Genomic DNA, 49210 nt, shown 5'->3' on the forward strand with positions numbered 1-49210 from the left:
CAGCGGCTCGGGTGCGGCGGCGGGCGCACCGGTGCCGGCCCCCGGCGAGGGCGGCGCGAACGCGGCCGGGGGCGCGACGGGCGGCGGCGCGGGCGCGTCGGCGGGGGTCGCCGCGCCGTCCTGCGGGGCGACCGCGCTGTCCTGCGGGGTGGCGTGGTCGGTCATGCGGACGCTCCCGGGGTGGCGAGGCGGTCGAGCTGCTGGGTGAAGAGGGCGACGATCCTGTCCTTGGGCAGCGGTGCCACGCCCTCGGCGGTCATGACCACCAGGAGGTCGCCCTCGGCTGCCGAGCACTCCAGGTAGTCGATCGGGGCGGCCGGCGGGGCGGGCATCAGGTAGCAGTGCGCCTCGGGGTGGTTCGGGATCGCGGGGCCGATGCGGAAGATGCCGGTGTCGCCCGTGAAGACGGCGGTGTACTCGTTCAGCTTCTGCACCTCCTGCTGGTTGAACTGGCGCAGCTTCATGCCGATGACCAGGTCGTCCGCCTTGGCCTTGTAGCTGCGCACGCCGGTGGCCTTGACGTGCAGGCCCTCCCAGTACTGGCGCAGCTTCTCCTGCTTGTCCTTGGGGATCTGCAGGAGGTCGTTGTCCAGCTCCGCGGAGAGCTGGTCGGCGCTCAGCTCGACGTCGTTGCCGTAGCCGCCCTCGTCCGGGCCGAGCGCGTAGCCGGCCGGAACGGGGAGCAGCAGGTCGCGCAGCGAGCCGAAGTGGTTGCCGTTGGACTTGGCGCCGAACGGGGTCGGCGTGGCGGTCGGGGCGGGGGCGGCCGTCGGCCCGGCGACGATGACGGGCGCGGGGTCGTCGTACTGGGTCTTGATGATGCCGATGCCGATGGCCACACCGACCAGGGCCGCCGCGACGGTCGCGCCGGTGGCGCGCAGCAGGCGGCGGGAGGACGGGGCGGGGCTCGCAGGGGCCGGCGCCTCGGGGGCGGACGGGGCCGCGGCGAACGCCGGCGGCAGGGGCGCCCCGGGGGCGGGCGCCGGCTCGGGGGTCGTGGACCCGGTCACGCTGCTGTCGCTCATACCAGCCGCTCCCACTGCTGCTTGGCAAGGCCCTTCAGGACCTCGGGGTCCACGGGCTGGGTGCCGAAGACCTTGATCTCCATCACCACCGTGCCGCGCTGCGCGAGCGCGGTGCCGAGGTAGTACTGCTCGGTGGTCTCGGCCCAGTACGAGGCCTCGCTGTCGACCTGGTAGCCGCCGTTGGCGTCGTCGGCGAACGGCTTCAGCCGGTAACCGGACGCACGGGACTTGGCCTCGGCGGCGCGGTCGGCCGAGAACTGGATCAGCGAGACCCGGACCTTCAGCCCGTCCTTCATCCAGTCGACCTCGGCGGCGCGCCGGAACTCCCTGGCGTTCAGGTTCTTGAAGGCCTCCGCCGACCGGCCGCTGTGCTCGGCGAGTTCGCCGACCGAGATCCAGCTGGGGGTGACCGGGTAGTCGCCCCACGCGGTGCTGCCGGAGGGGGCGGAGATCAGCAGCTTCCGCAGGTCGCCGTCGATGGCGAGCGGCTTCGGCGCGGCCGCGGCGGCGGCCGCCGGGTCCACCGACCCGGCCGGGTAGGACGGCAGCGCGACCTGGATCGGCGGCAGCGGCGTCGGCGGGCGGCTCGCCTGGACCGCGTAGCCGGCGGCGCCGCCGACGACGGCGCCGAGCACCAGCCCGGACACCAGCAGCAGCACCGGCCGCGGACGGCGGGGGCGGTGGACGGGCGCGGGCGCCTCGGCGGGCGGGAAGGCGTACGGGAGGGCGGGCGCCGGTGCGGGCTGCGCGGCGGCGGCCGGTGGTGCGGCAGCGGCAGGCGGCTCGGCAGGCGGTGCGGCGACCGGCGCGGGCGCGTCGGCGGGCGACGGCTCCACGGGTTCGGTGGTCACGGAGTGGCTCCAGAAGGGGAAGGGTGACGGCGGACGCGGGCGGCGGCGGGACTCAGCCGCCGGAGGACAGCCACTCGCGCTGGCGCTTCATCAGTTCGCTCAGCAGTGCCTTGTCCGGATTACCCTTCACGTCGACGTCGATCGTGTACTGCACGTCGCCCTGGCTGGAGATGCCGGTCATCGAGCCGGTGTAGGCCTGCTGCTTGGGCTTGTGCACGTAGCCGTGGGCGTTCGGGTCCCCGTCGATGTCGATCGGGTCCAGCTTCATGGTGTAGTTCCTGGCGAAGTCGCCCGCTCCCCCGGTCGACGCGAAGCGCATCAGGGTCACCGTGACCTCGGCCTTGCCGTCCGCCGTGCGGTACGTCCGGTTGGCGGCCTCCTTGTACCCGTAGGAGCCGAGGATGCGCATGATGCCGTCCTGGTTGCCGAAGTTCGCGGCCACCTCGTCGTCGGTCATCGTCATGCCGTCGGCCGGGCCGTAGGACTCGCCGCCGTCGGGGATCGGGAGCAGGAAAAAGCGCAGGTCGCCGTCGTGCCTGCCGCCGCTGACGCTGCCCTTGACGGTGCTGCTCGGCTTGGGTGCGGGCGCGGCGGTGGCCGGTGCCTCGGTGGTCGGCGCGGCGGTGGGCGTGGCCTGGGCGGTGGCGGAGGCCGACGCGCCCGGGCCGGTGCCCGGACTCGCACTGCGGCCGTTCTGCCCCGCGTTCGGCGAGGCACCGGCCGCTGCGGCGACGACGGCCGGCCCGGGGTCGGGCTTGCCGACGGCCACGGTGACGGCGGCGCTGGCCGCGGTCACGGCGAGCAGGCCGGCGGTGGCCAGGACGACTCCGACAGCGCGCGGCAGCCGTCGCGGGGACGCGACGCCCTCGACGGGCGCGGCCCCCGGCGCGGACGCCGACGTGGGCGCGGCCACGGGAGCGGGAACAGGCGCGGAATCGGACCCGCCACCGGGCGCGGACGTGGCAGCGGAATCGGGCGCGGAATCGGGCGCGGAAGCGGTTTCGGACGACGCCGCGTTCGCCGGATCGGCGGCGGACGGCACGTTTTCGGGCGCGGACAAGGAACTCCCCCGGGGGACATGTGGAATGTCGCGCACGGGCCCCTCGCGGGCCACCCCCCGTGGCTCCCCGGACCGACCGTCACGCGTCTCACCAGGAATTATGAGAGCCCGTCCACTCCCCTGCCAACAAAGTTAATCGCCGCACTCCCACCCATGGTCGACTATTCGGACACGCCGTGATCGAACCGCAATGGGCGGGTCGGCCGCCGCTGCCGACCCGCCCTCGCCACCACATCGCACCGCACCGGGCCGCAGCCGCATGCGCCGTACCGCGCCGTACCGCCGGTGCTGCGCCGCGCCGGGCGCGCTACGCGCCGATCGCCGCCAGCACCTCCCCCGCCGCCCGGGCGCCCTCGGAGGCGCCGCCCTCCATGTAGCCCTGGAAGTCGTACGAGGTGTGCTCGCCGGCGAAGTGCAGACGCCCCTGGGCGGTGCCCTCGTACCCCGCCCAGCCGGTCAGGTAGCCGACCGGCCAGTACGAGTAGGCGCCGTACGAGTACGGGTTGAGGTGCCAGGCGGAGAGCGTGGCCCGCCCGTTCCAGGCGGCGGACGTGCCGGGCCAGAGCACGTCGATCTGGCGCTGGTAGTCGCGGGCCAGGTCCCGGGTGTACGGGGTCGAGGCGTCCGTGAACGCGGCCGGCGGGGTGAGTCCGCGGGCGAGCGAGCCGCCGCCGTACTGCACCAGGATGCCGCTGCTGCCCGGCTGCCCCTTGGTGACGTCCCAGGCCTGCTGGAACGGCAGGTCGGCGAAGCACTCGGCGGCCGAGACGCCGGGCCACGGGCCGGTGCCGCGCCAGGGTCTGCCGGAGAACTGCATGTTGAGCTTGGTACAGGCCCCCATCCGCATGTTCCGCAGCACCCCGGTCATCATCGGGTCGAGCCCGGCCCGGGAGAGGTCGACCCGCTGCTGGAGGATCGGCAGCGGCAGCGCCAGGATCGTGTGGTCCGCGGTGACGGTGCGGGTGCCGCCGCCGTCGAGGTCGAAGTCGAGGGTCTGGGAGCCGTCCGCGTTGCGGGTCACGGCGGTCAGCGTGTGACCTGGCCGGACGGTGCCGGCGGGCAGCGCCCCGGCTACGGCGTAAGGGAGTTGGTCGTTCCCGCCGGTGATGTGGTACCGCTCGTCGGAGCCGCCCCAGATGTTGAAGCTACCCGGCTGGGCCTGCCAGGAGAGCATCTGCAGCAGTGCGAACGCGGACTGGTCGGTGGTGTCCGCTCCGTACTCGACGTTGTACGCGACGTCGAGTAGCGCCCCGAGGTGGCTGGAGGACCCACCCGGCACTCGGGAGTCGATCCACTCGCGGACGGACGTCCGGTCCAGCCGGACGGCGGCCTCGCCGTGGTCGTTCCAGGTCGGGCCGGAGCCGCCCGCCTGGACGTCGGACTTGATCAGCTGCCAGATCTTCTTGAAGTCGTCGTCGGCCTGCGCCCTCGGGTAGTACCCGCCGTGGAACCAGAAGTGCTGCTCGGCCTGCGACCCGTACGCGGCCGCCACGTCGGTGGTGCCGAGACCGAAGCGCTGGCAGAGACGGAGCACCGTGTGGTGCCCGGTGTCCACCAACTCACCGCCGTACTCGGACACTTGTCCGTTCAACCAGAGGCCGGGCCGGACCGCTCCGCCACCCGAGTACATCCGGCCGCCGATTCGGTCCGGGTTGGCCTCGTAGACGGTGGCGGCGACCCCCTTGTCGGCGAGCGTGAGGGCGGCGTTGAGGCCGGAGATGCCGGCGCCGATGACGGCGATCCGGGGCGCCGGGCCGGTGAACCTCTCGGATACGGCGCTCTGCGCGCGGGCGGGCCGGACGCCGGCCGGCCCGAAGGCCGCCGCGCCGAGGCCGAGCGCGGCGGCCCGGGCCAGCAGCCGGCGCCGGGACGGACCGTCCGGCTCGGACCGCGCCTCGTCGCGCAGTCCGCGGTACTCGCCGACCGGCATCCCGAGCCGGTCGGCGGCGGCCTGATCGGCTACCAACTTTCCCAGGAGGCGGGCTTGTTCGGAACGCGGCATGTGGGAGTCCTTCCGTGCGGGGGACGGCCGGCCCAGTGTGCTGGCCGGCGCCCCCGCCACGGCAGGAGCAGCCTGTAGCCGGGCCCGTCAAAGGCTTGACGGCCTGCCACCGTGCGCGTCGCGCCCGGTCCGGCTATGGAGACCCGGTGACCCGGTTCAGGAGTGGGCGCGCTCGGTGGCCTCGACGACCTTGCCGGAGGAGTCGATCGCGATCTTGTAGTCGCCGCCCGAGCAGGGGTAGGAGCCCTTGGTGCCGGTCGGGTCGGCGAGGCACTCTCCGATGTGCTTCACCAGGTCGGCGACGTTGACGTCCTTCGAGGCCGTCATGACCGAGTTCAGGTGCCCCTTGGCGGAGGGCGCGAACGGCGCGCTCTTGTCGGCGCCGGTCGGCTGGAAGACGACGTCGTTGACGCCGCACGCGGTCTTGGTGTCCTTGTAGACCAGCGTGGTCGCCGTCGTCCCCTTCACGGGGTAGACCCACTTCTGACCCGCCGGCAGGGGCGTGGCGTCGCAGAACCCCTCGGGCCCGTCGCTCGCCCCCGCCGAGGGCTTGGCCGCCCCGCCGGTCTTGCCGGTCTGGCCGCCGGTCGGCGCCGCGGAACCGGTGGCCGCGGCGGTCGGCGCCTTGGTGGCCGGGGCCGTGGTGGCGGGCGCGCCGCCGCCCGCCTGGTCGGAGGAGTTGTCCGGCCCGCAGGCGGTGAGCCCCAGCGCCGCGACGGCCACCAGGCCGACGCCGAGCACCCGCTGGACGGTGACCGTTCCCCGGAAAGCAGACATGCTGAAAGAACCCCCGTTTAACGCATGATCAGATTGTCAGGTGCGGCGGAAAGACTAGCGCCTCGGTCGGATACCGTGACCGGTGGCGGGGCAGGGGCCCCGACCACAAAGAACGCTCGGGGGAGCTCACATGCCAAATCCTGATCTGGCCTCGCAATTCACGGTCGATCCGGCCGCACTGGACGGCTGCGGGCAGAGCGCACAACACATCGGCGGGCAGATTCCGGGCGAGACGACGAAGATCACCGCTCCGAGCGACCAGGCGTCGGCGACCCTCGCGGGCTGGCAGACCGCCGCCTCCCTGCACAGCTGCAGCACCAACTGGAAGACGCTGCTCGACAAGCTCGGCGGCGACATGTCCGCCTGCGGCAGCAAGCTCGTCCAGACGGCCGCCGGCTACCGCCAGGGCGAGCAGAGCGCCTACGCGCACCTGCGGGGGAGCAACGCGGCCGCCGGCGGCGGGGCACCGGCCGGCGCCGCCACCGACCCGTTCGGGACGGTACTGGCGAGCGAGACCGCAGGCGCCGGCCGGAAGGACCGGTAGCCGTGGACATCGCGACGCTGTACAACGCCAACATCACCAACATCACCATCGCCAAGAACGCCTACGACGCCCTGGCCACCGCCTTCGGGCAGCACGTGGAGGCGTGGCAGCGCGAGGTCGCCGACCGGCTGGCCGCCTCGCACTGGACGGGCGACACGTCCGACAAGGCGCAGGCGGAGATCCGGGACCTCAGCACCAAGCTCCAGGCCGCCCGCCAGGAGATCTCCTTCGTCAGCCGCGCCCTCGCCGACGCCGCCGAGGCCTTCGCGGCGGCCCAGTCCCACCTGATCAAGGCCCTCGACGACGCCAAGGCGAAGAAGTTCAACGTCGCCGCCGACGGCCGCATCACCTGGGACAACGAGCCCACCTCCGCGAACTACGCCGGCGACGGCGCCGAGGCGGCCGCCAAGGACATCAGCAAGCGGATCACCGACGCGCTGAACGAGGCCGACCACTCCGACGGGGAGATCGCCAAGCGGCTGAACCACCTCTCCCACAACGCGACCAGCGGAACCGGCCTGGACGCCGGCACCGCCAAGGCCGACCAGGACGCCATCGCCGCCCTCGACCAGGCGCCCCCCGCCGGCACCGACCCCAACGCCGTCAAGGCCTGGTGGAACAGCCTCACCGACGAGCAGCAGCACCGGTTCGTCCTCAACCACCCGGACCAGATCGGCAACCTCGACGGCATCCCGGCCGTCACCCGGGACGAGGCCAACCAGATCCGCATGGCGCGGACCAAGCAGGACCTCCAGACCCAGCTCAACCAGCTGGGCCCGGAGCCGCCGAAGACCGTCGTGACCCCGGGCGGGATCATCACCAACCCCATGTACAGCGCGTGGAAGACGCTGCACGACGACGCACAGGAGAAGCTCGACAGCATCAACACCATCGAGAGCCGGCTGAACGGCGACAAGCTGAAGGCCCGTGACGGCAGGCCGGCGTTCCTGCTGGGCTTCGACACCACGGGCAAGGGGCGGGCGATCATCGCGATCAACAACCCCGACACGGCGGACAACGTGCTCACCTTCGTCCCGGGTACGCACGCCCGCTTCGGCCAGGCTCCCGGCGACATCGACAAGGCGGACGAGATGGCCAAGACCGCCGCGGAAGCGGACCGGACCAAGACGACGGCGACCATCGCCTGGGTGGGCTACGACGCGCCGCAGAACCTCGTCCCCGAGGCCTCGTCGAACTCGTACGCCGAGAACGCCGAGAAGGACCTCGCCCGTTTCCAGACCGGCCTGCGCACCACCCACGAGGGCGCACCGTCCCACAACACCCTGATGGGCCACAGCTACGGCAGCGTCACCGTCGGCTTCACCATGCGGGACCTCAGGCCCCCGGTCGACGACGTCATCCTCGTCGGCAGCCCCGGGGTCGGCGTCGACCACGCCAAGGACCTGAACATCGACCCCTCCCACGTCTACGTCTGCCGCGGCAGCGAGGACACCATGATCAAGAACGCCGCGCGCACCGGCCTGCTGTTCGGCACCGACCCGGTGGCGGACGAGTTCGGCGCCCAGCACCTGCCGGCCGGGGACACCGACCACTCGCACTACTGGAAGCCCGGGACACCGCCGGTCGCGGCGTTCGGCGCGGTCGCGGCCGGGAAGTGGACCGGCTGATGAACCGGACGAGCACCCGGCGGGTGGCCGCGGCCCTGGCACTGCTGTTCACGGTCGCGGCGTGCGGCCACGACTCCGACAAGCCGACCATGACCCGGGCCGAGGCGAAACAGCGGACGCAGGACTACATCGCCCAGGTACTGGCCGCGTTCCCCCAGCCCGTCACCGCCGTCGCCGGGCGGGAGAACGACGGCTACTGCTTCAAGGACGACGCGGTCTCCGAGGAGGACGGCCGGGTCAACGCCGTCACCGAGAAGACGCTGCCCGGCGTCCCCCTGGCGAAGCACGCCGAGTACGTCGCCGCCTTCCGCAGCAAGGCCGAGGCACTGGGCTTCACCTCGACCGGCTCCGGGACGTCGCTCTACTTCACCAACAAGTCGAACGACTTCTCCGCCAGCATCGTGGAGATCGGCGACGCCGAACGGACGCTGCAGATCGGCTTCGTCTCCCCCTGTGTCTGGCCGGACGGCACGAAGCCGCCCGGCTAGGAGCGCGCCGCCGGACCGGCCCGGGCACCCCGGGCCGGTCCGGGCGCGGAGGGCCGGAGGGCCGGAGGGCCGGAGGGCCGGAGGGCCGGAGGGCCGGAGGGCCGGAGGGCCGGAGGGCCGGAGGGCCGGAGGGCCGGAGGGCCGGAGGCACGCGTGGCGACCTCCTCGACCGCGGCGCCGCCGGGTCCTGCGAGGAGACCGGGGAACCGCGAAGGAGGACGACGACGTGACCGACCTGCCGGAGGACACCCCCGAGAGCGCCGCGCGGAGGCTCGACAAGATCCGGACACCGGCCGAGATCGATGCGGCGTTCGATCGTGGCGACCCCTACGCCGGGACGGCCGTCATCCGGCTGGTCTTCAGCTGCGAGGACTTCGACGTCGTCGCGTCGCGGGTGGAGCGGGCACTGCGGTCGGCGGACTTCACCACGCGCGAGCGCGGCTGCACGGCCGCCGGAGACATGACGCGGGTCTTCGGGAGACTGTCGCCGGGGATCTACCGACGGCTGCGGGAGTTGGGCCCCAAGGGCCAGGCGGAGGACCCCGTCTCGGACGTTCTGACGTTCATCCCGTTCCGCGAACTCCCGCGGTGGTTCAAGCTGCAGAAGATCCGCAGCACGGTGATGCGGTTCTGCTACCGGCGATGGAGTTCGATCGTCGATGCCGGCGACTTCACGGCCCGGCTGGCGAAACGCGTGGCCGGCCGCCCGCGCGGCCGTGCCGGAGGATAGCGGCGGTCGCGCCGCGGGGACGGCGTGACCGCCACCGGGCGGACTCCTCGGCACCCTCATCTGCCGGCGGGCCGGGGAAGGGCGCCGGCCGGTGCTCGCGGCCCGAGCGGCCCCCGGCCGGTCGTGGCCCTTCCCGGACATGCCCGCGGTTGCGTGCACGGCCTGCTCAGGCGACGGGCGGGGTGGGGCGTTCGCGCAGGAGGAGTACGGCGTTCAGAACGACCATCGCGGCGGCGAGGCCGTGGACGCCGTACGCGGTGGCGGCCGACCCGTGGTTGCCCAGAACCGTCAGCATGTCCGTGAGGGGCGCGAAGGCGAGCCCCAGCAGCACCCAGCCGAGGGCCTTGCGGTGGCCGGTCAGCAGGAGCGCGAAGACGCCCAGGCAGATCGAGATGTCACGCCCGCCCTTGACGGTGAGGAAGCCCGTGCCCTCATGCTCGGGCCAGCTCGGCAGCCCGAACCCGGCCGCGGACGCCTGCGGATCCAGCAGGTAGAGAAGGCCGATGTACAGGAGGAACAGGCCGCTCAGGACGGAGAGGACGGTGGTGAAGCGCTTCATGGCTTTCCTGTCTTCGGGGAGTTCGGGGAGTTCGGGGAGTAGGGGCGGTCCGGGCGGAGGCGGTCGGGGTGGTCAGCCCCGGACACGGCGGGTGGCGCGGGCGTACTGCGCGCGGCCGACGGCGTACCAGAGCAGTCGGGCGGGGAGCGGCAGGCCGCCGAGGATCGCCGCGCGTTCGGCCGCGTCGGCCTCCTCCAGGACCATGCCGAGGAAGAACAGCAGCTTGGGTTTGGGCGTGTGGGCCAGGAAGTGCTCGCCCATCGCGTTCCACTCGTGCAGCCACAAGTGCTGTGCCGCGAGCGGGAGCAGTGAGGTCTCCTCCTCGTCGAGGTGCTCGACGAGGACCGCGCGGTGCTCGGCGAGGACGGCCGTGAGCGCGTCGCGTTCCGCCTCCGTGGCCCCCGACTCCCAAGCGGCCAGGGCCGCTTCGGCCGCCGCGAGGGTGGCGGCGACGCGTTCGTGCTGGGCCTCCATCCGCAGGACGAGGTCGGCTTCGAGGTCGACCCTGGCCAGCAGCGGAGGCCACAGGAACGCGTCCTCGCCGTGGTGGTGGTTGCTCAGTCCGAGCCGGTAGTCGCGGAAGTGGTCCGCCAGCACACGGGCGCGGGCGGTGTCTCCGGGAGCCACGGCGGCGATCAGCTCGATGAGCAGTCGCGACTCGCGGCGCATTCCGCGGTGGATGACCACCATCTCGCGGGTGTTCGGACGGGTCTGTACGGGTGCGTTCGTGGTGTCCATGCGAGAAGCCTCGCCGGGGGCTCCTGGAGGGCGTTTGGAAGCGACTTGGAGGAACGCCCGGCGGAGGGCGGGCCGTCTACGATGTGCCTGGTGATGGTCTCCCTACGCGTGCTCGGCTCCTTCACGGCCGAGTGGAACGGCGGGCCCGTCCCGCTCGGCGGCCGGCGGCAGCGCGCGGTGCTGGCCCGGCTGGCGGTGGCGCGCGGCGCGGTCGTCTCGGTCGACCGGATGGTCGAGGAGATCTGGCAAGGCGCCCCGCCCGCACGGGCGGTGACGTCACTTCAGGCGTACGTGTCGAACCTGCGACGGCTGTTGGAGCCCGGCAGGGCGCCGCGCACTCCGGCCACCCTGCTGGTCAGCGCACCACCCGGGTACGCGTTGCGCCTGCCCGACGGTGCCGTCGACGCCTGGCGGTTCGAGCGGTTGCTGCACGAGGCGCGCGAAGTCTCGCAGTCGCAGCCGGAGGCCGCGCGGCGCCTGCTCGGCGAGGCGCTGTCGCTGTGGCAGGGCGCGGCGTACGCCGAGTTCGTCGACGACTCCTGGGCCCGTGCCGAGGTCGCCCGTCTGGACGAGTTGCGGCTGGTCGCACGCGAGTTGAACGTGGTCGCCGGGCTGAGGTCGGCGAATGCCGCCGTGACCGTTCCCGAGGCCGAACTGCTCACGCTCGACGAGCCGTTGCGGGAGGAGGGCTGGCGCCTGCACGCACTGGCGCTGTGGGCGGCGGGCCGGCAGGCCGACGCGCTGGCGACGCTGCGCCGGGCCCGCGCCGTCCTGGCGGCCGAGGTGGGTCTGGATCCGGGGCCGGCGCTGAACGAGCTCGAAGCGGCCATCCTGGGCGGTCGCACCGCGGTGCTGCAGGCCGCGACGGAGGTTCCGCAGCACCGGCCGCCGGCCTCGCCCGAAGGCCGGAACGCCCCGGCTCCGTCGCGCCGCCCCGCGACCGGCACGCGCCTGTTCGTCGGCCGCGACGCCGAACTCGCCCGGCTGGTGGAGGCCGCCGGCCGGACGGCCACCGCGGGGCCCGGGGTCGCGCTGGTCACCGGCGAGGCGGGTCTGGGGAAGTCGGAGCTGCTGGAGCGGCTCGGCGAGCGGCTCCGTGGTGACGGCTGGCTGGTCGCCGAAGGCCAGGCCACCGACGACGAGGGCGCGCCGCCCGGGTGGCCCTGGGTGGCGGCGCTGCGGACGATCGCCGCCGCCGCACCGCCCCCGGCCGAGTCCGCCGAGGTCCTGGCTCCGCTGCTCTCCGACCGCGCGTCCGGCCGGGGCCCCGACGAGGACGTGGCCGCCGGCCGGTTCCGCCTGAACCGCGCGGTGTCGCAGTGGCTCGCGGCGGTGGCCCGCGAGCGGCCGTTGGCCGTACTGCTGGACGACCTGCACTGGGCCGACGCCGAGACGCTCGCGCTGCTGACCGGCCTGACCGACCTGCCCCCGGGGACACCGGTCCTGGTCGTGGCCGCCTACCGTCCGGACGAGACCGGGGGCCCGCTCGCGGACCAGCTCGCCGTGCTCGCGGGGCGCTCGCCGCTGCGGGTGCCGCTGCCGGGGCTGCCCGCGGCGGCCGTCGCCGAGGTGATCAAGGCGGCCGGTACCGGGCCGGTGGACGCCGGGACGGTCGCCGCGCTCGCCGAACGCACCGGCGGAAACCCCTTCTATGTCTGGGAGAGCGCCCGACTGCTCGGCAGCGAAGGTGCGTTGGTGGCCCTGTCCGAGGTGCCGGAGGGCGTACGGGACGTGGTCCGGCGCAGGCTCGGGCGCCTCCCCGAGGCGGTGGTCGCGGTGCTGCGGCTGGCCGCGGTCGTCGGGCGCGAGGCGGAGGTCGAGCTGCTGGTCGGCGCTGCGGACACCGACGAGGACGGAGTCCTGGGCGCGCTGGACGCCGGTCTGGTCGCCGGGCTGCTGACCGAGCCCGCCCCGGGCCGCGTCCGGTTCACGCACGCGCTGGTGCGCGACACGCTGCTCGCCGATCTGAGCGGCCTGCGAGCCAGGCGCATGCACGGGCGGATCGCGGCCGGCCTGGAGCGACTCGGTTCGGGCGACGTGTCCGCACTGGCCCACCACTTCGCGCGGTCGGCGGCATCGGCCGCGGCCGCCAAGGGAGTTCACTACTGCCTGCGCGCGGCCGACCTGGCGGCCGCCCGCTACGCCCACGACGCGGCGGCCGATCTGCTCGCCGCGGCGCTGGACTGCTTCGACCGGACGCCGGCCGGCCCGTCGGAGGACCGGGAGGCGGAACGCGTCGACCTGCTGGGCAGGCTGCTGCGCGCCCGGGTGCGGGCCGGGGCGGTCATGGCCGCCCGCGCGACCCGGCAGCGGGCGATCGAGTGCGCGGTCGGCACCGGACGGAGCGAGCTGGTCGTCCGCGCGCTCACCGCGTGGTCCGAGCCCACGCCGTGGCAGACCCGGCCGTACGGCACGGTCGACGAGCCCGTCGTCGCCCTGCTCGGCCGGTCGCTGGACCTGCCGGACCTGACACCCGCCGCCCGGTGCGGACTGCTGCTCGCCTACTGCGCCGAGCTGTCCGACGAGCGGAACCCGCGGGTGCGGGCCGCGGCCGAGGAAGCCGTGGAGATCGCAACGGCCCTGGGGGATCCCGGCCTTCGCGCGAGGGCGCTCGCGGCGCTGGTCCGCGAGCTCGATGTCGAGCGCGAGGGAGGCGGGCTCGCGCTGCGGAGCGAGGAGCTCGTCCGGCTCGCCACCGAGCACGACCTCCCCGCCTTCCGCTGGTTCGGTCTGTTCAGCCTGTCGACCGCCGCCGCCGCCGAAGGCGATGTCGCCGGTGCTTACGGCCACATCGACACGTGCGTGGAACTGGCCCGGGCCTACCGGATGCCCGGGCCCGTCGTGGTCGGTCAGACCGCGCTGGCGACGCGGGCGCTGATCGAAGGGCGCACCGAGGACGCCGAGGAGCTGTACGCCGAAGCCACCGCCGCAATGGCCAGGCAGGGCTCTCCGCACGCCGACGGCTTCCTGCAGATCGCGACGGCGACGATTCGGACCGCTCAGGGCAGGCTCGGCGAGTTCGTCCCGCAGGCCCGGCGGCTGACCGAGGAGTACGGCCCGCCGATGGCGGACCTGCTCGCGGCGGCCCTGTGCGCCGCCGGGCAGCAGGACGAGGCCCGCACCGTCCTCGCCCGGGTCGGGCCGCTGCGCACGGACTACCTCCTCAAGGTCTTCGCGACCTTCCGGGCGATGGCCACGGTGGCGCTCGGCGAGGAGGAACGGGCCGACGAGCTGTACTCCACCCTGCTCCCCCACCGTGACGCGCCGCCGCCCTCCTCGGGCTTCACCCTGGCGATCCGCCCGGTCGCGTACACGCTCGGCGAACTCGCCCGCCTGCTCGGCCGCGACGCCGAGGCGGCCGCGCACTTCGCACACGCGGCCGGCACCGCCGAACGGTGGAGCACCACCCTGGGGCGCGGCGGCAGCGGCTGACAGGCGTCGTGGAAGGCGGTTGTGGGCGCCGGCCACCTCGGTCAAGCCTCGTTCACCCGTCGTACGCCGAGCCGGTCTGCACGCAGCCGGGGATGTTCCCGGCCTCGACCGTGCTGTCGTACGGGCCGTGCCGGGTGGTTCGGGGCCGGCCCCGCCCGGCGGCGCGGGCGGGGCCGGGCTGCCGTGTTCAGGAGGAGAGGCGCTTCAGTGCTGCGGTGGCGATGCCTTCGACGTAGTTCGGGGCGCCGGTGGGCTGGCCGGTGAGCTCGACGATGGCGACCCTGGTGCCGCTGCGCAGGACCGCGACCCCGCCGGTGGCGGCGCCGTCGCCGTTGTAGGCCGGGTACCAGCGGGCGGTGCCGCCGGTGACGGTCAGGGTGTGGGCCGCACCGTAGTGCCAGTGACCGGCGGGCTCGTCCTGGCAGGCCTGGACGAGCGCGACGAGCTGCTTCTCCCAGGTGTCGGCCGCGGTCCCGGTGGGGGCGCTGGCGGCCGACTCGATCAGCATGCCGGGGGTGTCGAAGGTCCAGTCCACGGACGCGTACGCGGTGGCCTTGTCCTTGGTCAGGTCGCGCATCGTCTCCTCGCCGGAGCACGCGGACAGCGCCTGGCGTCCGGTCAGTGCAACGGTCGCGCCGACCGGGTTCATGCCCTTCTGGAAGTCCTCGCTCTGGACGAGGTCGGCGGAGCCGAGTCCGGGCGCGGCGACCGCAGCCGGGTGGGCGGCGGCGACCGCGGTGCGGTGCGCGGCGTCGTGCGCGGCCCCGTCGGCGGTGGCCGACTGGGTGCCGACGACGCTGGCCGTGATCAGTGCGGCGGCGAAGCAGGCCGCGGCGGCGACCCGGTTGCGGCGAACGGACTTCTGCTGGACGGCCTGGTTCTCGTTCATCTGGTCCCCCTGCTGGTCGGGACGCCTGCTGCGTCCTCGTACAACCGGGGAGATGCCGCCCGAGGAGGGAAAGTTGGAGCCCTGACCCGCTGTTTCACAGTTGTGACAGAGCGGTCCTGACGACGCGTTCCATCGCGGCCGTGCCCAGGCAGGCGTGGACCTCCAGCACCCCGTAGTGGTTGCCGCTGCGCAGCACGGCGATGCCGCCGCAGGGCTCCTTGCCCTCGGGCGCTCTGCCGGTGGTGTTGAGCGATCCCGGGTAGTAGCCCATCCAGCTCGCGGTGACGTCGGGAGCGAGCTGCAGCGGCGTGGTCCTTCCGTAGACCCAGTGCCCTGGCGGTTCCTCCTGGCAGGGCTCCTCCTCCAGCAGCAGGCGCTCGGCGAAGTTCTGCGCCCGGGAGGGGCTCGGGGTCTCGGCGGCGACCTCGCGGGCGACCTGGCCGTCGCGCTCGGCGGCCACCGTGGGGTCGTCCGGGTCGCTTCGGGGGCTGGTCATCAGCCCGCGGAAGTGGGCTCCGCGCCCGCCGAGGGTCTGAGCGAGGGTCTTCTCGCCGGTGCAGGCGGCGTTGGCGTAAGCCCCGTCGCCGTACCGGTCGGTGACGTGGATCCGCCCGATGCCGAACTCCTGGCTGAACGCCGCGGGTTCCAGCAGGTTCGCGGTCGTCACCGGCCCGGTCGCACCGGTCGGCGAGGCGGAGCCGGAGCCGGAGGCCGAGGTCGCGGGCGTCGGGACGGACCCGCCGGGCGTCGCGAGAGCGGACGCGCCCTGGGACGCCCCGCCGACCGCGGCACCCGACCGCGCTGCCGGGTGCGCGGTGGCGCCGGGGGGCGCCGGCAGGACGAACCGGCCGGTCGCCAGCCCGAGCGCGGCGGCTGCCACCAGGGCGGCGACGGCGGACCGGGGCCGGACGACGGCGCGGCCGCCGTTCACAGACCGGTGACCAGGCGCTCGCGCATGAAGCGGCGGGCCTGGTGGATACGGTCCTTGACCGTGCCCAACGGGGCGTTCAGTTCCTCGGCCACCTGGACGTAGGTCAGGTCGCCCAGGTCGCGCAGCACGAAGGACTCCACCAGGGTGGGGTGCTGCTGCTCCAGCGCGGCCAGCGCCTCCATCAGGTCGAGCCGGGTCCCGGCGATGACGCTGGTGGTGCGCGGGTCGACGGACTCGGGGAGGTCGGCGTGGCTGTCCTCGGCGCGCCGGCGCATCGAGCGGTAGGTGGACCGGGCGGCGTTCGAGGCGATCACCGTCACCCAGCCCAGGAAGGAGCCGTGGCCGCCGTACTCGCCCAGGTGCGTGCTGATGGACAGCAGCGCGTCCTGCGCGGCCTCCTCCGCATCGGCGTGGTGGGGCAGGAAGCGCGAGCAGCGACGCAGCACCACCGGCCGCAGCTTGGCCAGCAGGTACTCCCTCGCCCCCGGGTCCCCCGCCTGAGCAGCCGCCACGAGCCGTTCCAGCTCACCTTCCTCGAACACCCGGATCCCCCCGTTTCGTCCCGCCTGGCATCCCACCCCGCCGAACGGGAGTTCCGCACTCCCCCCGACTCCGGCAAAATGCTGCCACATGCACAAGCTCGGCCGTTATCTCCTCCTGGAGCGGCTCGGCGCCGGCTCCTTCGCGACGGTCTGGAAGGCCTACGATCCGGAGCTCGACACCGAGGTCGCGGTGAAGGTGCTGGCCGAGAACTGGGCCGCCAACGCCGATGTGCGCGAGCGGTTCCTGGCGGAGGCGAGGCTGCTGCGCCGCATCGCCAGCCCGCGGGTGGTCCGGGTGCACGACGTCGGGGTGCAGGAGGACCGGCCCTACTTCGTCATGGACCACGTACGCGGCGGCACCCTGGCGGACCGGGTCGGGCAGTGCGACCCGCAGGAGGCGCTGCGGCTGGCCGCGGAGGCGGGCTACGCGGTCCAGGTCCTGCACGAGGCGGGCGTGGTGCACCGCGACGTCAAGCCGTCCAACCTTCTGCTCTCCACCGGCCCTGCGCCCGCCGCGGTGCTGGTGGCGGACCTGGGCAGCGCGAAGCACCTGGCCGACGCATCCGGGCTGACGGTGACCACGGGCACGCCCGCGTACATGGCACCGGAACAGGCCTTCCAGACCGGCGGGATCGACGCGAGGGCCGACGTGTACGCGTTGGCCGTCGTGGCCTACGAACTGCTGACCGGGCAGAAGCCGTTCGGCCCGGGCGGACGCGCCACGGCCCTGATGACCGACCAGCCGACCGCCTCGACGCTGCCGGCGCTCCCGGCCGGAGCGGAGCTTCCACCGAACGTCGCCCTGCTGCTACGGACCGCGATGTCCGTCGAGCCGAGGGAGCGACCTCCGAGCGCCCGGGCCTTCGCAGACGCGCTGCTGGCTCCGGTCCCGCAGTCCCAGCCCCCGGGGCCCGTCCGGGAAGGCCCCGGGTGGCTGACCCCGCGCGCGGTCTGTCTGGCGTCGGGCGCGGTGTTCACGGCGACGACCCTGCTGAGCTGGCTGCAGCGTTGAATCCGCCAGGCTCGGTCCCCATGCGTTCCAGGGGGTCGGGCCGGTCGGCGGCGAACACCGCGTACTCGACCCGCCAGGTGAACAGATCCGGCAGGAACCGGGGGAGCGGCCCCCGGGCATGCCTCGTCAAGCCGGAGGGCGCCGGCCTCTGACGCCTACCGTAGGGTCGGCGGTATGCGTCTGAGCACGGTGATCCTCCCCATCCACCGGTGGGCCGAAGGACAGAAGATCTGGCGGCGGGCCGAGGACCTCGGCTTCCACGCCGCGTACACCTACGACCACCTGTCCTGGCGGTCGTTCCGGGACGAGCCGTGGTTCGGCTCGGTGCCGACCCTGACGGCGGCCGCGACGGCGACCGAGCGGATCCGCCTGGGCACCCTCGTGACCTCGCCGAACTTCCGCCACCCCGTGACCCTGGCGAAGGAGCTGATCACGCTGGACGACGTGTCCGGCGGGCGGGTGACGCTGGGGATCGGGGCCGGCGGGACGGGGTTCGACGCGACGGCCATGGGCCAGGAGGCGTGGTCGCCGAAGGAGCGGGCGGACCGCTTCGGGGAGTTCCTGCCGCTGCTGGACGAGCTGCTGCGCACCGACGCCACGACCCGCGAGGGCACGTACTACTCGGCGGTCGAGGCGCGGAACATCCCCGGCTGCGTGCAGACGCCGCGGGTGCCGTTCTACGTGGCGGCGACCGGCCCGCGCGGGCTGAGGCTCGCGGCCGAGTACGGCCAGGGCTGGGTGACGTACGGGGACCCGCGCGGGCCGGCGGACGTGCCGGTGGAGCAGGCGCCCGAGGTGATCGCGAAGCAGATCGAGAAGCTGACGGCGGCCTGCGAGGCGACCGGGCGGGACGTGGCGACGCTGGAGAAGGTGCTGCTCCAGGGCTCGACGGCGGAGAAGCCTCTGCAGTCGGTGGGCGCGTTCGTGGACTGGGCCGGCAAGTACCAGGAGCTGGGCATCACCGAGCTGGTCATCCACTGGCCGGTCCCGGACTCGATCTTCGAGAACGACCTCGCCGTCTTCGAGGAGATCGCCACCGAGGGCCTGGCCCAGCTGGGCTGACCGGACCGGGCCGACCGACCGGAGGGAGCGCTCACCCCCTAGGGGTGGGCGCTCCGTCCGCGTTTCCGGTCCGGGAGAAGACCTCCGCGCGGCGCCCCGGCCCGCGTGCCGACCCGCCGACAGGGGTCCGACGGGGTGGACCCGATGGGGCGGGTGCGATGGATAGGGCGTGGATAGGCGGGTGGTAGCGGCGCCGGTTCGGGCGGATAGCAGGGGCCGGGAGAGTGGTGCTCACCAAGGCGACCTCCGCCGAATCGTGAGGACACTCAAGATGATCGAATACCAGACCCGCCCGGCGTCGAGGGGGGCGACGTCCCCTGATACCGCCGTCGATGCCGCCGTGCTCAGCACGGTCGTCAAGCGCTTCACCAGCGCCAAGGGCGAGGAGTTCACCGCCGTGAACGGGCTGGATCTGCGGATCCGGCGCGGCGAGGTGGTGGCCTTCCTCGGGCCGAACGGCGCCGGCAAGACGACCACCATCGACATGCTGCTGGGGCTGACCCGCCCGGACTCGGGGCAGGTGCAGCTCTTCGGGCAGGCGCCGCAGCAGGCGGTGCGGGCCGGGAAGGTGGCGGCCGTCCTGCAGTCGGGCGGACTGCTGCCCGACCTCACCGTCGGGGCCACGGTGCACATGCTGGCCTCGCTCCACCCGGGCGCCGACGCGGAGCGCTGCATGGCCCGGGCCGGCATCGGAGAGCTGCGCAACCGCCGGGCGTCGGCGTGTTCGGGCGGTGAGCAGCAGCGGCTGCGGTTCGCGGTCGCCCTGCTGTCGAACCCCGAGTTCCTGGTGCTGGACGAGCCGACGGCCGGGATGGACGTCGCGGCCCGCCGGGACTTCTGGGCCGCCGTCCGCGAGGACGCGGCGCGCGGGATGACCGTCATGTTCGCCACGCACTACATGGAGGAGGCGGACCAGTTCGCCGACCGGGTGGTGATGATCAACAAGGGGTCGGTGGTGGCCGACGGTTCGGCCTCGTCGATCCGGGCCGCGATCAGCGGACGCACGGTGTCCGCCCTGATCAGCCCGTACGAGGCGGAGCTGGTGGCGAGGTCCGCCGGTGTCCGGTCCGCCACCACGCGCGGTGACCGGTCCTTCTTCAGCTGCACCGACTCGGACGCCCTGCTGCGGGTGCTGGTCAACGAGACGTCGGCGACCGAGATCGAGGTCGCCCCGCGCAGTCTCGAAGAGGCCTTCATGGCCATCACCAACAACGGCCGCTCCGTCCAGAAGGGGATCTGATGGCCGCCCTCTCGGCGCCGGGCACCCGCCCGAGCTCCTCGCCGTTCGCCGGCGTGAACCCGACCTTCGTCCGCTACGAGCTGCGGCGGCGGTTCAACCGCCAGACCACGATCTTCACGGTGCTGCTGCCGGCCGTCCTCTACCTCGCCCTCTTCCGGACGAGCCCGAACAACGCGACGCTGCCGCACGGCAACTTCGCCGCCTGGATGATGATCGGCCTGGCCGTGTACGGCGCCGCGACGGCGGCCGTCAGCTCGGCGGCCACCATCTCGGTGGAGAAGTCGGTGGGCTGGATGCGCACGATCGCGCTGAGCCCGCTCACGCCGCCCGGGTACCTGCTGGTCAAGGTGGCCTGCTCGGTCCTGATGGCGGGCGTGCCGGTGGCCATCGTCGGGGTGCTGGGGGTCGCCACCGGCGCGCACGCCGACGCCGGCGTCTGGGTGACGTCGCTGCTGGTCGCCTGGTTCGGTGCGGCGGTGTTCGCCGCGCTGGGCATCGGGATGGGGCTGGCCCTGAAGCCCGACGTGGTGATGCACATGCCGGGCCTGACCATGACCGCGCTCGCCTTCCTCGGCAACCTGTTCATCCCGCTCGGCGGGACCATGCTGGAGATCTCGCGGTTCACCCCGATGTACGGGGTGGCGACCCTGGCCCGCTACCCGCTCACCGACGGGTACTCGTTCGGCGGGGAGCACTCCAGCGTGGCGGGTGCCGTCTTCAACCTCGTCGCCTGGTTCGCCGGCTTCTCGTTCATGGCGATCCGCCGCTTCACCAGGAGCACCGGCCGGCAGTAGCCGCCGCCCCACGGTCACCGCACCACCCGCACCGCCGGCGCACCAGACCACGCGCACCACACACGCGCACCAGACCACGCGCACCACCACCCCGCACCACCACCGACACCGCACCGGGCGCAGCGCGCCGTGCGAAGGGCACCAAACACGAAAGGGGGATAGAACAAATGTTCGCATTCATTGCGCCGGGCCAGGGCTCCCAGACCCCTGGGATGCTGGCCGGCTGGCTGCGGGACCCGGTCCACGCGGAGCGCGTACGGGCCTGGTCCGAGGCCGCCGACTGCGACCTGGTCCACCTGGGCACCAAGGCCTCGGCCGCCGAGATCGCCCGGACCGAGAACACCCAGCCCTTGCTGGTCGCCCAGGGCCTGCTGGCGCACGCGGCGCTGGACCGGGCGACGCCCGAGGGCAGTGCGGTGGCGGCCGGCCACTCGGTCGGCGAACTCACCGCGGCCGTGTTCGCCGGGGTCCTGACCGCCGCCGACGCCGTGTGGCTGGCCGCCGTCCGCGGCCGGGCCATGGCGGCGGCCTGCGCCGAAACGCCCACCTCGATGGCCGCGGTGGTCGGCGGGGAGCAGCCCGACGTACTCGCCCGGCTCGACGAACTCGGCCTCACCGCCGCCACGTTCAACGGCCCCGGCCAGATCGTCGCCGCCGGGCCGGTCGAGCGCCTGGAGCAGCTGGCCGCCGCGCCGCCGCCCTCGGCAACGGTCAAGCCGCTGCCGGTCGCGGGGGCCTTCCACACCCCGTACATGGAGTCGGCGCGGCAGGCCTTCGCGGCCGCGGCCGGGGCGGTGCACTTCGCCCGGCCTGCCCAGCTCCTGCTCTCGAACGCCGACGGCACCGTGGTCACCTCGCCCGAGGACGTCCGCCGGCGGCTCGTCGACCAGGTGGTGCGGCCGGTCCGCTGGGACCTGTGCCTGCAGACCCTCGCCGAGCTGGCGCCCGAGCTGACGGTCTCGCTGCCGCCGGCCCGCACGCTCGCCAACATCCTCAAGCGCCGGCACCCGGACTTCGAGGTCCTGTCCGTCAACGCGCCCCGGGACCTCACCCGGGCCTACGAGCGGCTCGCCGCCGCCGCCGGAAAGGAGGAGCCCGCTCATGCTGGTGTCTGACCTCCTCGACCACCCGCGCGCCGAGCGCGGCGACCACCCCGCGGTGACCGACACCGAGGGCACGCTCGACTACCGCGGGCTCGGCAGCGCCGTGGACCGCGCGGCCGGCTGGCTGCGGGCCCAGGGCGTCACCACCGGCGAGCGGGTCGTCTACGCCGGCGGCAACGACCGCGCCTTCCTCGCCCTCTTCTACGCCACCCTCCGGATCGGCGCCGTCTTCGTGCCGGTGCACCCCGAGCTGACGGACGGCCAGATCGGCCACATCGTCGACGACTGCTCCGCCGCCCTGGCGCTCTGCCCGCCCGCCGCGGGCCGCCTCGCCGGCCGCACCGTGGAGGTGGACCGCGCCTGGGAGGAGATCCTGCGCGGCCCGGAGGACGACTTCCGCGCCGAGCTCCCGGACGACGCCGTCGCGATGCTGATCTACACCTCGGGCACCACCGGCCGGCCGAAGGGCGTGGTCTGCCCGCACCGCCAGATGATCACGGCGGTCGAGGCGGTCAACGCCTGCCTGGGCTACACCGCCGACGACGTCGTCCTCTGCCGGCTGCCGCTCTCCTTCGACTACGGGCTCTACCAGGCCCTGCTCTGCGCGCTGACCGGCGGCACCCTCGTGCTGGCCAAGCGCAGCCACGACGTCGCCCTGCTGCGGACCATCGAGCGGGAGGGCGTGACGGTCGTCCCGCTGGTCCCCTCGCTGGCGCAGATGCTGACCCTGCTCCAGGGCAAGCTGCGCCGGCCGACCAGGGTGCGCCTGTTCACCAACACCGGCGCCCGCCCGGGCCGGGCGGTGATGGCCGAACTGCTGGACGTCTTCCCCGGATCGTCGTTCGCCTCGATGTACGGCATGACCGAGTGCAAGCGCATCTCGATCCTGGACCCGGCCGAGTACGCGACCCACCCCGACTCGGTCGGGCGGCCGATCCCCGGCGACCACGTGCGGATCGTGGACGCCGACGGACGGACGGCCGGCCCGCGGACGGTCGGTGAGATCGTCGTCTGGGGCCCGACGGTGATGGCCGGCTACTGGCGCATCCCGATGGACGAGCAGAACCGCTTCCTCCCCCGCGCCGACGGCTCCCTGGAGCTGCACACCGGCGACCGCGGCTACCTCGACGAGGACGGCCGGCTCTACTTCGTCGGCCGCGACGACGACGTGATCAAGCGGCGCGGCATCCGGGTGGCCCTCACCGAGATCGAGGACGCCGCCGAGCGCATCCCCGGGGTGACCGCCGCCGTCGCGCTGCGGCCCGACGCCGAGGGGGCGCCGCTCGCCCTCGCCGTGCAGAGCGCCCTGTCGCCGGACGAGATCCGCGCGCTGCTCAAGGGCCGGCTCGACCACGCCCGGATGCCCGACCTCATCGTCCCGATCACCGCGGTGCCGCTGACCGCGAACGGCAAGCCGGACCGCGCGGCCGCCAAGCGCCTGGTCGGCGAGCCGGCCGACGAGCACGGAGCAACGGCCCCCGCGGCCACGACAGACACGCAGCCTCCCTTCGCACAGACGAGGACCATCCATGAACCAGTCGCAGTTTGACCAGCTCGTCGAGCGGATCTGCTCGGTCAAGGTCACCGACCCGCAGACCCCGCTCGTGGACCTGGGCGTGGACTCGCTCCACACCATCGCCCTGGTGATGGCCGTCGAGGAGGAGTTCGGGATCGAGGTCGACCCCGACGCCCTCGCGGACCCCGCACTCGCCTCCCCCGCCGGCCTCCTGCAGTACGTGCAGACGCGGGCCGCCGCCCCGGCCCCGGCCGGGATCTAGGAACCGGGAACCGATACCCATGTGGACCGACACCAGACCCGCGGCCGAGATGCCCCGGCTCTTCGAGCGGGGCGGGGACCTCATCTCCTTCGCGGGCGGCCTGCCCGACCTGGACGTCCTCCCGCTGGAGGCGATCTCCGGTCAACTCTCCCGCCTCGTCCGGCTCGGCGGGAAGCTCGCCTTCCAGTACACCACCCCGCACGTCGCCAAGGCCCTCGTCCCGGCGATCAACGACCTGATGGCCCGTGAGGGCGCCCACGCGGAGGCCGCGAACCTCGTCCCCACCAGCGGCTCCCAGATGGGGCTGATGGCGGTGGCCCTCGGGCTCGGCGCTCCGGGCGAGACCGTCCTGGTCCAGACGCCCGCCTACCCGGGCGCCACCGCGGCCTTCCGGACCGCCGGCCTCGACCTTTACTCCGTGGCCGACGACCGGGACGGGATGGACCCCGCCGAGCTGCGGCGGACGGTCCTGCGCCTGCGCGCCGAGGGGCGCACCGCGCGGCTGCTCTACTGCAACCCGACCAACCAGAACCCCACCGGCCGCACCCTCTCCGTCGAGCGCCGCAAGGAGCTGCTGGCGGTCTGCCGGGAGCTGGACCTCCTGCTGATCGAGGACAACCCGTACGGACTGCTCTCCTTCGACGGCGGGACGACCACCGCGTTCCAGGCGCTCGACCCGGACCGGGTGGTGTACCTGGGCACCTTCTCCAAGATCTTCGCCCCCGGCCTGCGGTCCGGCTGGATCGCCGCCCCGGACCACGTGCTGCCGGCCCTCAGCCGCACCGCCGAGGTGATCGCCCTCTCCCCGTCCGCCCTCGCCCAGGCCGCACTGGCCGCGTTCCACACCCGGGCCGGCTGGACCGACCTGATCGACGGCTACCGCGCGAGCTACCGGGAGCGTTGCGGCCTGATGGCCGACGCCCTGGAGCGGGAGCTCGGCACCTCCGGCCCCTGGACGTGGGAGCGCCCGAACGGCGGCTTCTACATCTGGCTGCGCCACCGCGGAGGCGTGGACACCGCCCGGTACGCCGCGGCGGCGGCCGAGCACGGGGTCTCCTTCGTCCCCGGCGGCCACTTCAGCGTCGACGGTGAGCACGCCGACGGCCTGCGGCTCTGCTTCAGCCACGTCCCGAGGAAGAAGATCGCCGAGGGCGTCGCCCGGCTGGCCGCCGCGCTCGCCGGGCCGGCCCCGGAAGGCGGGGACCGATGACCGGCACCCTCCAGGCGGCCGGCCCCCTCGACGCGGCCGCCACCGGCGGGGCTCCCCGCGCCCTCGACTGGTCCGCCCTCGCCCCGTCCTACCGGCTGGGCAGCACGGACTGGCAGGTCTGGGGGGTCGGACTGCTCCGCAACGCGGGCTTCCCGGTCTCCGGGCTGAAGCGCCTCGGCGGCGGGGACGCCCCCCGCGCGGCGGCGCGGCTGGAGAGCGGCGAGGCCGGCCACGAGGCCTTCCTGGCCGCCTACCAGGCCGACTGCGACGCCGAGACGGCGCAGCTGGCCGGGCTCGCCAGGGACGAGAAGGTCCGCCTGGCCATCGCCTGGCAGAACCGCACCGTCTACCAGATCCTCGACTCCCTGGCCTCCGGCAGGGGCAAGGAGACCAAGCGCCGCCAGCGCGAGCGCACCCTGGCCATGTACTGGCTGCGGTACTGCGCCAAGGCCGAGACGATCGGCTTCTTCGGCCCGGGCGCGTGGATCTCCGTCGGGCGGACCGGGCGGGCGGTCGAGTTCGAGCACGGCCCGTCGCTCACCTCGGCGAGCCGCACCTCCTTCGAACGCTGGACGGTGGCCGCGCTGGCCGACTGGATGGCCGGGCAGCCCGGCGCCCGCTGGTGGTTCCCGCCGGTGCTGCGGCCCGACGTGCACCTCGACGGCGACCGGCTGGTCCTGTCGAACCGCAAGGTGCTGCGGCTGCGCGAGGACGACGTCCTGGTGCTGCGCCTGGCCGACGGCGACCGCAACGGCGAGGCCATCGCCGACGCGCTGGTCGCCGGACGGCAGTGGGACGCGGCGACGGCGCGGGAGCGGGTGGACAAGGTCCTGAACCGGCTGCTCCGGCAGCGGGTGCTGGCCTGGGACGCCAACATCCCGGTCGACGTGCGGGCCGAGGAGGTCCTGCGCAGGCGGGTGTCGGCCGTCGGCGACCCGGAACTGTTCGTCCGGTTCGACGCGGTGCTCACCGAACTGGGCCGGCTGCGCGACGGCATCGACCGCGCGGCCACCGCCGAGGAGCTGGTGGGGGCGCTCGACGAGCTCGACGCGTTCTTCACGGCCACCACCGGGCAGGCCGCCTCCCGCGAGGAGGGCAAGGCGTACGCCGGCCGCACGCTCTGCTACCAGGACGCCCTCCGGGACTGCCGGATGGACCTGGGGCGGGACTTCCTGGACGGCATCGCCCGCCCGCTGGCCCTGGTCGCCGACGCGGCGGACTGGTTCGGCAACCGGCTGGCCGAGCTGGTCGAGGCGGAGGTCGCGGTCCTCGTCCGGGCCGCCGCGCAGCGCCACGGCACGGTGAACCTGGCCGACGTCTGGCCGCAGGTGCTGGCCCTGTTCTGGGGCGAGCACAACACTCCGGTGCAGGCCGCGACCCGCGAGCTGGCGCAGAAGTGGCGCGAGGTCATCGCGCTGGACCCGCAGGCCCCGCCGGCCGAGCCGGTCCGGCTCTCGGTCTCCGGGATCGAGGACCGCGCCCGCGCCGTCTTCGCCACCGGCCCGGTCCGCTCGCCGCACCTGGCGGTGCACAGCCCGGACCTCCAGGTGGTCGCCCCCTCCGTGGAGGCGGTGAACGCCGGCGAGCACACCGTGGTCCTCGGCGAGCTGCACGCCTGCCTGGCCACCCTCGACCTGCCGTTCCTCGACTGGACCACCGACCGGGGGTCGCTCCGGGACAAGGTCAACGAGGCGATCGGCGCGCCGCGGCTGGTGCCGCTGCTGCCGGTCGGCTGGAAGCGCAACAGCGGCCGGATGGTGCCGGCGCCGATCGGCGCGGGGGACCGGCTGATCGGCTTCACCCGGGCGCCGTTCGACGAGCGCGACCGGATCGAGCCGGCGGTCTCCATCACCCTGGCCGAGGACGGCGGCACCGTCACCGCCACCACCGCGGACGGGCGCACCTGGACCGTTCCGGAGCTGCTCGCGGTGCTGATCTCGATCATCGCCTGCGACGCCTTCAAGATCGGCCTGGACCGCAGCCACGCCCCCCGGATCACCCTCGACAACCTGGTGCTCTTCCGCGAGACCTGGCGGCTGCCGGCCGAGGGCGTCGCCCTCGCCCCGAAGGCCGACCGGCACCGCGACTACCTGGCGGTGCGCCGCTGGGTCACCGGGAACTCCCTGCCCGACCGGGCCTTCGTCAAGTTCCCCGAGGAGACCAAGCCCTCACTGGTCGACTTCACCAGCCCGACGCTGGTGCTCTCCTTCGCCAACCTCGTCCGCCGGGCCCGGCAGCTCGACCCCGACGCCGTGGTGACCGTCAGCGAGCCGCTGCCGGCCCCGGAGGAGTCCTGGCTGCCGGACGCCGACGGCGAGCGCTACGTCAGCGAGCTTCGGCTCCAGATCAGCAGGAAGGTGCCGGAATGACCGTCCTCGTCCCCGACAGCGCGGCACCGCGGGTCCGCCCGCGCCCCCCGACGAAGCCCGACATCGTGGCCACGATCGGCGGGACCCCGCTGGTCGCCCTCGACCGGCTGTTCCCGCCCACGCGCTTCCAGGTGTACGCCAAGTGCGAGCGGTTCAACCCCGGCGGCTCCATCAAGGACCGCGCCGCCAAGTCGATGATCGAGCAGGCCATCCAGACCGGCCGGCTCGTCCCCGGGGTCTCCACCGTCGTGGAGTCCTCCTCGGGCAACCTCGGCATCGCCCTCGCCCAGCTCTGCAACTTCTACCGGCTCAACCTGATCTGCGTGGTCGATCCCCGGACCACCGCGCAGAACCTCGCGATCATGCGGGCGTACGGTGCGCGGGTCGAGGTCGTCGAGCACCGCGACCCGGAGACCGGCGAGTACCTGCCGGCCCGGATCGCCCGGGTCCGGGCGCTGCTGGAGAGCGTCCCCGACGCGTGGTGGCCCAACCAGTACGCCAACGAGTACAACGCCCGGGCGCACCGCACCACGATGCGCGAGATCTGCGAGGCGATCCCGGGCGGCCCCGACTACCTCTTCCTGGCGGCCGGCACCTGCGGCACGCTGCGCGGCTGCGCCGAGTACATCCGGGACAACGGCCTGGAGACCAAGGTCGTCGCGGTGGACGCGGTCGGCAGCGTCATCTTCGGCCCGCCGGAGCCGTGGGAGAGCTCGCACAAGCGCACCATCCCCGGGCACGGGGCGGCGGTCGTCCCGCCGCTGCTGCTGCCGGGGCTCGCGGACCGGGTGGTCAAGGTGACCGACTCCGAGTGCATCCGCGGCTGCCACCAGCTGCTGGCGAAGGAGTCGATCCTGGCCGGCGGGTCCTCGGGCGCCGTCATCGCCGCCCTCCGGCAGGCCCCGGCCTGGATCGAGCCGGGCGCCACCTGCGTCGCGGTGCTGCCCGACGGCGGCGACCGCTACCTCGACACCATCTACTCCGACCAGTGGGTGGAGTCCTACCTCCGGCAGTACCTGCCGGACCACGACCACGAAAGGAGTGAGTCATGAGGATCCTCGGCCGCGACGACGTCCGCGCGGCGCTGCAGGGCCTGGACTCCGCCGTCCTCGACTCGGTACGGACCGCCTACGTCCTGCACGGCCAGGGCCAGTCGGACCTCCCGTTCTCCACCTTCCTGCGCCCGCTCGGGCGCCCGGACTCCCGGATCATCGCCCTGCCCGCCTACCTGGGCGGACCGGCCCCGGTGATGGGCCTCAAGTGGATCTCGTCCTTCCCGGAGAACCTGAACCGGGGCATGCAGCGGGCCTCCTCGCTCTGCATCCTCAACGACCTGGAGTCCGGCTACCCGGTGGCCCTGATGGAGGGCAGCCAGATCTCCTCGGTGCGGACCGCGGCCAGTGCCGCGCTCGCCAGCGGTCTGCTGAACGGCGGCCGCCCGGTGCGCACGGTCGGGCTGATCGGCTGCGGCACCATCAACCACCGCGTCGTCTCCTACCTGACGCAGGTCCACCCGGACATCGAGACGGTGTTCCTCCAGGACGCCTTCCCGGAGCGGGCCAAGGTGTTCGCCGGGGAGCTGGCCGCGGAGTACCCGGGGATCACCTTCAAGGCCGTCGACGTGGCCCGGGCGCTGAGCGCCGAGACCGTCTCCATCGCCACCACCGACTCCAGCTACTGGCTCGACCTGGCCGACCACCCGGACCGGCCGCACGGCCAGGTGATCCTGCACCTGTCGCTGCGCGACCTGAGCGCCTCCTCGGTGCTCGCCGCCTACAACGTGGTGGACGACGCCCAGCACGCCGTCCGCGAGCAGACCTCCCTGCACCGGGCCGAACAGCAGGTCGGGCACCGGGAGTTCGTCCACGCCGAGATCGGCGCCGTGCTCGACGGGCGGACCGCCCCCAGCGACGTGGCCCGCACGGTCGTCTTCTCGCCCTTCGGCCTGGGCGTCCTGGACCTCGCGGTCGCGGAGGCCGTCCTCACCGCCGCCACCAAGGCCGGCCTGGGCACCGAGGTCGAGGGCTTCGACCCGGGCAGCCACAAGGTCACCTCGACCCTGGTGGGAGGTACGGCATGAGCGCCCCCGGACGGCTCTTCGCCGAGGGCACCAAGGCCCTGGTCACCGGCGCCTCGCGCGGCATCGGCGCGGCGATCGCGATCGCACTGGCCGAGCACGGCTGCGACGTCGCCCTCAACTACCGCTCCAGCGCCGGGAAGGCGGAGGAGGTCGCCGAGCGGATCCGGGCCCTGGGCCGCAGCGCCCTGCTGGTCGCGGCGGACGTCTCCGACGAGGCCCAGGTCGCCGCGATGTACAAGGAGATCCGCTCCGCCTGGGGCTCGCTCGACGTCGCCGTCCTCAACTCCGGGGTGACCGCCGACGGCCACATGGCCGCGATGAGCTCCGCGAAGTGGCAGGAGGTCATCGGCACCAACCTGACCGGCGCCTTCCTCACCGCCCGCGAGGCGACCAAGCAGATGTACGCGAGCGGCGGTTCGATCGTCCTGATCGCCTCCACCAGCGGCATCGCCGGCCGGGTCGGCCAGGCCAACTACGCCGCCAGCAAGGGCGGTGTGATCTCGATGGCCAAGACCCTGGCGTACGAGACCGCCGGTCGCGGCATCCGGGTCAACGTGGTGGCCCCCGGGTTCATCGACACCGACATGGTGAAGAAGGTGCCCCCGAAGCAGCTCAAGGAGGCCGCCCAGGCGATCCCGCTCGGCCGCATGGGGACGCCGGAGGAGGTGGCCCAGGCCGCCGTCTTCCTGGCCAGCCCGGCCGCGTCCTACATCACCGCCAAGGTCCTCACGGTCGACGGCGGAATGCTCTACAGCTGACCAACCGCGCCACCGCGCAAGTGAACCGACCAATCGTCAATCCCGAGAAAGGGAACCCCCATGTCCGTCGCCACCTTCGAGGACGTCCGCGCCCAGGCCGAGCAGCGCCTGGAGAAGAACATGAAGATCAAGTCGATGATCATCGACCGCCTCGGCCTGGACGCCGAGCCGGAGGTCGTCTCCGACAACCAGCCGCTGTTCGGCCGCGGCCTGGAGATGGACTCGCTGGACACCCTGGAGATCGTCGTCATGATCAACAACGAGTACGACGTGCTGATCAGCGACGACGACTTCGAGGCCTTCGGCTCGATCAACGCCCTGGTCGACTTCATCGAAGCCCGCGAGGTCTGATCATGACGATCGCGCCGGAGACCGCGCCCGCGCGCCGGGCCGTGGCGGTCAAGGAGCCCAAGGCTCCCAAGGAGACCTTCAGTTACTCCTCGGACGACATCAAGCGGATGCTGCCGCACCGCTGGCCGATGCTGATGATCGACCGTGCGTACGACGTCGTGCCCGGGGTGTCCGGGCGCGGGATCAAGAGCGTCTCGGTGAACGAGCCGTTCTTCGCCGGCCACTACCCGGACCACTCGATCATGCCCGGCGTGATGATCGTCGAGGCGATGGCCCAGCTGGTCGCCGTGGTCTACGTGGCCGAGCTGCTGGAGTCGGACAACGCCGGGACCGGCGACCCGTCGGCCAGCGTCGGCTACCTCGGCTCGATCAGCTCCATGAAGTTCTCCCGGCTGGTCGTCCCCGGCGACCAGCTCCAGCTGGAGGCCAAGCTCGGCCAGAAGCTGGGCGGGCTCCGCTCGGTCTCCGTCCGGGCCACCGTCGGCACCGAACTGGCCGCCGCGGGCTCGCTGATCGTCACCACGGAACGCAAGGGCTAGACCCCCGCCCCCACCCAGCGGAACCAGAAGACAAGGAGGTGTGGAATGTCCATCACGATCCGCCCGTACCAGGAGGGCGACGCGCACGACATCGCAGAGCTCTACGGCCGTCACCGCGACAACCCCAACCCGGTGGCCGGCGGGATCAGCGGCGACGAACTGGAGCGCGAGCTGGCCGAGCGGGACACCGCGACGTTCCTGGTGGCCGTCGACGACGGGCGTGTGGTGGGCACATTCGGGCTGTTCCACAGCACCGGACGGCGGTCCGCCCGCGCCGGTGAGCTCATCGCCGACATGTTCTTCGTCGCCCCGGCCTACCGCAACGGTGTGATCACCGGGCGGCTGTTCACCGAGGCGGTCGAGTGGATGATGAAGTGCGGCTGCCTCGTCCTGCGGCTGACCGTCAATCCGGCCAACACCGTGGCGTTCAAGCTGTACCGCCGGGTCGGCTGCGTCTCCGTCGGCGAGACCGTGCCCGGCGAGGACGGCAACGTCGAGCTGCACAACTACATCCCGCTGATCCTGCGGAGCGTCTTCGCCGACCTCGACCCCGAGGCCGTCGCCGCCCTGGGCGGGCTGAGCAGCTTCGGCAGCGTCGCCGGCGGCCGTGACGACGAACTCCGTTCCGACGTCCGCCTGCTGGACGGCGTCCGCACGGTGGCCTACGCTCTGGCCCTCGGCGAGTACCGGATCGACGCGGACATCGACGTGGACCGCGGCCTGATGCTCGGCGCGGAGCTCACCGCCCCCGACGGGACCAGCCGGCCGCTGCGGATCGCCGAACCGCCCTACCGGGTCCGCACCGCGCGGCAGGCCGAGCCGCACCGCTTCGAGTCCGACGGCCTGGTCTGCGAGGTCGACGGCGGCGACGGCACGGTGAGCGTCCGCTCGCCCGGCCACCACGGGCCGCTGCTCGTCTCCACCTGGCCCAGCTGCGAGGCGGACCGGTCGGCGGGCTGGCGCGAGGGCCAGCCGCGCGACCTGGACGTCGTCCCGGTCGAGAACGGGGTCCGGGTCGCCGAGCGGTCCGGGGAGGACGAGGTCGTCGGCACCATCACCCTCACCGAGGGGGTGCTGAGCCAGGACTTCACCTTCACCACCCGGCCCGGCCGGATCTTCCAGACCATCGGGCTGCGGCAGGGCGCCTTCGCCCTGTCCGACCCGGCGGACGGCACCACCGGGCGGCACCTGCTCGGCACCGGGATCGGCGTCCGCGACGCCTCCGAGGTGGTGGCGGCCTCCCAGGTCGCCCCGGCCGGCAGCGAACTGGCCTGGAACGACGGCACGACCCGGATCGAGGTGCCGGCCGGCCGGCCGATCCGGCTGATCCACAGCGGACTGATCGAACGTCACCTGGATCAGGACGCGGACGGCGTGGCCCGGCTGCGCACCGTGTTCCGCAGCGACGCGGACGCCGGCACCACCGGGGCCGCCGCACGCGGCACCGCGGCGGCCCGGCCGGCCGCGGAGACCCGCAGGCTCCAGGTGCGGGCCGCCGCCGCGGGGGTCACCTCCTGGACCGAGGGCACCGTCAAGGTCCTGCGCAGCCCGCACCCGCGCACCCGCGCCTTCGGCTGCAACCCGCGCTGGACGGCCGGGATGTGGGTCACCCGCGAGCACAGCCGGTTCAGCCTCGCCACCGGCCTCGGCTGGGGCGTGCCGGCCGGCACGGAATGGGAGGAGAAGCACCCGCTCGGCCTGTCCGCCCCGCAGGAGCGGATCGACTGGGAGGTCACCGCGCCGGAGTCCGCCGCCGAACCCGTCCGGGTCGACGTCCGGGCCCCCGGCGCCGAGGAGGAGATCGTCCTCTGGATCACCCCGAACACCCCGTCCCGCACCGGCGTGATGCTCGACTCGGCCGGTACCCGGTGGGAGCTCGACTCCTCGGAGTTCCGGCAGGTCTGGGCCACCGCCGCCGCCGTCCGGCTCGCCGACGGCAGCTGGCTCGACGTGCGGCCGGCCCACCCGGGCGCCGGCGAGCCGGAGATCGTCCTGCGCACCACCGCCTCCGGCCTGCTCATCGGCTGCGTCTCGGCCGCAGGCCCGCACGGGGCCGAAGCCGCCTGGCAGTTGGCCGTGCACCGCGAACCCGTCCTCTGATCCACCGCTCCACCCCACGCACCACCGCGCACCACCCCACACCGAACCCGTGAGAGGAAACCGCCCATCATGACCACGACCGTTGCCGTGCCCCGCACCGCACAGGACGACTACACCACCGTTCGCACCGCCATCGGCGTCTACCGGATCAGCTCCCCGCTGGTGCGCGTCTCGGGCGGCGACCGCTACACCCTGCTCGACCAGTTCCTCGCCAAGTCGAGCGAGTACGTCGAGCCGGACTCCGTCCGCGAAGCCCTCGCGCTGAACACGGACGGCACCCCGTTCGCGATCGTGCTGCACTTCGAGATCGGCGACGACTCCTGGCTGCTGCCGCGCACCCCGATCACCACCGAGGCGCTGCGCAGCTACCTCGACGAGCTGGACACCACCGGGGACGTCACCGTCGAGATCGAGCCCGAGGGCTGGGGCGCCACCGCGTTCGAGGGCCCGCGGGCCTGGGCGGCGGCCGCGAAGTTCGTCGAGTTCGACGTCTCCGGCCTGACCCTGCACGGCGTCACCGAGTCCTCGGTGCCGTCCGACCCGACCGCCCTGGCCCACCTGGCCCGCGTCGGCACCACCGGCGAGTACGGCTACCTGCTCATCTCCAACGCCCCGGAGGCCGCCCACGAGGCCGCGGTCGCCGCGGTCCTGGCCGAGGGCGGCGCCGAGGTCGGCCCGGAGGGCCTGGCCCGCGTCCAGGCCGAGGCCGGCATGGCCGTCTACGCGGCCGGCTTCGCCGGTCTGCCAGTCCACGAGGCCGACCTCGCCTGGATGATCGACTGGAACCGGATCGGCGAGTTCACCGGCTCGGACGACCTGGTCAAGCCGACCACCGAGCTGGCCAGGCTGACCGCCCTGGCCGCCCCGGCCGGCACCGCGTTCGCCGCCGGCACCGAGGTGACCGCCGGCGGCCAGGGCGTCGGCACCGTCCTCTGGCAGGCCCCGTCCGCCAACCCGGACGAGGAACTGGTCTTCGCCCTCCTGAACGCCCCGTTCTGGGTCCCCGGCCTGGAGCTCGCCGCGCAGAACGAGGACGGCGCCGAGAGCCCGCTGCGCACCGTCACCCTGCCCCGCGTCATCGCCCGCTCGCTCACCACGAGGATCTCCTGATGACCACTGAGCGCATCGCCCTCACCGGCCTGGGGCTGATCACCGGGGCCGGGGACGACGTCGAGAAGAGCTGGTCGTCCATCTCCCAGGGGGTCTCGGGCATCAAGACCAACACCCTCTTCGACACCACCGAGCTGCTGACCGACTGGGCCGGCATGGTCACCGGCGAGCAGCCGGCCGACCTCGACCGCTGCTACGCGCTGGCCGCCACCGCGATCCGGGAGGCCCTGCGCACCAGCGGCCTCGACCTGGACACGGTCGACCGGAACCGGGTCGCCGTGGTGGTCGGCTCCAGCCTCGGCGCGATGCCGACCCTGGAGAGCGTCCACCGGGGCCTGGTGCACAACGGCGAGCTGGACGCCCCGCAGGCCGCCGCCTCCCAACTGCCCTGCGTGGGCGACTACATCGCGGCCGAGTTCGACCTCCGCGGCCCGCGCGTGGTGCTCTCCAACGCCTGCGCCGCCAGCGCGGTGGCGCTGGGCTACGCGGCGGAGCTGCTCTGGAAGGGCGACGTCGACCACGTGATCTGCGGCGGCGTCGACCCGCTGGCCGAGCTCTCGGCCTACGGGTTCAGCGCCCTGGGCGCCCTCGACCCGGAGCCCTGCGCCCCGATGTCGGCCTCCACCGGCCTGACCCTCGGCGAAGGGGCCGGCTTCATGGTCCTGGAGGCCGCGGACCGGGCCGCCGAGCGCGGCGCCCGCGCCCTGGCCGAGCTCGGCGGGTACGGCCTCTCCTGCGACGGCTACCACCAGACCGCGCCGGACCCGAGCGGCAAGGGCGCCGCCGCCGCCATGGCGCAGGCCCTGGAGACGGCCGGCCTCGGCCCCGAGGACGTCGACTACGTCAACCTGCACGGCACCGGGACGCCCGCCAACGACGTCTCCGAGCCCAAGGCGGTCAAGCTGCTGTTCGGCTCCGAGCTGCCGCCGGCCAGCTCCACCAAGTCGATGCTCGGCCACACCCTCGGCGCCGCCGGGGCGGTCGAGGCGATCGTCAGCACCATGGCGATCGACCGCGGCGTCATCCCGCCGACCGTCAACACCCGGGGCGTGCCCTCCCCGTTCGGACTGGACATCGTCCCCGACACCGGCCGCCCGGCCGCGCTGGAGGTCGTCGCCTCCAACTCCTTCGCCTTCGGCGGCAACAACGCCACCGTGGTCCTGAACAAGCCCGGCCGCCCGACCAGGGCGCCGCGCCGGACCGCCCCGGTGCACGGGGTCGTGGTGACCGGGGTCGCCGGCCTGGCCGGTGCGGCCGGCTCCACCGCCGAGCTCACCGCCGCCCTGGCGGAGGGCCGGGTGAGCTTCGCCGGCCTCCAGCACGTCGAGGGCGTCGGCGAGCGGCCGATCGGCCGGGTGGACGTCAAGGCCGTCTCGCGCAAGCTCAACCCGAGCAAGGCCCGCCGGATGGACCCGCTGGGCCTGCTCGCCGCCGGCGCCGTCGCCGACCTGTACGAGCGGCACGGCAAGCCCTCGCGGGCCGAGGCCGAGGGCACCGGCATCGTCTTCGCCACCGGCTACGGCCCGGTGACCTCGGTGCTCCAGTTCCACCGGGGCGTGCTGGAGCAGGGCATCACCGGGGCCAACCCGGCGATGTTCGCCAACACCGTGGTGAACGCGGCGGCCGGCCACGTCGCGATGCTGCACCGCTACCGCGGCTACACCGCCACCATCGCCAACGGCGGCACCAGCTCGGTCCTGGCCCTCCAGCTCGCGGCCCGGGTCATCGCCCGCGGCGCCGCGGACCGGATCATGGTCGTGGTCGCCGACGAGTTCCCCGAGCAGGCCCTGGCGACCCAGGCCCGGCTGCCCGGGTACGCGCGGACCGCCGAGATCGTCCCCGGCGGCCGCACCGGGACGGTGCTCAGCGAGGGCGCCGCCGCGATCCTGCTGGAGAGCGAGGCCTCGGCCGCCGGCCGCGGCGCGGACGTCCTCGCCTCGGTGAAGGGCTTCGGCGCCTCCGGCGAGTCGGTGGGCATCGGCCGGCTCGGCCGGGACGGCGAGGCCTGGGCCCGCGCCCTGCGCGCCGCGATGGCCGAGGCCGAATCCTCGCCCGAGGAGATCGACACCGTGGTGTCGGCCGCCTCCGGCTACAGCCTGGTCGACCTCGCGCAGTCCCGGGCCCTGGGCCTGGCCGGGCTGGCCGACCGCCCCACCGTGGCGCCGAAGGCGCTGCTCGGGGAGACCTACGGCAGCGCCGGTGCGCTCGGCCTGGTGGCCGCGCTCGGCGGCGGGGAGCCGCAGGGACGGCTGCTGCTGTCCAGCTTCGCCTACGGCGGCAGCTACGCCGCGGCAGTGTTCGACGCGAGGTCCTGATGGGCACGGCGCCGATGGACGCAGCGTCGGGGGAGGGCCGGGCGGACGGGGCGGTGATCGACTGCCTCGTCACCCGCCACCCCCACCTGCCGCGGGACCGGATGGGCCACCGCCTGAACGACGCCGGCCGCTGGCTGATCACCGGGGCGGTCGCCCGCCTGTACGGGCTCACCGTCACCGGGCGGGACCTCGCCCGGGACGAGCACCGGCGCTGGAGCCTGCCGGCGTACGGCCTGACCGCCTCGGTGGCGCACTGCGCCGAGTACAGCACCGTCGCCTTCTCCACCGGCCCGCAGGTGGGGGTGGACCTCCAGGACCACCGGGACCGCCCGGCCGCCATGCAGTGGCTCGGCGACCTGCTCGGCAGACCGGCCGGGGAACCGGCCACGATGCGGGACTTCGCCGAGTGCGAGGCGCTGATCAAGGCCTCGCACATCCGCAAGGAGACCTTCGCCGGGGTCCGGCTGCCGGCCTGGCAGCCGGGCTGGCGCCCGACCAACACCGGGTACCTCGTCCGGTCGGCCGACCTCGGCCGGGGCCTGCACCTGGCCCTCGCCACCGATGCGGCCGCCCCGGTGCGGTGGTGGTGGCAGGACCGCCCCGCCGCGCCCGCCACCCGCACCGACGCCCTGACCTTGGAGCCAGCAGCATGACCGCCACCGCGACGACGACCGCGACGACGACCGCGACCACGACCGCGACCACGACCACGACCACGACGGCCGCCCGCCCGTACACCCGCCGGATCTCGCAGATCGAGCGCGGCTACCTGAACGCCGCGGCGACCGGGACGCCCCAGCTGATCCAGATGGTGATCGAGGGCGAGGGACGGATCGACCCGCAGGACCTCCGGGAGGCGGTCCGGGCCGCCACCCTCGCCGGCCCCGGCCTCGCGGTCCGGCGGCGGGGGGCGTCCTGGCGCTCCGACGACACCGCCCCGCCGGTCGTCGAACTGCCCGCCCAGGCCGGGTTCGACCACCCGTTCTTCCACCGCGACCTGGACGTCGTGGCCGGTCCGGTCTGCGAGGTCGGCCTCGCCGACGGGCCGGTGACCCGGCTGGTCGTGCGGGCCAGTCACATCGTCACGGACGGCCGGGGGCTGCGGCACTGGATCGAGGACGTGTTCCGGGTGCTGCGCGGCGAGGAGCCGCTCGGTGCCGCGGCCACCGTCGACGACACCCACTTCCGGACCGCGGCCGGCACCGTGCGCCCCGCACCGGCCCCCGCCCGGGTCGAGGGCTTCCCCGCGGTCCTCGGCAGCGGCCCGGCCGACGGCACCCCGCTCTGGCTCCGGCGGAGCGTGCGGGCCTGCCCGTCCGCCGTCACCGCCCGGGTGGCCGCCGCCGTCTCCCGCCGGCTGGCCACCGACACCGGCCGGCTGATCGTCCCGGTGGACCTCCGTCGGCACGACCGCTCGGTGCGCTCCACCGCCAACCTGACCTCCCAGCTGGTCCTCGACCTCCACCGGGACGACAGCTGGAACCGGGTGCACAGCCAGCTCCTCGCCGCGATGCTGCGCAAGCGCGAAGTGGCCGTACTGGACCGGGACTTCCTGCGCAGCAACCCGTTCGCCAACTCGCTGCGCGAGGCCCAGGAACTGGACGGCAACACGTTCCCCTGCACGGCGATCCTGACCGACCACGGCCGGATCGACACAGAGCTCTACCGCACCGACCGGTTCCGGCCCACCGAGTACTTCACGCTGCCGATGCTCGTGCCCTACGCCGAGATGTTCCTCAGCACCTGCCAGATCGACGACCGGACCGAAGTGACCCTCTCCTGCCGGAACCGCCCCGGCGCGCGCGAGGCGGCCGAGGCGGTCCTCGACGAGGTCCAGCGCGGCCTCGCCAACGCGGACTGACGTGGCTCAACCACCCTGCTGACGATGAAGGACGTTCGAAGATGCCGACGACCAAGCTGAGCACCAAGGAAGCCCCGAGCCCGCCCGGACCGGTGGAACTCCCGGCGGACCCCGCCCCGGCGAAGGAGCCGGCCGCCCAGGCCGAGGCCGTCTCCGAGCCCGCCGCACGCAAGGCCCCCGCCAAGCGGACCACCGCCCGCAAGGCCGCCGCCAAGAGGGGCCGGAAGCCCGCCGCCGCCGCGAAGACCGGCACCGAGAAGACCGCCGTCGCGAAGGCCGCCGCCGCGAAGACCACCGCAACGAAGACCCCCGTCGAAAAGACCTCCTCCCCGAAGGCCGCCACCGAGGAGTCCGCCGCCGGGAAGACCTCCGTACCGGCTCCCGACGCAGCCACCGAGCCAATCCCTGACGCCACGTCAGGCGCCGCGCCGAAGACCGGACCCGAGCCCAAGGCCGAGACCGAGGCCGAGACCGGGTCCAAGACCGGGGCCGAGGCCGAGACCGACTCCTCCGGCCCCTCCGCCTCCGGCCCCTCCGCCTCCGGCCCCTCCGCCTCCGCCCTCCTGACCATGGCAGCGGCCATCACCGGCGGCTTCCTCGCCCTGCTCGACACCACCATCGTGAACGTGTCCATCGAGGACACCACCGCCCGGTTCGGCGGCATCAACCAGGTGCAGTGGGTGGTCACCGCCTACCTGATCGCCCTCGCCGCCGTCATGCCGGCCACCGGCTGGCTGGCCACCCGCTTCGGCGCCAAGCGCGTGTTCGCCACCGCGACCGCCCTCTTCGCCCTGGGATCGGCCGGCTGTGCGGCCAGCCAGACGCTCCCCGAGCTGATCGCCGCCCGCGGCCTCTCCGGCGCGGCCGCCGGCGTGCTCACGCCCGTGTCGACCATCCTGCTCACCCGCGGCGTCCCGCGCGAACACCTGGGCCGCGTCCAGGCGTTGAACGGCAGCGTGATGCTGATCAGTCCGCTGCTGGGACCGACCATCGGCGGTCTGCTGGTCGCGGCCGGCGGCTGGTCCGCCGTCTACCTGATCAACATCCCGCTCTGCGTCGCCCTGTTCGCGGTCACCCTCCGCTGGGTGCGCAAGGACGCGCCGGACGGCCGGGGCGCCCGGCCGCTGGACGTGGTGGGCCTGCTCTCCTCGGCGACCTGCACGGTCTGCACGGTGCTGGCCATCCACGAGTTCGCCGACAAGGGCGTGACCGCCTCCCCCGTCCTGCTGGCCCCGCTGGCCCTGGCCGTGGTGAGCGGCGCGGTGTTCGTCGTCCGCCAGCTGCGCGCCCGGTTCCCGCTGCTCGATCTGCGCCTGTTCCGGAACCGCGTCTACGCGACCGCCGTGGTCAACGTGTTCTGCCTGGGCTTCGTGCTGTACTCGCCGATGATGCTCATCCCGCTGTACTTCGAGAGTGCGCGCGGCGAGAGCTCCGTGACGACCGGTCTGCTGATGTCCACCGGCGGCCTCGGCGTGGTGACCGCCGCCTGGCTGTCCCGCGTCCTGCTCAGGAAGCTGGGCGGCGGCGCCACCGTCGTCATCGGCATCACGCTCACGATGCTCGCCACCGCCCCGCTGACCACGCTCACCTCGGACACGTCCTACCTGCTGATCTGCGCCAGCCTGGTGGTCCGCGGCCTCGGCACCGGGCTGACCATCGTGCCGACGATGACCCGGGCGTTCCAGTCGATCCGTCAGGAGTCCATCCCCGACGCCTCCTCCCAGCTCAACCTGACCCAGCGGATCGGCGGCGCGCTGGCCATCGCGGTGGTCACGGTGGTCCTCACCCAGGCCGCCGAGGAGCGGCACGGACTGGTGCCGGCCGCCTTCGCGCACTCCTTCGGCTGGCTGCTGGGCGTCTACGCGCTCACGCTGGTCCCCGCCCTGGCGCTGCTCGCGGCGGACCGCCGGGAGGCGCGCCTGAGCGGGGCGAACGCCTGACGCCTGCTGCCCGAAGGCGTCGTCGGGACGTCCGGAGTCAGCGAGTGGCGGGGAGCCAGCCGTCCTGTACGGCGTGCACCCCGGCCTCGAACCGGCTCCGGGCGTCCAGGCGTTCCATCAGGTTGGCGGCGAACCGCCGGGCGGTCCGTGGCGAGACGCCCATCCGCTTGGCGATCGCCTCGTCGGTGTAGCCCTGGGCGAGCATCTTGAGGACGGCGTGCTCCTGCGGCGGCATCCCGTTGGCGTCGCACTTGGGGGTGTCCCCCACCGGGATGGCCATGGTCCACACGCTCTCGAACAGCGCGCACAGGGCGGCGACCGTCCCGGCGCCGCGCAGCACCACCGCACCGGCCCGGGTGTTGTCGGTGTCGATCGGCAGCACCGCCTGGCGCTGGTCGAAGATGATCATCCTGATGGGCAGGTCCGGGACGGTGCGCACCTGCCCGCCGTGGGAGTTGAGCCAGGTCACGTGGTCGAGCGTGGGCCGGTGGTTGCGGACGCTGTCCAGGTAGACCGTCCGCATCTGCACCCCGCGTTCGAGTAAGGCGGAGTTGGGCTGCCGGCTGGCCCGGAGGTCCTCCTCGGTGTGCGCGCCGCCCGGCGCGAAGGTGGCGACCTCCTGCCGGGCCGATCCGGCCAGCTCCGCCAGCCGTTCGCGGATCGCCTCCGGCCCGATCAGTTGCTCGGACGCCTCGTCGGTCGCGGCCGGACGCAGCGCCGAACACTCGGCGATCAACTGGGCCGCGGCGGCACGGGACGCCTCGACCCGCATCTGCTGGGCCGCCAACTCCGCCTGCTGCCTGGCCAGCAGGACCTCCATCGCGGTTTCCGGGCCGACCGCCCGGAAACCTATCCCCTCCCGGGCCGAGGGCTGTATCAGCGCGAGTTCACTGAGCCGGTCCAGGCCGGTGCGGACCCGCTCCTCGGTCATTCCCAGTCCGGCTGCGAGCGCCGCGACACCACCCCGGGGATTGCTGAGCATTCCCCGGTAAATGGCCTCCGCCTCGGCGTCCAGTCCCAAGACATCCAGCATTGATGCGAACCCCCTCGATCAGCGCCAGCGATTCATCTGGGGGGGAGCTTACTGACCTTGAGTAGCCGTGTGCTGACTCCGGCGTTCCCGGAAGATGTCGGCCTCGTGGGCCGGACGGACGGCGGGACGAACACCGAGGTGGAAGGCGGTGCGCGGTCGACGGGTACGGGCGGCGGGTCCCTCGGCCTGCTCCGCCGACGGCCGGGAATCCCCCCCTGCTACACCGCGTCCAGCAGGGCCGGCCGCCCCACCGGGAGTGCGTCCGGGGGGAATTCGGCGACCGCCCCCTCGACGAGCAACTCGCGGGTGCAGTCCCGGACCAGACGGTGGAACGAGAACAGGGCCGGCGCCTCCTGCCGGATGAGGTTGTTCTCCAGGAGCACGTCGACGTGGCACTCGACCTCCTCGGCCGTCAGTCCGGTGATGGCCGCCGCCCGGTCGAGGTCGAAGGAGGTGGCCGGGTGCAGGCTGATCAGCCGGCTGAAGCGCTGCTGGGCGCCGTCGAGGTGCTGGTAGGACGCCCGCAGCAGGGACATCACGTCGCGGTCGGCGGTCTGCAGGCAGCGGGCGCGGCGCGCCGAGCTCGCCAGCCGGTCCACCAGGTCGGCGACGTCCCAGGCCGGACGGTCGCGCAGGCGGGTCGCGGCGATCCGGACGGCCAGCGGCAGGTGGCCGCAGAGCTCGACCGCCTCCGCCACCCGGGCCGGTTCGCGGGCCACCCGGTGCTCGCCGGCGATCCGGCCGAACAGCGTCACCGCGTCCTCGGGCGGCAGCACGTCGAGGGGGAGGGTCAGCGCGCCGTCGAGCGCGGTGAGCTTGCGCCGGCTGGTCACCAGCACCAGTGAGCCGCCGGTGCCCGGGAGCAGCGGCCTCACCTGGGCGGTGTCGGCCGCGTCGTCGAGGACGACCAGGCAGCGGCGGCCGGCCAGCCGGGAGCGCCAGAGGTCGCTGCGTTCCTCCAGGCCGTTCGGGATCTCGTCCGGGCCGAGGCCGTCGGCGCGCAGCAGCGTGGCGAGCGCCTGCTCGGGCGGCAGCGGCCGCCGGGTCGCGCTGAAGCCGTGCAGCCCGACGAAGTACTGGCCGTCCGGGTACTGCGGGGTGACCCGGTGCGCGACGTGCACCGCCAGGGTCGTCTTGCCGACCCCGCCCATGCCGTCGATCGCGAGCATCAGGGGCGTGCCGGCGGGGCCGAGGCCGACCGCGCCCAGCAGGGTGTCCTGTTCGGCGGTGCGGCCGGTGAAGTCCGTGAGGTCGTGCGGGAGGCAGTTCCGGTGGTTCCGCGGCGCCGGCGGCGCGGCCTCGGCGGGCGCCGGGCGGCCGTCCGGTCCGGGCGAGGGGGCCGCCGCGGCGCGGTCGATCGTGCTTCCGGGGCCCGCCGGCCCGTGGACGCCGGGGGCGTCGGCGAGGATCTCCGAGTGGAGCGCACGTAGTTGGGGGCTCGGTTCGAGACCGAGTTCGTCCGCGAGGAACCGCCGGCCCTCGTCGTAGACGGCGAGCGCGTCGGCCTGCCGGCCGCTGCGGTAGAGCGCGATCATCAGGCTGGCGCGCAGCGAGTCACGGAGCGGGTACTCCGCCAGGAGTGCGTGCAACTCGCCGACCAGGGAGCTGGATTCACCGACATGCAGGCGCAGCGCCATGAGGTCCTCGACGGCGGTCAGCCGCTGCTCGTTGAGCTTCACCGCGGCGCCGGTGACGGCGGGGCAGTGGATTCCGGCGAACGCGTCGCCCCGCCAGAGGTCGACGGCGGACTGGAGCAGTCGGATCGTCTCGGCCGGCCGGCCCTCGCGCTCCGCCGCCCTGGCCTCGCGGACCCGGCTGGTGAAGCGGTGTGCGTCGACGGCGTCCTCGGGGACGACGAGCCGGTATCCGACGTCCACGGTGACCAGCCGGCACTCGCTGGAGGCGGACAGGACGCGGCGCAGGTCGCGGATCGCGTTGTGCACCTGCGGCCGGGCCGACAGCGGCGGGTCCTCCCAGAGCTCGTCGACCAGCACGTCCATCGGAACGACCCGGTTGGCGTTGAGGAGGAGCAGGGCCAGGAGCCGTTGCTGCCGCATGCCCCGGACGTCCACCAGTTCGCCTGCCTGGCGCGTCTCCAGCGCACCCAGGACCAGGAATTCCATCATCTTCGCCCCCGTTTTGCTTCGCCCGAATGCAGCGCCCTTCCCCGGGAGCTGTCGGTCATCTTCGTGACATCCGGCCGGTGTTCGTCATTTCCGGGGCCTTCAGCCCCAGGTGACGTCGTCGTCACGGTCGTTGTTCGTGGTGATCTGGACGGCGGCGCTCTCGTGCGAGGCGTTCTTGGAGAAGTCCGCGGAAGCCGCCTGAGCGGTGACCGCGCCGAAAGCGATGAGCGCGAGGGCGACGAACTTGGAGACACGGGTGGCCAGCATGGATTTCTCCTCGATTGGTTTTCCGCATTCTTCCCGGGTGGGATTTCCCGGGGCCTTCGCCGGCGTTCGCTCCCTGCCGACACCTCTACTGTGCTGGACCGCCGGGCCGGTGGGAACAGGCGTCGCCTGGACGGAACATGCACTGTCCTAAGCCGTCCACCCCGGGCCTTCGGCGGCCGGCGCCGGGCCCCCGGGAGCGGTGTGGGGAAACCCGCTCCGACCTGCGGTGACGTACCCGGTTGCGGCCGTCGGTGACGGCCGGCCCGAACCGGTCAGCAGGCGTCCCACCACGGGCCCGGGACCAGGGCCGCACCGACGGACAGGACGGCGAAACCGGCCAGGCCGGGGTGGTCGGCCACGGCGCGGGCCGACAGCCGCGCCGCACTGGCCTCGGCCTCCGCCAGGGCGGGCGCAAGGCTGAAGATCCCCAGCGTCACGCCGCCGAACCCGTCCGGATGGACCGCGACGTGCTCCAGGCCGTCGCGCTCCTCCGCATAGGAGCTGATGATTCCCGCCAGGCCGGGCGGGGCGGTCGCGCCGCCCGAGGCCCGCAGGCGCACATGGATGAGGTACATATCTCCATCTTCAGCGCCGGAATTCGGTACTCGGGCCGGTCGGGGTAGACGCTTTATGCCATGGCATAAAGCGTCTACCCCCGGCATTAGTACGACAAATTGGACCGAAGCCCGCCGCGATCATTCGAACACGGGTGATGTCTGTGCAGGTCAGACCGGGATGGACGAAAGGGGACAGCCCGGCGGCGCCGAGTTGCCCGGGAGGTGAAGCGCCGGAGCCCCGCGGCCGGAACCGTCCGCGCGGGCACGACGACGCCCCGCGGAACGCACCGGAAGGACTACGACGACGGCGCACCGCCCGTGGACGCGCGGCGTGGCCGCCACCGCCGGGGCGCCACGGACGGCGTGCCGCGGGTCGGGCGACGGGTGGGTACTACGGGTGGGTACTACGGGTGGGGGCGGGTGCGCTGGGCGGGGAAGGGCGGCGGCGCGGTGACGCGGCGGCGGGCGATCTCGGCGAGGGTGTCGAAGATGATGTCGCCGATCAGGACGGGATCGCGCAGGGTGTCCGGCGTCCGGTGCGTGACCGGGCCGGCGGTCGGTGGGCGCTCGTCTTCGAGGTGGCGAGGTGGCATGGCTCTTCCTGCCGACGGGGTGGCCTTGGGCGGTCATTCCCGTCCACCCCCGGAGCGACACCCCCGGTACGGCCGAATCGGCCGGAAACCTCGGCCCGGGGGCCGAAACCTACGCGGACGGGATACAGGGTGGGGGTATTGTCGGCCGGGTGACGGCGGGCGGACGACGGGGTTCCGGGCAGAACGGCGGGCGGGCGGCCGCCCGGCTGCTGCTGCTCTGCGCACTGCTCGCCGGGCTCTTCCTGATGCACGGCTCGCCGACCTCGGCGGGCGGCTGCCACCGCGGCCCGGAGCCGGCCGCGGCGCTCACGGCGCCCGCAGCGCCCCCAGCGCCCGCACCGGCCGCGGCGCACGTGGCGGCGCAGCACCACGGCGGCCCGGACGCCGCTCCGGGCCTCACCGCACCGCGGACGCACGACGACGGCCGGCCGGCCGTCTCCTGCGTGTCGACCCGGGACCGCGACGGCGCCGCGCTGCCCGCCCCGGGGCCGTACGCCCTCGCCGCGACCGCCCTGCCGCCCGCCGCCCTCGCCGGACCGCGCCGACGGCCGGCCGACGGCCCGCGGGCGCCACCCGCCGCCGGGCGGGGACTACTGCTCCGCAAGTGCGTCGCACGGACGTGACCGGGCCCGCGCCGGACCTCCCCTGAAGGAGGCCCGGGCGCGCCGCGTCCTGCCCGTACACACCGGAAGAGAACCCATCGCATGTCCCTGCGCACCCGTACCCGCCGTACCCCGGCCCGCGCCCTGGCGCTCACCGCCGCGGCCGCCGCCCTCTCCCTCGCCCTGGCCGCCTGCGGCTCCGACGCGATGAGCGGGATGGACCACGGCGCCGGCCCGGCGGCCACCCCCGCGACCACCTCGGCCGCCGCCACGGCGGGCGGTGGCCACCAGGGCCACCAGATGCCCGGCGCCGACGCCGCCTCCCCGGCCACGGCCGACCCCGCCGACGCCCCCGGCCTCGCCGACGAGCGGAACGGCTACCGCCTCACCTCCACCACCGGGACGCTCACCGCCGGCGCCCCCGCCGAGTACCGGTTCACCGTCACCGGGCCCGACGGCAGGCCGGTCACCGCGTTCCGGACCGACCAGACCAAGCGGATGCACTTCTACGCCGTCCGCTCCGACCTGACCGGCTTCCAGCACCTGCACCCCGAGATGGCCGACGACGGCACCTGGACCGCCCCGCTGGCCGCGCTCACCGCCGGCACCTGGCGCGTCTACGCCTCGTTCATCCCGGACAGCGGCGCCGGCCGGGGCACCGGCCTGGTGCTCAGCCGGACGGTGACCGTCCCCGGCGAGGGCACGGCGGCCGCCGCCGAGCTGCCCGCCGCGACCGGCACCACGACCGTGGACGGGTACACCGTCACGGTCGAGGGCACCCCGGTCGCCGGGAAGGCGGGCGAGCTGAAGGTGACCGTGAGCAGGGACGGCAAGCCGGTCACCGACCTCCAGCCGTACCTGGAGACCTTCGCCCACCTGACCGCCTTCCACGCCGGCGACCAGGCCTTCGCCCACCTCCACCCGGAGACGAGGGCCGAGGCCGGCGGCACCGGCGGCCCGTCCCTGCCGTTCCACGCCGAGCTGCCGGCGGCCGGGGACTGGCGGCTGTTCCTGCAGTTCCAGACCGGCGGGCAGCTGCACACCGCCGGGCTGACCCTCAAGGTCGGCTAGGACCGGCTCCGGGGCGACCCGCCGCCGGGAGGCCGCCGCGACGGCGGTGACCTCCCGGCGACGGTAGGCGAAGATGGACCGGTGACCACACCCCGCACCGCCCCCCGCCTGATCGCCACCGACCTGGACGGCACCCTGCTCTGCTCCGGCGGGACCGTCAGCGCGCGCACCGCCGCCGCCCTCGCCGCGGCCGAGGCGGCCGGCGTCCAGGTGGTCTTCGTCACCGGCCGGCCGCCGCGCTGGATGCAGCAGGTCAGCGCGCACATCGGCGGCCACGGGGTGGCGATCTGCTCGAACGGCGGCGCGGTGGTGGACGTGCGGCGCGGCGAGCTGCTGGAGTCGTTCCCGCTCGACGCCGGCACCGCGCTCGACGTGGCGGCGGCGCTGCGGGCCAAGCTTCCCGGCACCGCGTTCGCCTTCGAGTACCCGGCCGGGTTCGCCCGCGAGCCCGGGTACGCGGTGCCGATGTGGGGCCAGGACGAGGACCATCCGGTCGGCCCGGCGGAGGAGCTGCTCGGCACCGGCGGCCCGGTGCACGGCCTGTTCAAGCTGCTGGCCAAGCACCCGGACCTCGACCCGGACAAGCTGCTCTCCGAGGCGCGCGAGGCGGCCGGCCACCTGGCCGAGATCACCCGCTCCGCGCCGATACCGCTGCTGGAGATCAGCGCGCCCGGCGTCACCAAGGCCAGCACGCTGGCCCGCTGGTGCGCCGGGCGCGGGATCGACCGGAGCGAGGTGGTGGCCTTCGGCGACATGCCGAACGACCTGGAGATGCTGGCCTGGGCCGGCACCGCCTACGCCGTCGCCAACGCGCACCCGCAGGTGCTGGCGGCGGTGCCGCTGCACACCGTGAGCAACGAGCAGGACGGCGTGGCGGCGGTGCTGGAGCGACTGCTCGCCCCGTGAACGCCGTTATCCGAAGCGATCGTTATCCGAAGCGGCCGTTGACGTAGTCCGAGGTCCGCTGGTCGCGCGGGTTGCCGAACAGCTGCCCGGTCGGGCCGGCCTCGACGATCCGTCCCGGGGTGTCGTGGGTGGCCAGGAAGAACGCGCAGGACTGCGAAACCCGCTGCGCCTGCTGCATGTTGTGGGTGACGATCACGATGGTGAGCCGTCCGCGCAGCTCGGCGATGGTCTCCTCGACCCGCCGGGTGGAGGTCGGGTCGAGCGCCGAACACGGCTCGTCCATCAGCAGGATGTCCGGCGAGACCGCCAACGACCTTGCGATGCAAAGGCGTTGCTGCTGGCCTCCGGAGAGGGAGCCGCCCGGGGTGTGCAGCCGGGTGGCGACCTCGTCCCAGAGGCCGGCCCGGCGCAGGCTGGTCTCCACCAGGTGCTCGCGCTCCTCCTTGGAGACCTTGATGCCGGCCAGCTTCAGCCCGCTGGAGACGTTGTCCTGGATGGACATCGCCGGGAACGGGTTGGGCCGCTGGAACACCATCCCGATCCGGCGCCGCACCTCCGCGGGCCGCCGCCCGGGCCGGTACACGTCGTCCCCGTCGAGCAGCACCTCACCGGCGAGCGCGGCGCCGCGCACCATCTCGTGCATCCGGTTGAGGATCCGCAGGTAGGTGGACTTGCCGCAGCCGGACGGGCCGATCAGGGCGGTCACCTCCCCCGCGGGCATCGCGAGCGAGACCCGCTCCAGCACCTTGTGCGAGCCGAACCAGGCGGAGACGTCGCGGGTCTCCAGGCCGGCCAGCGGCCCGCCGTCCGCGACGGCCGGGCCGTCCGCCGGGACGGGCGGCAGCGTGAGGGTGGTCTCGGCCGCCGGGCCGGCCTGGTCGTACGCGTCGAACTGCGGGGCGTCGGTCATCGGTACGTCGGTCATCGGTGCATCCGTCATCGGTACGGTCCTCCGGGCGCGCTTCAGTAGAGGTTGGGCAGCAGGGCGGCGGCGTTCTCGTACACCGCCCAGAGCAGCGCGCCGACCACCGGCGCGAGGCTCAGGTAGGCGGCCGAGCGGTGCCACACCCGGGCCAGCACGGTGGCGGACACCACCGCGGCCAGCAGCCCGAGCATCCACAGCTGCAGCGTGGCCAGCGCGCCCTTGTCGGCGGCCAGCGCCTTGTCGTAGGGGACGGTCGCGGGCCGCCCGCCCGGGTTGGTCTCCGGGTCCCCGTCCAGCCGGGCGCCGACCAGCACCGTGGAGCCGGGGATCCAGTCGGAGTCCCCGGTGACCAGCACCAGCCGGTTGCGGACCGGGTCGCTGATCGGGTGGTCGCCGTCCCCGTACACGTTGACGGTGTAGGTGAACCTCCCCTGGCCGGTGGTCGCCTCGATCTTGTCGCCGACCCGGAGCCTGGACAGCTCGGCGAACGGCGCCCCGAAGCTCGCCCCGCGGCCGAACACCACCGCCACGCCGGCCTGCCCGGGCAGCGCGGTGTCCCGGCGGTGGCCGGGCCCGCGCATGAGGTCCCGGCCGGTGGTGCCCTCCACCACGACGGCCTGGTGCAGGCCGATCGCCGGGATGTCGAGCAGCGCGACCGGGTCGCCGTCGGCCGCGGCCCCGGTCGGGGCGACCGCCCGGGCCAGCTGGTCCCGGAAGGTCTTGTGGGCGGTGGACTGGTAGTGCCGCTCCTGGACGTGCGAGAGCGTGAAGAGGTAGCCGACGAAGCCCGTGATCAGCGCCGCCAGCAGGCTCACCGCCCACGCCCCCTGGAGGAACCGCCGCCGCGCGGGCGAGGCGGCGGACGCCCTCCCGGCCGGCTCCGGCGGCGCCGGGGCGGTGGTCCGGGCGGGGGCGGGGTCCGTCGACGGCTGCGCGGGAAGGGCCGGCTTCTCCAGCGCCGGGGCCGTCACGACCGGCCCCGGACGGAGTTGCGGCGCCGCAGCAGCCGTCGGCCGAGCAGCGGCGGGACGAGCACGACCGCCAGCAGTTCCAGCGCGGTGAGGGAGGAGAGCATCCAGTCCTCGGGCCGCCCGTCGACGGCGACCACGGTGGCCGCGACCTCCCCGCCGCCCCGGCCGCGCGCGACGACCTGGCCGGTCTGCGGGTCGATGACGTCGTCCTCGGCCTCGGCGTCGCCCCCGCCGGCCGTCCCGGCGGCCGGGCCACCCGCAGCGCCTCCCGCGCCGGCGTCCCCACCGGCGGCACCGCCGGTGCCACCCGTGCCGCCCGCGGCGCCGCCCGCACCGCCCGT

Annotated in this window: 45 protein-coding genes and 1 pseudogene; 28 read left to right on the forward strand and 18 right to left on the reverse strand. The window is 73.9% G+C overall.

All coding sequences use genetic code 11. From position 1 onward, the window contains the following. Positions 1 to 161: 161 nt before the first annotated feature. The 5 genes from J5Y04_RS38535 to J5Y04_RS38555 all read right to left on the reverse strand — a co-directional run bounded on the left by J5Y04_RS38535 (position 162) and on the right by J5Y04_RS38555 (position 5715). On the reverse strand, positions 162 to 1025 hold the full coding sequence (locus tag J5Y04_RS38535) for a hypothetical protein (RefSeq protein WP_209417201.1): 864 nt from the start codon (positions 1023 to 1025) through the stop codon (positions 162 to 164). Next, positions 1022 to 1876, reverse strand: coding sequence for a hypothetical protein (locus J5Y04_RS38540; RefSeq protein WP_209417202.1), 855 nt, complete (start codon positions 1874 to 1876; stop codon positions 1022 to 1024). The genes J5Y04_RS38535 and J5Y04_RS38540 overlap by 4 nt, the downstream gene beginning before the upstream one ends. A 52-nt stretch (positions 1877 to 1928) precedes the next feature. Beyond that, positions 1929 to 2789, reverse strand: a complete 861-nt coding sequence (locus tag J5Y04_RS38545) for a hypothetical protein (RefSeq protein WP_209417203.1) — start codon at positions 2787 to 2789, stop codon at positions 1929 to 1931. Between the two features lie 454 nt (positions 2790 to 3243). Then, the gene (locus J5Y04_RS38550; RefSeq protein WP_305852895.1) at positions 3244 to 4902 is read right to left on the reverse strand and encodes an NAD(P)/FAD-dependent oxidoreductase; all 1659 of its coding nucleotides are present in this window, start codon (positions 4900 to 4902) and stop codon (positions 3244 to 3246) included. Between the two features lie 192 nt (positions 4903 to 5094). After that, positions 5095 to 5715 (reverse strand): hypothetical protein, encoded by a 621-nt coding sequence (locus J5Y04_RS38555; RefSeq protein WP_209417205.1) that lies wholly within the window; start codon positions 5713 to 5715, stop codon positions 5095 to 5097. A gap of 130 nt (positions 5716 to 5845) precedes the next feature. On the opposite strand from J5Y04_RS38555, the gene J5Y04_RS38560 reads away from it, so the two are divergent. The 4 genes from J5Y04_RS38560 (at position 5846) to J5Y04_RS38575 (ending at position 9105) form a co-directional block, all read left to right on the forward strand. Further along, positions 5846 to 6259 (forward strand): hypothetical protein, encoded by a 414-nt coding sequence (locus tag J5Y04_RS38560; RefSeq protein ID WP_209417206.1) that lies wholly within the window; start codon positions 5846 to 5848, stop codon positions 6257 to 6259. A gap of 2 nt (positions 6260 to 6261) precedes the next feature. After that, entirely contained in the window at positions 6262 to 7887 is a 1626-nt protein-coding gene (locus J5Y04_RS43805; protein WP_209417207.1) for an alpha/beta hydrolase, read from the forward strand. Continuing rightward, positions 7887 to 8375, forward strand: coding sequence for a hypothetical protein (locus J5Y04_RS38570; protein WP_209417208.1), 489 nt, complete (start codon positions 7887 to 7889; stop codon positions 8373 to 8375). The genes J5Y04_RS43805 and J5Y04_RS38570 overlap by 1 nt, the downstream gene beginning before the upstream one ends. Positions 8376 to 8601: 226 nt before the next feature. Next, positions 8602 to 9105 carry a hypothetical protein gene (locus J5Y04_RS38575; protein ID WP_209417209.1) on the forward strand — a complete coding sequence of 168 codons (504 nt, stop codon included), beginning with the start codon at positions 8602 to 8604 and terminating at the stop codon, positions 9103 to 9105. Positions 9106 to 9271: 166 nt separating this feature from the next. Here J5Y04_RS38575 and J5Y04_RS38580 read toward each other — a convergent pair whose 3' ends face one another. Continuing rightward, positions 9272 to 9664: a DUF4267 domain-containing protein gene (locus tag J5Y04_RS38580; protein WP_209417210.1), complete on the reverse strand. Its 393-nt coding sequence runs from the start codon at positions 9662 to 9664 to the stop codon at positions 9272 to 9274. 72 nt (positions 9665 to 9736) lie between these two features. Next, complete coding sequence (locus J5Y04_RS38585; RefSeq protein ID WP_209417211.1) at positions 9737 to 10402, reverse strand: hemerythrin domain-containing protein; 666 nt, start codon at positions 10400 to 10402, stop codon at positions 9737 to 9739. Between the two features lie 93 nt (positions 10403 to 10495). Between J5Y04_RS38585 and J5Y04_RS38590 the strand changes: the two genes are divergently transcribed. Beyond that, complete coding sequence (locus tag J5Y04_RS38590; RefSeq protein WP_209417238.1) at positions 10496 to 13834, forward strand: BTAD domain-containing putative transcriptional regulator; 3339 nt, start codon at positions 10496 to 10498, stop codon at positions 13832 to 13834. Positions 13835 to 14021: 187 nt separating this feature from the next. Here J5Y04_RS38590 and J5Y04_RS38595 read toward each other — a convergent pair whose 3' ends face one another. From J5Y04_RS38595 to J5Y04_RS38605, 3 genes are all read right to left on the reverse strand, one after another. After that, on the reverse strand, positions 14022 to 14723 hold the full coding sequence (locus J5Y04_RS38595) for a hypothetical protein (RefSeq protein WP_209417212.1): 702 nt from the start codon (positions 14721 to 14723) through the stop codon (positions 14022 to 14024). A 94-nt stretch (positions 14724 to 14817) separates the two neighbouring features. Next, complete coding sequence (locus J5Y04_RS38600; protein ID WP_209417213.1) at positions 14818 to 15654, reverse strand: hypothetical protein; 837 nt, start codon at positions 15652 to 15654, stop codon at positions 14818 to 14820. Continuing rightward, the gene (locus tag J5Y04_RS38605) at positions 15651 to 16196 is read right to left on the reverse strand and encodes a sigma-70 family RNA polymerase sigma factor (RefSeq protein ID WP_307853526.1); all 546 of its coding nucleotides are present in this window, start codon (positions 16194 to 16196) and stop codon (positions 15651 to 15653) included. The genes J5Y04_RS38600 and J5Y04_RS38605 overlap by 4 nt, the downstream gene beginning before the upstream one ends. Positions 16197 to 16284: 88 nt before the next feature. Here J5Y04_RS38605 and J5Y04_RS38610 point away from each other — a divergent pair, with 88 nt between their 5' ends. The 20 genes from J5Y04_RS38610 (at position 16285) to J5Y04_RS38705 (ending at position 39818) form a co-directional block, all read left to right on the forward strand. Beyond that, on the forward strand, positions 16285 to 17208 hold the full coding sequence (locus J5Y04_RS38610) for a serine/threonine-protein kinase (RefSeq protein WP_209417215.1): 924 nt from the start codon (positions 16285 to 16287) through the stop codon (positions 17206 to 17208). A 174-nt stretch (positions 17209 to 17382) separates the two neighbouring features. Next, a complete protein-coding gene (locus J5Y04_RS38615) occupies positions 17383 to 18270 on the forward strand; it encodes an LLM class flavin-dependent oxidoreductase (protein ID WP_209417216.1) in 888 nt (295 codons plus the stop codon). Between the two features lie 271 nt (positions 18271 to 18541). Continuing rightward, positions 18542 to 19510, forward strand: coding sequence for an ABC transporter ATP-binding protein (locus J5Y04_RS38620; RefSeq protein WP_209417217.1), 969 nt, complete (start codon positions 18542 to 18544; stop codon positions 19508 to 19510). After that, on the forward strand, positions 19510 to 20304 hold the full coding sequence (locus tag J5Y04_RS38625; RefSeq protein ID WP_209417218.1) for an ABC transporter permease: 795 nt from the start codon (positions 19510 to 19512) through the stop codon (positions 20302 to 20304). Before J5Y04_RS38620 ends, J5Y04_RS38625 begins: the two co-directional genes overlap by 1 nt. Before the next feature lie 167 nt (positions 20305 to 20471). Further along, positions 20472 to 21419, forward strand: coding sequence for an ACP S-malonyltransferase (locus J5Y04_RS38630; RefSeq protein WP_209417219.1), 948 nt, complete (start codon positions 20472 to 20474; stop codon positions 21417 to 21419). Then, positions 21406 to 22956: a class I adenylate-forming enzyme family protein gene (locus tag J5Y04_RS38635; protein ID WP_209417220.1), complete on the forward strand. Its 1551-nt coding sequence runs from the start codon at positions 21406 to 21408 to the stop codon at positions 22954 to 22956. Before J5Y04_RS38630 ends, J5Y04_RS38635 begins: the two co-directional genes overlap by 14 nt. Next, positions 22937 to 23185, forward strand: a complete 249-nt coding sequence (locus J5Y04_RS38640) for an acyl carrier protein (protein ID WP_148643698.1) — start codon at positions 22937 to 22939, stop codon at positions 23183 to 23185. The genes J5Y04_RS38635 and J5Y04_RS38640 overlap by 20 nt, the downstream gene beginning before the upstream one ends. A 19-nt stretch (positions 23186 to 23204) precedes the next feature. Next, positions 23205 to 24395, forward strand: a complete 1191-nt coding sequence (locus tag J5Y04_RS38645) for a PLP-dependent aminotransferase family protein (protein ID WP_209417221.1) — start codon at positions 23205 to 23207, stop codon at positions 24393 to 24395. Beyond that, positions 24392 to 26764, forward strand: a complete 2373-nt coding sequence (locus J5Y04_RS38650) for a lantibiotic dehydratase (protein ID WP_209417222.1) — start codon at positions 24392 to 24394, stop codon at positions 26762 to 26764. Before J5Y04_RS38645 ends, J5Y04_RS38650 begins: the two co-directional genes overlap by 4 nt. Next, a complete protein-coding gene (gene sbnA / locus J5Y04_RS38655; protein WP_209417223.1) occupies positions 26761 to 27816 on the forward strand; it encodes a 2,3-diaminopropionate biosynthesis protein SbnA in 1056 nt (351 codons plus the stop codon). The genes J5Y04_RS38650 and sbnA overlap by 4 nt, the downstream gene beginning before the upstream one ends. Continuing rightward, a complete protein-coding gene (sbnB, locus tag J5Y04_RS38660) occupies positions 27813 to 28844 on the forward strand; it encodes a 2,3-diaminopropionate biosynthesis protein SbnB (protein ID WP_209417224.1) in 1032 nt (343 codons plus the stop codon). The genes sbnA and sbnB overlap by 4 nt, the downstream gene beginning before the upstream one ends. After that, positions 28841 to 29602 carry a 3-oxoacyl-ACP reductase FabG gene (gene fabG / locus J5Y04_RS38665; protein WP_209417225.1) on the forward strand — a complete coding sequence of 254 codons (762 nt, stop codon included), beginning with the start codon at positions 28841 to 28843 and terminating at the stop codon, positions 29600 to 29602. Before sbnB ends, fabG begins: the two co-directional genes overlap by 4 nt. Before the next feature lie 60 nt (positions 29603 to 29662). Next, on the forward strand, positions 29663 to 29953 hold the full coding sequence (locus J5Y04_RS38670; RefSeq protein WP_148643704.1) for an acyl carrier protein: 291 nt from the start codon (positions 29663 to 29665) through the stop codon (positions 29951 to 29953). Positions 29954 to 29955: 2 nt separating this feature from the next. Then, entirely contained in the window at positions 29956 to 30492 is a 537-nt protein-coding gene (gene fabZ / locus J5Y04_RS38675) for a 3-hydroxyacyl-ACP dehydratase FabZ (RefSeq protein WP_245206330.1), read from the forward strand. Between the two features lie 45 nt (positions 30493 to 30537). Next, positions 30538 to 32592 carry a GNAT family N-acetyltransferase gene (locus tag J5Y04_RS38680; protein ID WP_209417226.1) on the forward strand — a complete coding sequence of 685 codons (2055 nt, stop codon included), beginning with the start codon at positions 30538 to 30540 and terminating at the stop codon, positions 32590 to 32592. A gap of 69 nt (positions 32593 to 32661) precedes the next feature. Further along, on the forward strand, positions 32662 to 33702 hold the full coding sequence (locus tag J5Y04_RS38685; protein ID WP_209417227.1) for an aminomethyl transferase family protein: 1041 nt from the start codon (positions 32662 to 32664) through the stop codon (positions 33700 to 33702). Continuing rightward, on the forward strand, positions 33702 to 36017 hold the full coding sequence (locus tag J5Y04_RS38690) for a beta-ketoacyl-[acyl-carrier-protein] synthase family protein (protein ID WP_209417228.1): 2316 nt from the start codon (positions 33702 to 33704) through the stop codon (positions 36015 to 36017). Before J5Y04_RS38685 ends, J5Y04_RS38690 begins: the two co-directional genes overlap by 1 nt. A 14-nt stretch (positions 36018 to 36031) precedes the next feature. Further along, the gene (locus J5Y04_RS38695) at positions 36032 to 36670 is read left to right on the forward strand and encodes a hypothetical protein (protein WP_209417229.1); all 639 of its coding nucleotides are present in this window, start codon (positions 36032 to 36034) and stop codon (positions 36668 to 36670) included. Next, a complete protein-coding gene (locus tag J5Y04_RS38700; protein WP_245206332.1) occupies positions 36667 to 37878 on the forward strand; it encodes a hypothetical protein in 1212 nt (403 codons plus the stop codon). Before J5Y04_RS38695 ends, J5Y04_RS38700 begins: the two co-directional genes overlap by 4 nt. A 41-nt stretch (positions 37879 to 37919) precedes the next feature. Next, entirely contained in the window at positions 37920 to 39818 is a 1899-nt protein-coding gene (locus tag J5Y04_RS38705) for a DHA2 family efflux MFS transporter permease subunit (RefSeq protein WP_245206334.1), read from the forward strand. A gap of 37 nt (positions 39819 to 39855) precedes the next feature. Here J5Y04_RS38705 and J5Y04_RS38710 read toward each other — a convergent pair whose 3' ends face one another. From J5Y04_RS38710 to J5Y04_RS38730, 5 genes are all read right to left on the reverse strand, one after another. Next, positions 39856 to 40851, reverse strand: coding sequence for a helix-turn-helix transcriptional regulator (locus tag J5Y04_RS38710; RefSeq protein ID WP_209417230.1), 996 nt, complete (start codon positions 40849 to 40851; stop codon positions 39856 to 39858). A 218-nt stretch (positions 40852 to 41069) separates the two neighbouring features. After that, entirely contained in the window at positions 41070 to 42977 is a 1908-nt protein-coding gene (locus tag J5Y04_RS38715) for a BTAD domain-containing putative transcriptional regulator (protein ID WP_245206336.1), read from the reverse strand. A 99-nt stretch (positions 42978 to 43076) separates the two neighbouring features. Continuing rightward, positions 43077 to 43244, reverse strand: coding sequence for a hypothetical protein (locus tag J5Y04_RS38720; RefSeq protein WP_209417231.1), 168 nt, complete (start codon positions 43242 to 43244; stop codon positions 43077 to 43079). 272 nt (positions 43245 to 43516) lie between these two features. Continuing rightward, the gene (locus J5Y04_RS38725) at positions 43517 to 43819 is read right to left on the reverse strand and encodes a hypothetical protein (RefSeq protein WP_209417232.1); all 303 of its coding nucleotides are present in this window, start codon (positions 43817 to 43819) and stop codon (positions 43517 to 43519) included. A 386-nt stretch (positions 43820 to 44205) separates the two neighbouring features. Continuing rightward, positions 44206 to 44394 carry a hypothetical protein gene (locus tag J5Y04_RS38730; RefSeq protein ID WP_209417233.1) on the reverse strand — a complete coding sequence of 63 codons (189 nt, stop codon included), beginning with the start codon at positions 44392 to 44394 and terminating at the stop codon, positions 44206 to 44208. Between the two features lie 149 nt (positions 44395 to 44543). Here J5Y04_RS38730 and J5Y04_RS38735 point away from each other — a divergent pair, with 149 nt between their 5' ends. The 3 genes from J5Y04_RS38735 to J5Y04_RS38745 all read left to right on the forward strand — a co-directional run bounded on the left by J5Y04_RS38735 (position 44544) and on the right by J5Y04_RS38745 (position 46973). After that, complete coding sequence (locus J5Y04_RS38735; RefSeq protein WP_209417234.1) at positions 44544 to 45017, forward strand: hypothetical protein; 474 nt, start codon at positions 44544 to 44546, stop codon at positions 45015 to 45017. A gap of 81 nt (positions 45018 to 45098) precedes the next feature. Next, a complete protein-coding gene (locus tag J5Y04_RS38740; RefSeq protein WP_209417235.1) occupies positions 45099 to 46067 on the forward strand; it encodes a hypothetical protein in 969 nt (322 codons plus the stop codon). Between the two features lie 81 nt (positions 46068 to 46148). Next, the gene (locus J5Y04_RS38745) at positions 46149 to 46973 is read left to right on the forward strand and encodes an HAD family hydrolase (RefSeq protein WP_209417236.1); all 825 of its coding nucleotides are present in this window, start codon (positions 46149 to 46151) and stop codon (positions 46971 to 46973) included. Between the two features lie 22 nt (positions 46974 to 46995). Here the strand turns inward: J5Y04_RS38745 and J5Y04_RS38750 are convergent, their stop codons facing one another. The 3 genes and pseudogenes from J5Y04_RS38750 to J5Y04_RS38760 all read right to left on the reverse strand — a co-directional run. Further along, a complete protein-coding gene (locus tag J5Y04_RS38750) occupies positions 46996 to 47898 on the reverse strand; it encodes a phosphate ABC transporter ATP-binding protein (RefSeq protein WP_245206338.1) in 903 nt (300 codons plus the stop codon). A gap of 38 nt (positions 47899 to 47936) precedes the next feature. Next, positions 47937 to 48869 (reverse strand): class E sortase, encoded by a 933-nt coding sequence (locus tag J5Y04_RS38755; protein ID WP_209417237.1) that lies wholly within the window; start codon positions 48867 to 48869, stop codon positions 47937 to 47939. Beyond that, positions 48866 to 49210 (reverse strand): annotated as a pseudogene (locus J5Y04_RS38760) (phosphate ABC transporter substrate-binding protein); the annotation flags it as partial. The pseudogene J5Y04_RS38760 and the gene J5Y04_RS38755, both read right to left, overlap by 4 nt.

Origin of the sequence: Kitasatospora sp. RG8 (assembly GCF_017813315.1) — a bacterium.
Lineage (GTDB): Bacteria > Actinomycetota > Actinomycetes > Streptomycetales > Streptomycetaceae > Kitasatospora.

Bases quoted from the DNA above. Each gene is read 5' to 3' on its own strand.
- J5Y04_RS38700 (WP_245206332.1), top strand. From the start codon at position 36,667: ATGACCGCCACCGCGACGACGACCGCGACGACGACCGCGACCACGACC.
- J5Y04_RS38595 (WP_209417212.1), bottom strand. From the start codon at position 14,723: ATGAACGAGAACCAGGCCGTCCAGCAGAAGTCCGTTCGCCGCAACCGG.
- J5Y04_RS38750 (WP_245206338.1), bottom strand. From the start codon at position 47,898: ATGACCGACGTACCGATGACCGACGCCCCGCAGTTCGACGCGTACGAC.
- J5Y04_RS38630 (WP_209417219.1), top strand. From the start codon at position 20,472: ATGTTCGCATTCATTGCGCCGGGCCAGGGCTCCCAGACCCCTGGGATG.
- J5Y04_RS38640 (WP_148643698.1), top strand. From the start codon at position 22,937: ATGAACCAGTCGCAGTTTGACCAGCTCGTCGAGCGGATCTGCTCGGTC.
- J5Y04_RS38585 (WP_209417211.1), bottom strand. From the start codon at position 10,402: ATGGACACCACGAACGCACCCGTACAGACCCGTCCGAACACCCGCGAG.
- J5Y04_RS38645 (WP_209417221.1), top strand. From the start codon at position 23,205: ATGTGGACCGACACCAGACCCGCGGCCGAGATGCCCCGGCTCTTCGAG.
- J5Y04_RS38685 (WP_209417227.1), top strand. From the start codon at position 32,662: ATGACCACGACCGTTGCCGTGCCCCGCACCGCACAGGACGACTACACC.
- J5Y04_RS38625 (WP_209417218.1), top strand. From the start codon at position 19,510: ATGGCCGCCCTCTCGGCGCCGGGCACCCGCCCGAGCTCCTCGCCGTTC.
- sbnA (WP_209417223.1), top strand. From the start codon at position 26,761: ATGACCGTCCTCGTCCCCGACAGCGCGGCACCGCGGGTCCGCCCGCGC.
- J5Y04_RS38635 (WP_209417220.1), top strand. From the start codon at position 21,406: ATGCTGGTGTCTGACCTCCTCGACCACCCGCGCGCCGAGCGCGGCGAC.
- J5Y04_RS38740 (WP_209417235.1), top strand. From the start codon at position 45,099: ATGTCCCTGCGCACCCGTACCCGCCGTACCCCGGCCCGCGCCCTGGCG.
- J5Y04_RS38650 (WP_209417222.1), top strand. From the start codon at position 24,392: ATGACCGGCACCCTCCAGGCGGCCGGCCCCCTCGACGCGGCCGCCACC.
- J5Y04_RS38680 (WP_209417226.1), top strand. From the start codon at position 30,538: ATGTCCATCACGATCCGCCCGTACCAGGAGGGCGACGCGCACGACATC.
- J5Y04_RS38715 (WP_245206336.1), bottom strand. From the start codon at position 42,977: ATGATGGAATTCCTGGTCCTGGGTGCGCTGGAGACGCGCCAGGCAGGC.
- J5Y04_RS38620 (WP_209417217.1), top strand. From the start codon at position 18,542: ATGATCGAATACCAGACCCGCCCGGCGTCGAGGGGGGCGACGTCCCCT.
- J5Y04_RS38610 (WP_209417215.1), top strand. From the start codon at position 16,285: ATGCACAAGCTCGGCCGTTATCTCCTCCTGGAGCGGCTCGGCGCCGGC.
- J5Y04_RS38670 (WP_148643704.1), top strand. From the start codon at position 29,663: ATGTCCGTCGCCACCTTCGAGGACGTCCGCGCCCAGGCCGAGCAGCGC.
- J5Y04_RS38590 (WP_209417238.1), top strand. From the start codon at position 10,496: ATGGTCTCCCTACGCGTGCTCGGCTCCTTCACGGCCGAGTGGAACGGC.
- sbnB (WP_209417224.1), top strand. From the start codon at position 27,813: ATGAGGATCCTCGGCCGCGACGACGTCCGCGCGGCGCTGCAGGGCCTG.
- J5Y04_RS38560 (WP_209417206.1), top strand. From the start codon at position 5,846: ATGCCAAATCCTGATCTGGCCTCGCAATTCACGGTCGATCCGGCCGCA.
- J5Y04_RS38725 (WP_209417232.1), bottom strand. From the start codon at position 43,819: ATGTACCTCATCCATGTGCGCCTGCGGGCCTCGGGCGGCGCGACCGCC.
- J5Y04_RS38580 (WP_209417210.1), bottom strand. From the start codon at position 9,664: ATGAAGCGCTTCACCACCGTCCTCTCCGTCCTGAGCGGCCTGTTCCTC.
- fabG (WP_209417225.1), top strand. From the start codon at position 28,841: ATGAGCGCCCCCGGACGGCTCTTCGCCGAGGGCACCAAGGCCCTGGTC.
- J5Y04_RS38720 (WP_209417231.1), bottom strand. From the start codon at position 43,244: ATGCTGGCCACCCGTGTCTCCAAGTTCGTCGCCCTCGCGCTCATCGCT.
- J5Y04_RS38570 (WP_209417208.1), top strand. From the start codon at position 7,887: ATGAACCGGACGAGCACCCGGCGGGTGGCCGCGGCCCTGGCACTGCTG.
- J5Y04_RS38615 (WP_209417216.1), top strand. From the start codon at position 17,383: ATGCGTCTGAGCACGGTGATCCTCCCCATCCACCGGTGGGCCGAAGGA.
- J5Y04_RS38690 (WP_209417228.1), top strand. From the start codon at position 33,702: ATGACCACTGAGCGCATCGCCCTCACCGGCCTGGGGCTGATCACCGGG.
- J5Y04_RS38555 (WP_209417205.1), bottom strand. From the start codon at position 5,715: ATGTCTGCTTTCCGGGGAACGGTCACCGTCCAGCGGGTGCTCGGCGTC.
- J5Y04_RS38705 (WP_245206334.1), top strand. From the start codon at position 37,920: ATGCCGACGACCAAGCTGAGCACCAAGGAAGCCCCGAGCCCGCCCGGA.
- fabZ (WP_245206330.1), top strand. From the start codon at position 29,956: ATGACGATCGCGCCGGAGACCGCGCCCGCGCGCCGGGCCGTGGCGGTC.
- J5Y04_RS38695 (WP_209417229.1), top strand. From the start codon at position 36,032: ATGGACGCAGCGTCGGGGGAGGGCCGGGCGGACGGGGCGGTGATCGAC.
- J5Y04_RS38730 (WP_209417233.1), bottom strand. From the start codon at position 44,394: ATGCCACCTCGCCACCTCGAAGACGAGCGCCCACCGACCGCCGGCCCG.
- J5Y04_RS38535 (WP_209417201.1), bottom strand. From the start codon at position 1,025: ATGAGCGACAGCAGCGTGACCGGGTCCACGACCCCCGAGCCGGCGCCC.
- J5Y04_RS38710 (WP_209417230.1), bottom strand. From the start codon at position 40,851: ATGCTGGATGTCTTGGGACTGGACGCCGAGGCGGAGGCCATTTACCGG.